This window comes from Citrobacter sp. RHB35-C21 (genome assembly GCF_013816515.1).
Lineage (GTDB): Bacteria > Pseudomonadota > Gammaproteobacteria > Enterobacterales > Enterobacteriaceae > Citrobacter > Citrobacter braakii.
The window spans coordinates 4598513-4654789 of the sequence record NZ_CP057147.1 but is presented as its reverse complement, the minus strand read 5'-3'; the positions used below and the strand labels follow the sequence as shown (position 1 = coordinate 4654789).

The window sequence follows — 56277 nt, the reverse complement described above, 5'->3', positions numbered from 1 at the left end:
AGCATCAGTATGCGGGCCGGATAAGCGTGAGCACCATCCGGCAAAATGCTTATCTGCCGGATGACGGTGTCAACGTCGCTTTATCCGGCCTGCGGGGTAAAAACAGCCACAGCCCTGCCAGCATAATCAGCGCATACAGGCTCTTCCAGCCAACCATTGCCAACAGCAGCAGACACAGTAGACCGCCAATGACCGCCAGCATGCGATAATGCCCTTTCAGTAATCGACATCCCGCCAGCATGCACAGCAAATAAATCATAATAAAGATGCCGTTAGCATAGATGATTAACGCATCGAGATTGATTTTCAGCATATAGATGCACAACGTACTGATCACGCAGCAGCCCAATACGGCGTTTAGCGCATTGCGTGGAAGGTGACGGGGAGACAGACGCGCCAGATGGCTCTCCGGCTTATATTGCGCTTGCGACCAGACCAGCCGGGCGAAGCTTTGAATATAAATGTTGAGACTGGCAAAACAGGCCAGATAACCAATGATGCAGGCGACCCACAGTGCCTGTACGCCAAATAACTGCACGACGATCTCTGGCAGTGAGGCCGCCGCCGCCATTTGCTCACCGTAGGCGCCAAAATGAAGCACGACGACGGTGCATGCCCAATAAACAGAGCCCGCAAGCAGCAGGCCGATCATCAGCGCGCGCGGGAAATCCCGCTCCGGGTTTTTGAATTCAGATGCCAGATGGGCAAACGCTTCAAGGCCAACAAAACACCAGAACATCACCGACAGCGCGGCGAACAGTCCGGGGAGCTCAATCTCGGTTATCGCAGGGAAAGGGATTTCGCCAGGTTTCACATCGCCTGCCCACCAGATGGCGACAATGAGGGCAACAATCAATCCGGCAATGACCGTTTGCAGATTAGCGCTAGAGCTGGCACCGTGGGAGCCGATATACCAAACCAATGCCAGCGTACCGAGCTCTGCCAACAGAAGCTGTTCGTCATGCCAGCCAAACATCGCCTGACCAAATCCGGCGGCAATATGTAATGCCGCAGGCAAGCCGACGGGAATCACCGACAAAAATAGCCATCCGGTGACGCGCTCCAGGCGTGAGCCAAAGGCCATACCAACAAAATGCGCCACGCCACCCGCGCTGGGAAAATGACGGCCCAGTACGGCAAAGACAATCGCCACGGGAAAGACTAAAACAATCAGCACCGGCCAGGCCCACAGGCTGTTGTTGCCAGCCACCAGCGCGGCTAGCGCAGGGACGGCGAAAACGCCTGTACCTAGCAATGATGTCGACAACAGGCCAATGCCCTGAGCCAGTCCCAGCTCTTGTTTCAGTCCGCTCATAAGTTGTTATCCGGTTATGCCCATTGACCGGGCTACAGCGCAGATTTTTGATGGTATCACAATCGTATTTGCTTATGACGACGTGACTGAAATCGTTATAAAATGTGATGCGCGTCGGCGTTTTGCCGGAATTTTCTGCTGATATAAATTTTTTTTCGCTTGCCCCCTTGAAGGTACAAAGCCCCATCCCCATTTCTCTGGTCACTAGCCGGGAAACCGTTCACGGGCCGGCGTCACCCATAACTGATAAAGACTTTCTCAAAGGAGAGCTATCAATGAGTATTCGTCCGTTACATGATCGTGTGATCGTCAAACGTAAAGAAGTTGAATCTAAATCTGCTGGCGGCATCGTACTGACCGGTTCTGCAGCAGGTAAATCAACTCGTGGCGAAATCATCGCTGTCGGTAAGGGCCGCATCCTGGACAACGGTACCGTACAGCCGCTGGACGTTAAAGTCGGCGATATCGTTATTTTCAACGATGGCTACGGTGTTAAATCTGAGAAGATCGACAATGAAGAAGTGTTGATCATGTCTGAAAGTGACATCCTGGCAATTGTTGAAGCCTAATCCGCGAACGACACTGAACATACGAATTTAAGGGAAAGAGAAAATGGCAGCTAAAGACGTAAAATTCGGTAACGACGCTCGTGTGAAAATGCTGCGCGGCGTAAACGTACTGGCAGATGCAGTGAAAGTTACCCTCGGTCCAAAAGGCCGTAACGTAGTTCTGGATAAATCTTTCGGTGCACCGACCATCACTAAAGATGGTGTTTCCGTAGCCCGTGAAATCGAACTGGAAGACAAGTTCGAAAACATGGGGGCGCAGATGGTGAAAGAAGTTGCCTCTAAAGCGAACGACGCTGCAGGCGACGGTACCACCACCGCAACCGTACTGGCGCAGTCCATCATCACTGAAGGTCTGAAAGCCGTTGCTGCGGGCATGAACCCGATGGATCTGAAACGTGGTATCGACAAAGCTGTCGCTGCTGCCGTTGAAGAACTGAAAGCACTGTCCGTACCGTGCTCTGACTCTAAAGCTATTGCTCAGGTTGGTACTATCTCCGCTAACTCCGACGAAACCGTAGGTAAACTGATCGCTGAAGCGATGGACAAAGTCGGTAAAGAAGGCGTGATCACCGTTGAAGACGGTACCGGTCTGCAGGACGAACTGGACGTGGTTGAAGGTATGCAGTTCGACCGTGGTTACCTGTCTCCTTACTTCATCAACAAGCCGGAAACTGGCGCAGTAGAACTGGAAAGCCCGTTCATCCTGCTGGCTGACAAGAAAATCTCCAACATCCGCGAAATGCTGCCGGTGCTGGAAGCAGTAGCAAAAGCCGGTAAACCACTGCTGATCATCGCTGAAGATGTTGAAGGCGAAGCGCTGGCAACTCTGGTTGTTAACACCATGCGCGGTATCGTGAAAGTCGCGGCGGTTAAAGCGCCTGGCTTCGGCGACCGTCGTAAAGCGATGCTGCAGGATATCGCTACCCTGACCGGTGGTACCGTTATCTCTGAAGAGATCGGTATGGAGCTGGAAAAAGCAACTCTGGAAGATCTGGGTCAGGCGAAACGCGTTGTTATCAACAAAGACACCACCACCATCATTGATGGCGTGGGTGACGAAGCTGCAATCCAGGGTCGCGTGACTCAGATTCGTCAGCAGATCGAAGAAGCAACTTCCGACTACGACCGTGAAAAACTGCAGGAGCGCGTAGCGAAACTGGCAGGCGGCGTTGCGGTTATCAAAGTTGGTGCTGCGACTGAAGTTGAAATGAAAGAGAAGAAAGCCCGCGTTGAAGATGCCCTGCACGCGACTCGTGCTGCGGTAGAAGAAGGCGTGGTTGCTGGTGGTGGTGTTGCGCTGATTCGCGTAGCGTCTAAAATTGCCGGTCTGAAAGGTCAGAACGAAGACCAGAACGTAGGTATCAAAGTTGCGCTGCGCGCAATGGAATCTCCGCTGCGTCAAATCGTACTGAACTGCGGCGAAGAGCCGTCTGTAGTGGCTAACACCGTGAAAGCGGGTGACGGTAACTACGGTTACAACGCTGCAACTGAAGAATACGGTAACATGATCGACATGGGTATCCTGGATCCAACCAAAGTAACGCGTTCAGCCCTGCAGTACGCGGCTTCTGTTGCGGGTCTGATGATCACCACCGAGTGCATGGTTACTGACCTGCCGAAAGGCGATGCGCCTGACTTAGGTGCTGCTGGTGGTATGGGCGGCATGGGTGGAATGGGCGGCATGATGTAATTTAATCTTCATACTTCAAGCCGCAGGTTCATTGGCTGCGTTCGTTTACCCCAGTCACTTACTCATGTAAGCACTGGGGGATTCATGAACCTGCCGCCTGCCTGCAACTTGAATTATTTGATTAAATACGTATCTCGCGAAAAATGAGAAACCCTCGGGCAGAAATGTCCGGGGGTTTTTCTTTTGGTCATCTTTTTAGTATATGATTCAGCTACGGACATAACGTCCAGCTCATTGATTATGGGGAATGACATGCACGTGAAATATTTAGCAGGGATCGTTGGTGCCGCGCTACTGATGGCGGGTTGTAGCTCCAGCAACGAACTGAGTTCAGCCGGGCAAAGCGTACGCTTCGTCGAAGAGAAGCCTGGCGCAGAGTGTCAACTGATTGGCACTGCAACCGGTACGCAAAACAACTGGCTTTCTGGCCAGCACGGCGAAGAGGGTGGCTCTATGCGTGGCGCAGCAAACGATCTGCGTAACCAGGCTGCGGCAATGGGTGGTAACGTGATTTATGGCGTCAGCAGCCCATCACAGGGAATGCTGTCCAGCTTTGTTCCTACTGCCAGTGAAATGACTGGGCAGGTTTATAAGTGCCCAAATTGATAAATGCTGTTGATGCCTGATGGCGACGCTAAAACGTCTTATCAGGCCTACGATACAAATTCGTCGGCCTGATAAGCGCAGCGACATCAGGCATTTTGAGCGTTATGCGCTGACTGAGCGCGTAAATGATGCAGCGCGCGCAGGCACTGATCCTGATTGAGCTTTTGCGCCTTATCACCCGTCAACGTTCTGACAAACACCTGGCACGATACACCAGCAAGCTTTTTCAGCCGTGGGCTAAAATCGAGAAGACGGCGAGTAATGGCTTCGGCCTCTTTGCTGCCGGAAGGGGTGCGAGTTTTTACTACCGAACCACAGAACTGGGCTTTTCCTTGATCATCCGTATAGCGGTAAATAATCGCCAGATAATGATTAAACAGGCTTTGTTTCCATTCGGGGTGCGTATAAGAGTCGTATTCCAGATTGTCGTTTTCTTGGCAATCAACATCGTACAGCGGCAGGAAATCCAGCAGCGATGTAATTCGTAGCGCTAATTCCCGCATGCCAGCATTATTTATTGCATGAATAACAGCATGGACCAGCACCCGAATCTGTAGTTCATTAATCAGTAATTCACACGTTTGTCCATCATGCAGTGTCAGAGAAAATGTTAAGTTTTCGCCTTTGTCATCCATTAACATCAGCGAATTTACGCGACGATTAATGTCGGCATTTTTTAGCTCATCTTCCTGAATCAAAGGAATATTTTCGTGCATCTTTTTGCTGACTTTATCGCATTCCTTCTCATATTGCGCATGCTCGTCTTCGCTAAGCTGATGTTTGACGGATAGCCTGCTTTCCAGGGCGATAAGCAGATCTCTTAGCCCAAGCGGAGAAAGAAAAAATAACGACGTTTTATTCCTTGGTTCTTTTATCTTTAATGCTAAAGCAATAAATTCATTCTTTTGACGAATAACACCGGTATTAATGCCCTTAATACTTATAGCCATAAAAGGTTCTCCCTAACCATATATTTATTAATATTCTGGATTTTGCTCTAATTATACAAATTATGAATTAATGACTTTATAGCGCTAATTAAAATAGCACAGATTAAAAGCGTGGCTCCACTTGTGAGGATTTAAATAATAAGTAATCGTGGTGAGTGTCCGAAATCGGACACTCAATAATGGTTATTGTTGGCGTAGTTGCAGATCCAACGGCGTTTTACTTGGCTCTCCGCCAATTTCACGCGCCAGTTTGGGGACCATATAGCCGGAAACCAACGTCAGCAGTTCACGCATAATGTGACGTGCCTCATCGTCGCTGACCATAAAGTGGGCGGCACCTTGCACTTTGTCCAGTACGTGCAGGTAATAGGGCATCACCCCCGCATCAAACAGAGTGTTGCTCAGGTTCGCCAGCGTTTGTGCGTTATCGTTCACGCCACGCAGCAAAACGCTTTGGTTGAGTAGGGTGACGCCAGCGGTACGCAGTCGGACCATCGCCTGGTGAAACGCCTCATCGACCTCATTGGCGTGGTTAATGTGGTTGACCAGCAGAATCTGCAGGGAGGAACGCGCAAAGCGCTGGGCCAGTCCTTCAGTAATGCGCGCGGGGATCACAATCGGCAAACGGCTGTGAATGCGCAGACGCTTAATGTGCGGGATGGCTTCCAGTTGCGTGAGTAACCAGTCCAGTTCATGGTCCTTGGCCATTAGCGGATCACCACCGGAGAAGATAATCTCATCCAGCTCAGGATGCGCGCTAATGTAGTCCAGGGCGACCTGCCAGTTGCGCTTATTGCCCTGGTTTTCGGCATACGGGAAGTGTCGGCGGAAGCAATAGCGACAATTTACCGCGCAACCGCCTTTAACCAACAACAGCGCCCGGTTGCGATATTTATGCAGCAAACCGGGGACCACGCTGTGCTGTTCTTCCAGCGGATCGGTCGAGTAGCCAGGTGCAGCAACAAACTCTTCCTGGGAAGTAAGTACCTGACGCAAAAGCGGATCGTCCGGATTGCCTTTTTCCATACGAGCAATAAAGGCGCGTGGTACGCGCAGGGCGAAAAGTCGTCTCGCGTCGCGTCCGGCCAACAGTTTTTCATCTGCGTCTATATTCAAAAGATGCAGAAGTTCATCAGGATCGGTCACAACATCGGCAAGTTGCGATAACCAATCTTCTCTGGATGGGGTATTTAGGGTTACAATATGCGCCATTTTGTGGCTTAGCTACCAGTTAACAATTTTCAGAGGGCCTTATGGCAACGTACTATAGCAACGATTTTCGTGCTGGTCTTAAAATCATGTTGGACGGCGAACCTTATGCGGTTGAAGCCAGCGAATTCGTTAAACCAGGTAAAGGCCAGGCATTTGCGCGCGTTAAGCTGCGTCGCCTGCTGACCGGTACTCGCGTAGAGAAAACCTTCAAGTCTACCGATTCCGCTGAAGGCGCAGACGTAGCCGACATGAACCTGACCTTCCTGTATAGCGACGGTGAGTTCTGGCACTTTATGAATAACACCACTTTCGAACAGCTGGCTGCAGACGAGAAAGCGGTAGGCGATAACGCTAAATGGCTGCTGGACCAGGCTGAATGCATCGTGACCCTGTGGAACGGTCAGCCGATCTCTGTGACTCCGCCAAACTTCGTTGAGCTGGAAGTCGTTGAAACTGACCCAGGTCTGAAAGGCGATACCGCTGGTACTGGCGGCAAACCGGCTACTCTGTCTACTGGCGCAGTCGTTAAAGTTCCGCTGTTCGTACAGATCGGTGAAGTGATCAAAGTGGATACTCGCTCCGGCGAATACGTTTCTCGCGTAAAATAAGATATCTATTTGATCTTATGGCGCAGGTTGCTGCGCCATACTTTTTCCAGGGCAGGAATGATGAAACGTCTTCTCAGTCTTGTAATGCTCATCCTTTTCACCAGCACTCTCCTGGCGGGTTGTAATACCGCGCGCGGCTTCGGTGAAGACATCAAACATCTTGGCAATTCAATCTCTCACGCCGCCAGCTAACACTCTCTCATAGTCTTAAAAACGGTTGTTTATCCATCACACTTCCGGATCTTGTCTATTATTAATGAGCTATACACAAACAATATTGGCTAGAAAAGGAAGACGTTATGGTTAAAAAGACAATTGCTGCGATCTTTTCTGTGTTGGTTCTTTCTTCAGTGTTGACTGCGTGCAATACCACGAAAGGTGTTGGGCAGGATATCTCTGAAGGCGGTAGCGCAATCTCTGGTGCAGCGACAAAAGCTCAACAATAATCATGAACGGTACGACGTCACGTCGTACCGTTAATTCCCCTTCCCGGGGAGTGAGAGAAACGGCGAGAAGCGGTTCCCCATGTGCAGTTTCATGCGGATATTCCGTTTATAGGTGTAGACCGTCTTGCCATGAATGCTGAGTGCCGCGGCTATCGCATTGTTACTCACACCATCCATCCACATCGACAATACTTTCTCCTCCTGCGGCGTAAGCAGCGGAGTCGCGTTTTCGGCTATTTCTAACGTGGGACGAAGCTGTAGCGCCTCCTGAATCGTGTGTGAGAGCGCGTTCAGCGTGGTGTGCTTGGTTAAGACCGAATAGGCGACGGATTGAGAGGAAGCAATTGAGGTGTGCTGTCTTTCAACTGATTGCAGTAAAATCAGCGGGATGACGCCGCAGCTCATGAAAAAGGGTTTAATTGGCGGACTGGTATGCGTCTCGCTAATAAAACTGTATAAATCCGCGATCACCAGATGCGGCTTCCACTGCAAAATATGCTCTTTTGCTAACAGGAGATTATTGATCCCTGACACAAGAAATGAGGAGCTGAACCTGCCAGAATGATTAAGCAAGGCCTCAATCCCTGTGCGGGTAAAGTGGCACCGGTCAATCACTAAAATTTTAAGCATAACCTTTTCGCATTCAGAAGAGAGGCAATCGACTTTCCGGATTCAGAAAGCCCTTCATCATAGAGAACTCCGATGAGTGCCAAATGCGGGAACTACGCCGCTAATTATGCTTAATTCTTGCTTTTAGCGGGCAGCGAATAAAAAGGTTGAAATTCATTTTCTCTCGGGCAAAAATGCCATTTCACACATCAGCTTTGCAGGACGACCTGCAAACGCTTCTTTCACCGGGGACGGCCCCATTGTTCTGGAGCCTGATATGTCCTGGATCGTTTTATTAATTGCAGGTCTGCTCGAAGTTGTCTGGGCGATTGGCCTGAAATATACCCACGGTTTTACGCGTTTGACGCCAAGCATTATCACTATTGTGGCAATGATCGTCAGTATCGCCATGCTCTCCTGGGCAATGCGTACGTTGCCTGTAGGAACCGCCTATGCCGTATGGACCGGTATCGGCGCAGTCGGGGCGGCCATTACAGGGATTCTGCTGCTGGGTGAATCTGCCAGCCCGGCGCGGTTACTGAGCCTCGGGCTGATTGTGGCCGGTATTATTGGCCTCAAGCTGAGCACCCACTAAGCGCCAGGCTGTTTTACCCAAATCAGCTTATTCACCTCAAACCCTTCCCGGGTCGCGATGGCCAGCATTTGCTGTTTCATTTCATCTGAAATAGTAGGGGTCCGTGAAAGGATCCACAGGTAGTCGCGATCCGGCCCGCAAACCAGCGCGTGACGATATTCCCTGTCGAGGGCAATCACGTTATACCCGCCATAGAAGGGGCCAAAAAACGAGACCTTGAGCGCAGCGCGGTTTGGGTCGCCAGTGAAGTAGGCTTTCCCCTCCGTTTTCTGCCACATTCCTCTGTCCGGGTTATAGCCCTTATTAATAACATTGATACCGCCGTCGTCGCGCAGGCTGTAGGTAGCAGTCACTTTTTCCAGTCCGCGTTCGAATCGATGGTCGAAACGCGCAATTTCATACCAGGTGCCCAGATAGCGTGTGGCATCAAAGTTATTTACTACGGTAACACCTTTCGGGGGGGTTGGGGTGCTGCAAGCGACAACCAGAAATGCAGCCGTAACTGCAGCAACGACGGGCAGAATGCGCATGGGATTTTCCTTGCTGGATTTTTGTTAAGTGTAGATGACAGCAGGAAAAAAAGAGAAAGAAAGGAAGCCCAATATCCAGGGCCTCCTTGTCCGTTACTGCAGTTTTTCAAGAATGCGCCAGGCGGCCTCGACGCGAACAGGGTTTGGGTAGCTCTTGTTTGCCAGCATCACGATGCCAAGGTTTTTTTCTGGAACGAAAGCAACGTAGCTGCCGAATCCGCCAGTGGAGCCCGTTTTATGCACCCATGAGGCTTTCACGGCAGGCGCGGGCGGGTTTACCTCAACGGCAGGAAGCGCTGCCAGTGCCACTTTGCTGTCGCTACCGCTAATTATCGAGTCGGCTTTCACCGGCCAGTTCAGCATCTCCCAGCCCAGGCCCTGGTACATATCGCCAACACGCCAGTAACGTGACTGCGCAAGCTCGATGCCCTGCTGGAGCGTTTTCTCCTGAACCTGGCTGGCGTCCATGTTGGCCTGAACCCAACGGGTCATATCGATAACGCTCGATTTCACCCCGTAGGCTTCGGCATCAAGTTGGCCAGGGGATACATGCACTGGCTTTCCTTCGCGATAACCCCAGGCATAATCTTTTTGTTCGCTCTGCGGAACCGTAATCCAGGTATGCGCCAGTTTTAAGGGGCGCAGGACGCGTTTGGTCATCGCCTCTTCGTAGCTCATGCCTGAGGGTTTGACCGCCAGGGCACCAAACAGACCAATGCTGGAGTTAGCATAAAGACGTTTAGCGCCTGGGGCCCATTGCGGCTGCCAGTTTTGATAAAAGCGTAGTAACGCGGCTTTATCCGTAATGTCGTCCGGAACCTGAAGCGGCAGGCCGCCTGCCGTGTAGGTGGCTAAGTGCAGCAGGCTGATACCCTGCCACTGCTTACCAGTCAGTTCAGGCCAGTAATGCGTGACCGGATCGCTGAGCTTAATTTCGCCGCGGGCGATAGCATCGCCGCCCAGCACGCCGTTGAACGTTTTACTGACCGATCCGAGTTCAAACAGCGTTTGTTGAGTGACTGGACGGTTATTGGCGATATCGGCTTTACCCCAGGTAAAGTAATAAGGTTTCCCCTGATAGATAATCGCAACGGCCATACCCGGAATAGCCTGCTCCTGCATCAGCGGTGTGATGGTACGGTTAACGATATCGGCAATTTGTTGTTCTGTTTTTGCGGCGGCAAACGTGGAGAAAGAAGCTGTCAGCAGCAGCGCGCAGCATATCGATTTTTTCATCATGAAATCAGTTCCGTAATTAAAAGCGAAAGGATGTCCGGGCCCGTCAGACGTAATCAGTGTGTTTGATTTGCATCGTGTTGACAAACGGTTAAATTTAGCAGCAGATATAAGTTTTTCTAACAGGCCAGATAATGACGCGTAGCTATATCCCCCTTAACTCGCTGCGGGCTTTTGAAGCAGCGGCCAGACATCTCAGCTTTACCCGCGCTGCGATTGAGCTCAACGTGACGCATTCTGCAATAAGCCAGCATGTGAAAGCGCTGGAGCAACAGCTGAATTGTCAGCTTTTTGTGCGTGGTTCTCGAGGGTTAATGTTGACGACTGAAGGGGAAAGTCTGTTACCTGTACTTAATGACTCTTTCGATCGTATGGCGGGGATGCTGGATCGTTTTGCCACTAAACAGACTCAGGAAAAACTTAAAATTGGCGTGGTGGGGACCTTTGCGGTCGGTTGTCTTTTCCCTCTGTTGAGCGACTTTAAGCGCCACTGTCCGCATATTGATTTGCATATTTCCACCCACAATAACCGTGTGGATCCCGCCGCCGAAGGGCTGGATTATACTATTCGCTACGGAGGAGGAGCCTGGCACGATACCGATTCGCAATATTTGTGTAGCGCGCTGATGTCTCCGCTGTGTTCACCGACATTGGCCTCGCAGATTAAAGCACCTGTGGACATCCTGAAATTTCCGTTATTACGATCGTATCGGCGTGATGAATGGACGCTTTGGATGCAGGCCGCCGGAGAAGCGCCTCCGTCACCGACGCACAACGTGGTGGTGTTTGACTCGTCCGTCTCAATGCTGGAAGCCGCGCAGGCGGGGATTGGTGTGGCAATTGCACCGGTAAGAATGTTCACGCATTTGCTCAGTAGTGAACGTATCGTGCAGCCTTTTCTAACGCAGATTGATCTGGGGAGTTACTGGATAACGCGTTTACAATCTCGTCCGGAGACGCCCGCGATGCGTGAGTTTTCCCGCTGGTTGACCGGGATGCTGCACTAATAAAAAGGCCCGCCATTGGCGGGCCTGATAATTAACGCATGCGATTAGATGGTCAGGATCCCAATAGCCGTTACAACGGTCAGGATAGCTGCCAGTCCGTAGAATACCCATTTGCCCGCAGGCACGTGGATTTTCAGGTCATGCATCGCGTGGTGCATACGGTGTAAACCACACCACAGCGGCAGAACGATCATCAGGAACAGAAACGCACGTCCGATGAAGCTCTGAGCGAATGCCAGTACGCGTTCATAGCTGAAAGCATCAGGAACAAAGCCCAGCGGCAGCATAATGCCGACCAGCAGGATCATCACCGGCGCAATGATTGCGCTCCACATACCGCCTGCACCAAACAGGCCCCAGAATACGGGTTCGTCAGAGCGTTTTGGATTTGGATTAATCATTCCGGACTCCTTACCAGAACAGGGCAACAAACAGTATTACTACTGTCGCAACCACAGTAACTGCCCAGAGACCTTTGATGATCGGCTCTGGCCCCATTTTTTCGTCTTTTACGATGATGTTGGCAGCTTTTGGCGCCAGCTCAAACCAGGTTTTGGTATGCAGCAGCGCTGCTGCCAGGGCGATAATATTCAGGATCACCACCACCGGGTTTTGCAAAAAGGCGACAAAGCCCATCCAGGACTCTGCACCATGCTTGAGTGCAAACAGGCCGATAATCAGTTCAATGCTGAACCAGACTGCCGGAACCGCCGTGCCTTCGCGCAGCATGTAAAAACGATAAAATGGCAGCTTTTTCCACCAGGTGGACGTCATTGGTCGCACATAGGGTTTGCGTTTAGTCGTCATCGTGCACTCCTTAGCGTGGTTTCAGGGTAGCGATAAGAAAGTCTTTTGAACTTTCAACTTTACCCTGCTGAATGGCCGCAGCCGGATCGACGTGTTTCGGGCAGACTTCGGAGCAGTAGCCCACAAAAGTACAGGACCAGACGCCGTTCGGGCTGTTCAACTGAGCCATACGCTCCTTCTTACCGTGGTCGCGGCTATCTTCGTTGTAACGATGCGCCAGCGTAATCGCAGCCGGTCCAATGAACTCTGGGTTCAGGCCGAACTGCGGGCACGCGGCGTAGCACAGACCACAGTTGATGCAACCGGAGAACTGATGATACTTCGCCATCTGCGCCGGAGTCTGGGTGTTTGGACCCTGATCCGGTGTACGCGGGTTACCGATGATGTACGGTTTGATCGCTTCCAGGCTTTCGATAAAGTGCGTCATGTCGACGACCAGATCGCGCTCAATCGGGAAGTTGCCCAGCGCTTCAACCTTCATGCCGCTGGTGTAATCACGCAGGAAGGTTTTGCACGCCAGTTTAGGTACATTGTTGACCATCATGCCGCAGGAGCCGCAGATCGCCATACGGCAGGACCAGCGGTAGCTCAGGTCCGGTGCCAGGTTATCCTTGATGTAGCCCAGCGCATCCAGCAGTGACGTGGTTTCATCATAAGGAACTTCGTAGAAAGCACTGTGCGGCGCGGTATCGGTTTCCGGGTTATAGCGCACCACCTCAACTTTCAGGTTTTTCATCTCAGCCATTCGCCTTCTCCTTCTTATCGGCTGCTTCCGCTTCGCCACCGTAAACACGTTTAGCCGGTGGCAGAGTGGTGATTTTCACGTCGCTGTATTCCAGGCGAGTCGTGCCGTCAGCATCGCGGAAGGCGAGGGTGTGTTTGAGGAAGTTCACATCGTCACGCTCGGTGCAGCCTTCATCCAGACGCTGATGCGCGCCGCGGGATTCTTTACGCGCCAGAGCAGAGTGCGCCATACATTCAGCAACGTTCAGACCGTGACCCAGTTCGATGGTGTACAGCAGGTCGGTGTTGAAGACGCTGGAGGTATCAGTGATACGGACGCGCTTGAAGCGTTCCTGCAGCTCCGCTAGTTTATCAACGGTTTTCTGCATGAGTTCCGGTGTACGGTAGATACCGCAACCTTCTTCCATGGACAGGCCCATTTCGTCACGGATCTTAGACCAGTTTTCGTTACCTTCCTGGTTAACCAGATCTTTCAGACGTTTTTCAACGCCAGCAACCTGCGCATCGAGCGCGGCACTGTTTGCAGCGCCAGCCGTTGCAGCACGTTCTGCAGCCTGTTCACCGGCCATACGACCGAAGACCACGAGTTCCGCCAGGGAGTTAGAACCCAGACGGTTAGCGCCATGCAGACCAACAGAGGAACATTCGCCCACAGCGAACAGACCTTTAATGCGGGTTTCACAGTGCTGATCGGTTTCGATACCGCCCATGGTGTAGTGCGCGGTAGGACGTACCGGGATCGGCTCTTTAACCGGATCGACACCCACGTAGGCTTTCGCCAGTTCGCAGATGAACGGTAAACGTTCGAGCAGTTTTTTCTCGCCGAGGTGACGCAGGTCGAGGTGAACCACATCGCCACGCGGGGTGGAAATGGTGTTACCTTTACGCCATTCGTGCCAGAAAGCCTGAGAAACTTTGTCGCGCGGACCGAGTTCCATGTATTTGTTTTTCGGTTCGCCCAGCGGGGTTTCCGGACCCATGCCGTAATCTTGCAGATAACGGTAGCCGTTTTTGTTGACCAGGATACCGCCTTCACCACGGCAGCCTTCGGTCATCAGGATACCAGAGCCTGGCAGACCCGTCGGGTGATACTGAACGAATTCCATATCACGCAGCGGAACGCCGTGGCTCAGCGCCATGCCCATACCGTCGCCAGTTACGATGCCGCCGTTGGTGTTGTAACGGTAAACACGACCTGCGCCGCCCGTTGCCATCACAACAGCATTAGCACGGATCTGCATCAGCGTGCCTTCCATCATGTTCATGGCAACCAGGCCGCGAGCATGGCCATCATCAACCAGGATATCCAGAACGAAGTGTTCGTCAAAGCGCTGAATCTGCGGGAACTGCAAAGATGTTTGGAACAGCGTATGCAACATGTGGAAGCCGGTTTTATCCGCGGCAAACCAGGTACGCTCGATTTTCATACCGCCGAAGCGACGTACGTTGACGCTACCGTCTTCACGGCGGCTCCATGGGCAGCCCCATTGTTCCAGTTGCGTCATTTCAGTTGGGCAGTGGTGGACAAAGTAATCCACGACATCCTGCTCACACAGCCAGTCTCCGCCTGCTACCGTATCGTGAAAATGGTAGTCAAAGCTGTCATGATCCTGCGCGACAGCAGCAGAGCCGCCTTCGGCAGCAACGGTATGGCTGCGCATTGGGTACACTTTTGAGATCAGTGCGATTTTAGCGTTGGGATTTGCTTGTGCGGCAGCAATTGCAGCACGTAATCCCGCGCCACCGGCGCCTATAATGGCAAGATCGGCTTGAAAGGTTTGCACGACATTCCTCCAGATTGTTGTTATTTCATTCCTGCCTGAAATCAGATGCTTCATCGGCTTCAAACAGGTTATGAACGCGTTTCCACTGCTCCTTTATAGGTACAATAGTATAGTCTCAGGGATGTGCGGGAAATTTGACGTGTTCGATTTTTTTAGCGTGTCAAAGGGGGGAATTATCATTGAATTTGATTAATTTAATTACTAAACCACCCCATGTCGCTTTTTTTATCCAATTGCCAGTGTGGATTATTGGCGCGCGAAATTTGTCTCGTTAACGCGATACGAGTAGACTTCGTGCCCTTGTCTTAAATCGGAGAAACAACCATGAGCGAAACGGCAACCTGGCAGCCGAGCGCGTCCATCCCCAATCTGTTAAAACGTGCGGCAATTATAGCGGAGATTCGCCGCTTTTTTGCCGATCGTGGCGTGCTTGAGGTTGAGACCCCTTGTATGAGTCAGGCAACGGTAACGGACATCCATCTGTTCCCGTTCGAAACGCGTTTCGTCGGCCCTGGACACTCCCAGGGAATGAATCTCTATTTAATGACCAGCCCGGAATACCATATGAAGCGCCTGCTGGTGGCAGGATGCGGCCCGGTGTATCAACTGTGCCGCAGCTTCCGTAATGAAGAGATGGGGCGTCATCATAACCCTGAATTCACTATGCTCGAGTGGTATCGTCCGCACTACGATATGTATCGCCTGATGAATGAAGTGGATGATTTGCTCCAGCAGGTGCTGGACTGCTCACCTGCGGAAAGTCTCTCTTACCAGCAAGCCTTCCAGCGCCATCTGGAGATAGACCCGCTGTCTGCAGATAAAACCCAACTGCGGGAAGTGGCGGCGAAATTGGATCTCAGTAATATCGCCGATACCGAAGAAGACCGGGACACCTTACTGCAGTTGCTGTTTACGATGGGCGTTGAGCCGCATATTGGCAAAGACAAACCGACGTTTGTGTATCATTTCCCGGCCAGCCAGGCATCACTGGCGCAAATCAGTACCGAAGATCACCGCGTGGCTGAACGTTTCGAGGTTTACTACAAAGGTATTGAGCTGGCGAATGGTTTCCATGAATTGACCGACGCGCGCGAACAGCAGCAGCGGTTTGAGCAGGATAACCGCAAACGTGCCGCACGTGGCTTGCCGCAGCAGCCTATCGACACCAACCTGCTTGAAGCGTTAAAAGTGGGTATGCCGGATTGTTCTGGCGTGGCGCTGGGCGTTGACCGTCTGGTGATGCTGGCGTTGGGCGCAGAGAGCCTGGCCGAGGTTATCGCATTTACCGTCGATCGCGCGTAACGCACTCTCCTTCAATACAAAGTGGCGGTGAAATAGCCACTTTGTAGCATATTTTTTCATTTACCCTCTAATAGCCACAATTTACTCCTGGATATTTGATATCGTTCAGGTATCAATTCTGTGTTGATTTTTCTATCGCTGAACTCTGAAAAGAGGGCAGTGCCAACCGGTGAGTGGCGTTTGTTAAACGCTTGCCAGAGTAAGGGATGGTTTAATGACCCAAACAATAAAAAAGATGAGCCTAATAGGTCTCATCCTCATGATATTTACGTCTGTTTTCGGTTTTGCGAATAGCCCCTCCGCATTCTATCTAATGGGGTATAGCGCGATTCCGTGGTATATATTTTCTGCATTATTATTCTTTATCCCATTTGCTTTAATGATGGCGGAAATGGGGGCTGCCTATCGGAAAGAAGAGGGAGGAATCTATTCGTGGATGAATAATAGCGTTGGGCCACGCTATGCGTTTATCGGCACGTTTATGTGGTTTTCTTCCTATGTGATATGGATGGTAAGTACCGCAGCGAAAGTCTGGGTACCTTTTTCAACCTTCTTATTTGGCGCAGACATGACGCAGCACTGGCGTTTTGCGGGGCTTGAGCCTACGCAGGTCGTCGGGTTGCTCGCCGTCGGTTGGATGATTCTGGTAACCTGCGTGGCCTCCCGGGGTATTAATAAGATTGCTCGTATTACGGCTGTAGGCGGAATTGCCGTAATGTGCCTTAATTTAGTTCTGTTGTTAGTGAGTGTCGCTATTTTGTTATTAACTGGTGGTCACTTTGCGCAGGATATTAATTTCATCTCCTCACCTAATCCGGGATATCAGTCCGGTCTGGCCATGTTGTCATTTGTTGTGTTTGCCATTTTTGCATACGGCGGAATAGAAGCCGTGGGTGGATTAGTTGATAAAACAGAAAAGCCAGAAAAGAACTTTGCGAAAGGCATTGTCTTTGCCGCGATTGTCATTTCTGTCGGTTATTCACTGGCCATATTTTTATGGGGCGTTAGCACCAACTGGCAGCAAGTATTAAGCAATAGCTCGGTCAACCTCGGCAATATAACGTATATCCTGATGAAAAGCCTCGGGATGACGTTAGGTAACGCGCTGCATGTTTCTCCTGAAACCGCGATGGTGACGGGGGTGTGGTTCGCGCGTATCACCGGGCTTTCTATGTTTCTCGCCTATACCGGCGCTTTTTTCACGCTCAGCTATTCGCCACTAAAAGCGATTATTCAGGGAACGCCGAAGGCGCTGTGGCCAGCGCCGATGACCAAACTAAATGCCGTGGGGATGCCGACGACGGCAATGTGGTTGCAGTGCCTGCTGGTGAGCCTGTTTATCCTGCTGGTTTCGTTTGGCGGCGATACGGCTTCAGCGTTCTATAACAAACTGACGCTGATGGCGAACGTCTCGATGACGCTGCCGTATCTGTTCCTCGCGCTGGCGTTTCCGTTCTTTAAAGCCCGTACGGGCCTGGAAAGACCGTTTGTTGTCTTTAAAACCCGAGCGGCGACGTTACTGGCCACATCGGTGGTTGTGCTGGTGGTGACGTTTGCCAATGTGTTCACCATCATCCAGCCGGTGATTGAAGCAGGGGACTGGAACAGCGCATTGTGGATGACCGGAGGCCCGATCTTCTTCTCGCTGTTGGCAATGGCGATTTATCAGAACTACAGCCGTCGTATGGTGAAACTCCCCCGGTGGGTGACAGACTAAGGAAAGATAAATATTGAATTTCCGCAAAGCCCGATAGGGATACCGTCCGGGCTTTGTTCGTATTAAATCATTTTTATAATTTATCAAAATGATATTCGTGTGTATATCTATGATATATTTATTATGACAATCATCTTGGGGTGATATTGTATAATTGGAAATGATTGCTGCTATGAATTTATTTTAAAAATATAACTTCTGATTTTTCCTTTTATGCTTGTGATATCTGTCTCATTACTGGTTGAGAATCATGGCTATTGTTAGGTCAATGTTTACATTGCCTTGGTGATTAAATTTTTATGATGATCAGCTCTCCGCCATTTTGTGAGATAGACGAATATGGTTTTCCTCATTGGAACGGGTTGGATTTTTTCCGTTGGTATGCCCTGCCTACCAATTGGCGTTTTATGACTGGGAAATCATATCTTTGGTATTATAAAACGGCTTGGTTAATTCACCATAGAACTATTATAAAACAATGTGCTTATGAAGCAAGAGTCCCAGAATTACTCCTTGCAGGTGTTGCTGTCGCAGAAGTTGGCGGAACTCCAGAGAGATTTAAAGGTGTTGGTGTTCTGCAATTTAGACAGGTAATTGAAGAAGTATTGGGAAAGAGCAGCAATGAATGGTCGAATGCTACATCTGTCGGTTCAGTTGCTATCCAGATAGGCGTTGCAGCAAGAACAATAGGTATTCACCCAGATAAACTGACACATTTTCAGCAATTCCGCTTGTCGCAGTGTTTGCTTGATAACCACTTTAATATTCGGGTTGTAGCATTCCATTTACGCGATCTTATTTTATATGACAATCCAGATTCTGATACTATGTACTTGACAGATGAACAAATAATATTGGCTGGTTCTAGATATAATCGTGGAACCATGAGAAATAAAAAGGATATTATCCAATCTATTAGTGAACAACCCGGTTTTCCGGATCGTGAGTATAGTGAATATGGTCGTCGAATTATAGAAAAGAAAGATGCAATACTTAAAATTATGCGAGGCGGCTAATGAGTTGGAAGTCTTTTACATTGAATTTCATCTGGGGCATAGTTAGCATTATATTGATAATTATGTTTTCAACTCAGGACAAGGAATGGTTTATTGACGGTAGGGGAATTAATAATGTCTGTGATGTCATGAATTATATTGAGGACGACGATGTTCGTTCTGTGGGCATAATCTTAACACTACCTCTGTTTATTCCTTTTATCTATGCGATCGTATGGAGAAGACAGCGCGGTATCTGGCAATATTCTATCATGGCGACTCTCCTGCTTTTTTGGTTATGGCGTTTTATCATTAGATATCAATTATGCTGGTAAATAAGACGCTGGGTAGTGTAAGCACACCTCACGTCTTATTGTGGCATGACTTACAAACTCCCCGCCGGGCGACTGCTTCTGCCCGCAGAACTTAAGGTTCTTCCCGTTTGCTTACCGCCGAGGCTCTCCAGACGCATCTGGAACGGTGGGAACGGCATATCGATACCGTGCTCGCGGAAGCCTGCCAGAATCAGCTGGTGGATTTCGTGGCGCAGCGGCATACGATGCCCCATCTCAGCGGCATAAATACGCAGTTCGAAGATTTGAATCCCTTGCTGCAGGTCAACCAGGAAGACTTCTGGCGCCGGGTTATCGATAACCAGTGAGCAGCGTTGTGCGGCAGTAAGCAGGATCTGCGTAACCTCCTCGCTGTTAGCCTCCGACGGTGCCGGGATGGTTAATACCACACGGGTGACCGAATCCGATAACGACCAGTTGATAAACTGCTCGGTGATAAAGGCTTTGTTGGGCACGATGATCTCTTTGCGGTCCCAGTCGCTGATGGTCGTGGCGCGGGTATTAATTTTCGTCACGCTACCGGTAAGATCGCGAATCGTCACCGTGTCGCCAATGCGGATTGGTTTTTCAAACAGGATAATCAGGCCGGAAATAAAGTTGGCGAAGATCTCCTGCAAACCAAAGCCCAGACCGACACCGAGAGCCGCTACCAGCCATTGCAGTTTGGACCACTCAATACCGATCATTGAGAAGCCAACCAGACCGCCAATCAGCATCAGCAGGTACTTGGTGATGGTGGTGATGGCGTAACCGGTGCCGGGGGTTAAATCGAGATGTTGCAGTAGCGCCAGCTCAAGCAGCGCGGGCAGGTTGCGCACTAACTGGGTAGTGATGATAAACACCAGGATTGCGATAAGCACTGCACCCAGAGTTATCGGCTCTAAACTTTCCACACCCTGCACCGTGGAGGTGACATCCCACAACGAGATATTTTCCAGGAAGCCGAAAGCGGAATGAATTTCTGACCACAGCACAATGACCGAGAGCAGGGCGATAAGCATCAGGATAGAGCGCACCAGGCGCAGTGATTGCGCGCTGATAGCATCCAGATCCACTTCGCTTTCATCAACATCAATCGTGCCTTCAAGGCTGGTGGAATGCGCTGGTTCTTCTTCACCCCGTGCGCGCTGCGCCAGCATTTCAGCACGTCGATGCTTGGCGCGGTCAAACGCCAGCCGGCGGCGCTGGATCAGCATCCAGCGGCGGATAACGTGATACACCACCAGTAACAAGAACCAGATAGCTACGGACGTTTCCAGACGCGCCAATAAAGCTTGCGACGTGGCGAGATAGCCCACTGCCGCAGCGAGAATGGCAATCAGCGGTGCGCCCATCAGCATATTCCACAGCATGCTGTTGACCATGTTATCGCTGTTGCCTTCTTTATCGAGGTACAGCGGTATTCCGGCGCGTTTCAGGCTCAGGGTCACGACCGCCAGCGCACCGCAAATCAGAATAAAGCACAGACGCCCCAGTGAGGCGGAGAATTCCCGGTCATTGAGATTATCAAACATAATCACCGCCATGATCAGCGGCACAATCAGCCCGATACTCATCAGGTAATAGTGCATGGCTTTCGCGACGCGGTTACGCGGCCAGCCAAAGTGGGCAATGAACAGACCGTTGGGGCGCGCAAAGGTGGCGCAAATCATTACTGCCCACAGCATGGGCACCGTGGCGGTAACGCCATCGCCGATAGCGACAGCCAATGGATAAGGCCAGGCTTCCTGCAATCCGTAACCGAGCGTTGCCCACAGCACCGGCAACGGAGAAGCGACGAGTATCGACCAGAACACCGTGCGTATCGTCAGCCAGAAGTGGTCCTGGGTGACTTTCCCGACTCGCGCAGATGAACGCTCCAGAAAACGGGTGAAGTGTTTGCGCGAAGAGAGGCTAAAGCCAACCAGCACCAATGCTGCGAAAAGCGGCAGCAGCGTTTCTTTGCTGGTCAGCATCATGATGCTGGCTTTGCCCAACTGATTAAACGTATCTAATGAGATCAGACGCCGCAGATCCTGGACGATGTCGACAGGCCAGGAGAGGGAGATGGGGCTAACGTCCGACGTCCAGAACAGATAACGGTGCGTTGCTTCGTTGACCTCTTTTAGCGCATCTTCCAGTTGGCTATTAGAGACTTTGAGCTTGGTCAGCTCAAGGATCAGCGTATCGCCGCCCTGTAACAAAGAGTTCAACAGCTCACGCTGGGTGCGTAACTGGGCGTTGAGAATGCTGCTCTGTTCAGCGGTCAGCGGTTGTCCATCGGCCTGATGAATCTGACGCAACTGCGGCTGTTTGTTGAGGAGATCCTCATAGCGCATACGGTGCACGCGAAGCTGCGCCATTTCGGTATCCAACTGCTGAGGCTTGGGCATTTCCGGTAAACGGGATACCTGCGCGCGCAGTGCTTCTCCCAGCATATTTGAGACCCCAAGCCACTGAGACTGCTCTCGCAGCGTATTCAATGCCTGGCGCACCTGTAGCGTTTGGCTGGCGGCTTGACGCTGTTGCGAGGCGACCAGGTCCATACGTTGCGCCTGCTGGTTTAATGCCTGAGACAGTTCGCGGTTAACCTTGAACTGGTCGATAATACCTTCCGGCAGTCCCGCGCTGTTTTCCGCCAACAGTTCGGTGCTTTCCAGCGCTCGCTCTGCCTCACGCTGACGTTGACTGTTGAGCTGGTTGCGCAAAGCCTGCAGGTAAGTATCGAGCTGCTGGCTCTGTTTTTCCGCCAGCTCTGAGCGCATACGCGCCAGCTCCTGGCGGTTATTAGCGGAAAGCTGCGCCAGCTCCAGTTCATCGACCAGGGCTTTGAGTTTGGCGGATTCAGCCTGCATCGCCTGATTCTGCGCGGGATTAGAGTTGGCGGTACCAATACGTCGCTCAAGCTCATTTAGCTGGCGGCGGGCATCGGTTTGCTGTTGAGGAAGCTGGCTTAACGAGTCGGCGATTTCCCGGGCGCGATCCTGCTCCTGCTGGGCCTGACGACTCTTTTCCAACAGTTGGCTGCTGACCTGGAGGATCTCCTGGTTTAACGCATCGGTGGTGAGTCCGGTTGGCACATTGCGCGGTTCGTCGCGCAGGTTGCTAAGCTGCGCGCGTAATGTTGCGGACAGCTTGGGGAAGTTATCAATAACCTGCTGATATTGCTGGGCACGTTCGAGAGAACCTTTACGCTCCTCGAGGGCATTCAGCGCGGACTGGAGCGCCTCGACGGTTTCTGGCTGAGCAGGTTTCGCCGCTTTTGCCTGCTCCAGTTCCTGGGTGAGTTGTTTGGCATCGGGGGCCGTCGCAGCGTACGCCCCCAGGCTGAGGCACCAGGCCATCAGAAAAGTGATAATCAGGCGCACAGCAGCGATTCCTATGTTTAACTTTCGTCTTTTTTGTCGTCAACCAGCGGGCTGGCGTCGTGTTCTGCTTCGATCTCTTCTTTCGCAAGCGGGGCAGGTTCTGCCTCTGGCGTCACGAATGTCTCGGTCGAGATGGCCATTGGCTGGCCGATTTTGGTCACTGAAAGGTCCTGCAACTGCTCAACCAGGTTAACTTTGCCAGGCGCGAACAGGTTGATAACGGTGGAACCGAGCTTAAAGCGGCCCATTTCCTGACCTTTCAGCAGCGCCACCGACCCTTCGCTTTCGCCTTCCGGCCAGGTCCAGCGTTTGATGACGCCTTCACGCGGTGGGGTAATGGTGCCAGCCCATGCGGTTTCAATACTGCCGACGATGGTCGCGCCGACCAGAATCTGCACCATCGGGCCAAATTCGGTATCAAACAGACAGATTACGCGTTCGTTGCGTGCAAACAGGTTTGGAACGTTTTGCGCAGTCAGGATATTTACAGAGAAGAGATCGCCTGGCACGTACATCATTTCACGCAGGATACCGTTACACGGCATATGTACACGGTGGTAATCGCGTGGAGATAAGTAAGTGGTCACAAACGTACCGTTGCGGAATTTGTCCGCCATCTGGTAGTTGCCGGCCAGCAGTGCTTCAAGGGTATAGCTGTGCCCTTTGGCCTGCAGTAGTTTGTCTTCTTCGATGTTTCCTAACTGGTTAATCACGCCGTCAGCAGGCATGACCAGTACGTTTGGATCGGTGTTAATCGGGCGAACGTCGTCGCGCAGTGGGCGAACAAAGAAGTCGTTAAAGGTGCGATAGCTGGCGGTGTCCGGCTTTTGCGCCTCTTTCATATCGACCTTGTAATATTTCACGAACAGATCGATAACCAGTTTAGTCAGCCATCCTGCTCGTTTGCTCGCACCCCAACCCGCCAGGCGAGTGAGCCATAGTTTCGGCAGAATGTATTGTAGCGAAAGCTTAAATGAGTTTAACAAGGTAGCCTCCAGGCCATAATTTGTTCCCGATCCGGCATACGGGCCGGATCCTGAAAAAAGGGGGACGATTCTAGCGATGCTTAGCTTAGTTGTCAGTTGTCTGTATCAGAAAAGTTTTTACGTGTTTTTACCTGCGCCATGCTTTCCAGGATGCGGTGATAATTTTCAAACCGAGTTTCAGCTATTGCCCCTTTTTCTACGGCCTCACGGATAGCGCAGCCTGGATCGGTATCATGCTTGCAGTCGCGGTATTTGCAGTGGCCCAGGTAGTCATGGAATTCGACAAAACCATGTGTGATTTGTTCCGGCTCCAGATGCCACAACCCGAACTCACGTACGCCAGGGGAGTCGATAACGTCGCCACCGTGCGGGAAATGATACAGGCGAGAGGCAGTGGTGGTGTGCTGTCCAAGGCCGGAGTTGTCGGAGACATCGTTGGTCAGGATCTCTTCCTGCAGGCCGAGAAGATTATTGAGCAGGCTAGATTTACCAACGCCCGACTGACCGGCAAAAATGCTGATGCGATCGGTTAATGCTTCTTCAAGCGGTTTCAGGCCGTCTTTAGTGCGGCTTGATACCATCAACACGCGATAGCCAATGTGGCGATAAATATCCATCTGTTCGTTAACAAAGGCCATGCCTTCGTCATCCAGCAGATCGATCTTATTCAAGACGATAATTGGTTCAACGTGTAGCGTTTCACAGGCTACCAGATACCGGTCGATAATATTGAGTGACAGCTCGGGTAAGATGGCTGAGACAATAACGATCTGGTTGATGTTGGCGGCAATGGGTTTCACTCCGTCGTAAAAGTCGGGACGTGTCAGTACCGAGGTACGCTCGTGTACCGCTTCAACGATGCCTTTGACATTCACGCCTTCTGCTGCTGCTTTTCCCGGGCGCCAGACAACGCGATCGCCGGTCACCAGCGAGCGAATTGTACGGCGGATGTTGCAGCGGTGAATCTCACCGTCAGCAGATTCCACGTCGGCATGCATGCCAAAACGGCTGATAACGATGCCTTCAGCGGTTTCGCCAAACAGGTTGTCGTCGTAGTCTGGCTTCTCCGTGGACGTTTTCAGACGACGCTGGTGATTGGCGTTCACACGGCGCTGTTGGCCTTTGGAGAGTTTATTCTTACTCAATCGGACTGACTCCTGGTCGCCCATAATGGGCAAAACATTTATGATACACGCAATTTTAGATGAATATAGTCACACTGAATGTGACGCTGAAGGGTGGAAAATAGCATGAGTGCCAATGAAAACAACCTGATTTGGATCGATCTGGAGATGACAGGTCTGGATCCCGAGCGCGATCGCATAATTGAGATAGCCACGCTGGTGACGGATGCCAACCTGAATATTTTGGCTGAAGGACCGACAATTGCGGTGCACCAGTCCGACGAACAGTTGGCATTAATGGATGACTGGAACGTACGTACGCATACCGGTAGTGGGCTAGTGGATCGCGTGAAGGCGAGCACCATGGGGGATCGTGAAGCTGAACTGGCTACGCTTGCTTTTTTGAAAGAGTGGGTTCCAGAAGGGAAATCACCTATCTGCGGCAACAGCATCGGTCAGGATCGTCGTTTCCTGTTTAAATACATGCCGGAGCTGGAGGCGTATTTCCATTATCGCTATCTTGACGTCAGTACTCTGAAAGAGCTGGCGCGTCGTTGGAAGCCGGAAATTCTTGCTGGCTTCACCAAGCAGGGAACGCATCAGGCGATGGACGATATTCGTGAATCTGTTGCTGAGCTTGCTTACTATCGCGAACATTTTATTAAGCTTTGATTTTGTGGATGGCCGGACGGCGCTGTGGCTTACCCGGCCTACGAATATCGTTCCTGCGCGCTTGCACTGAGGTATGATTGTCGCTAAATTAGACGACTTGCCGATAAATTCAGCATTTAAACAGAAAAACGAAAAAATCGCTTTTAGGGGGGTTGCAGCTAAACGGATTTCTCGTATAATGCGCCTCCCGTAACGACAGAGAATTACACGTTACGGCAGCAGCAAAAGCAGTACAAATTTGCGGGAATAGCTCAGTTGGTAGAGCACGACCTTGCCAAGGTCGGGGTCGCGAGTTCGAGTCTCGTTTCCCGCTCCAAAATTTGAAAGTGCTTGTAAAGCACAGACCACCAATCGCAGAATTTCGAATTGCGACAAGGCGGCAACTGAATGAGTCCTTAGAAGCTTACCGAAGTAAGTGACTTAGGCGAATGAAGGCAGCCAACGCAGTAGCGGTTCGAAAGACGAAGATTAAGCGGGAATAGCTCAGTTGGTAGAGCACGACCTTGCCAAGGTCGGGGTCGCGAGTTCGAGTCTCGTTTCCCGCTCCAAAATTTGAAAGTGCTTATGTCTACAAAGCACAGACACACCCAAGCGGGAATAGCTCAGTTGGTAGAGCACGACCTTGCCAAGGTCGGGGTCGCGAGTTCGAGTCTCGTTTCCCGCTCCAAATTCTTACCCCAATAAAAATATCCACAGCGAATAAATACGTTGGGGACGTTTTGTTTCGTCATTGACATACTCTTGTAAACAGACTTATCCACAGGTTCGGGTATTATTCCTGGAATGCAAAAAACTTAGTCGGGTGAATAGTATCATTTTAACTCTTTGAAGATATTGAATTAATTATCATTTCAAATTGTTAATGCGATCACTTGACGATTTTTTCCCTCTTGAATATCAATGTGTTTTTATTTTTATACACAAGCTGTGGATGACTTAAGCGTCACGCGGCAGACCCTTTTCAATGACCCTGACCAAACGTTGTTTCTTCGGTAACTGCACTTCAACTACGCAGGCATTTCGCTTCTCGATTTGCTGAGCAACCGCCCACTCTATGTGTTCGTCGAGAAGTGGGTGCTCACCTCTGCGACTTTCCAGCGCGTGAATAACGGCTTCATCCCATGGGGCATTACCCAGCGCAACGGCGATATTTCGCAGCCAGCGCAGGTGACCAATACGACGAATAGCAGACCCCTCCGTGACTTTTAAAAACCACGCTTCGCTCCAGCTAAACAGCTCTATTAACTCTGGAGCATGAAGTTGTTTGCGTGGGTTGAAGTCATCCTCTGTCGTCAACTGCGAGTATCGGTTCCACGGGCAAATGAGCTGGCAATCATCGCAGCCGTAAATTCGATTCCCCAACAGGGGACGAAATTCTTCCGGGATCGGGCCTTCCAGTTCGATAGTGAGATAAGAGATACAGCGGCGCGCATCTACCGTGTAGGGTTCAACGATGGCCCCGGTGGGACAGATGGTCATACAGGCGACGCATTTCCCGCATCCTTCTTCTACTGGGTTGTCGACCGGCAGGGGCAAATCGATCAGTAATTCCCCGAGGAAGAAAAATGAACCAGCTTCGCGATTGAGGATAAGTGAGTGCTTACCTGTCCAGCCAAGCCCGGCTTTTTCCGCTAATGGACGCTCAAGAATGGGCGCAGAATCGACAAAAGGTCTAAAATTCAGCGAAACGCAGTGCTGTTGAATTCTCTCCCCCAGCTTTTTTAAGCGGTTACGCAGCAGTTTATGGTAGTCGCGCCCAAGCGCGTAACGGCTGACGTAACCCAGAGAGGGGTTTTTCAACGTGCTGGCAAAGGCCGCATTGGCAGGAAGATAGTTCATACGTACGCTGATGACACGTAACGTACCGGGTAATAATTCGTGAGGTCGGGCGCGCATCATGCCGTGACGGGCCATCCAGTCCATCTCGCCGTGATAGTGTTTATCCAGCCAGGCCTGCAGTTTGGGCTCCGCTTCGCTGAGGTCGGTATCGGCAATACCGACCTGCTGAAAGCCAAGCTCCAGCCCCCACTGCTTAATATTTTGCGCTAACTGATTGAGATCGAGGGGCTCTGACATGACGGACCATACAATGAAGAAAAACCCCGCAAGTATACCACACTCCATTTGGCACGCCGATGACATCAGGCGGATGGAGCGAGAGGCGGCAGACAGTTTAGGACTGACGTTGTACGAGCTGATGCAACGGGCGGGAGAGGCGGCGTTTCAGGTCACCTGCGAGACATATCCAAACGCTCAGCACTGGCTGGTGCTATGTGGTCATGGCAACAACGGTGGTGATGGTTACGTGGTGGCAAGGCTTGCCAAAGCTCAGGGGCTTGATATTACGTTGCTGGCGCAGGAGAGTGATAAAGCGCTCCCCGAGGAAGCACAGCAGGCGCGCGACGCCTGGCTTAACGCCGGTGGCGTCATTCATGCTGCGGATATCAACTGGCCAGATCGCGTGGACGTCATTATTGATGCGCTGACAGGCACGGGCTTAAAACACGCGCCGCGTGAGCCTCTCTCAGCATTGATCGAACGTGCCAATCACCATCCTGCCCCTGTCGTGGCGATAGACATTCCATCCGGCCTGCTGGCGCAGACGGGCGCGGCGCCGGGTGCGGTTATCAATGCTGCGCACACCGTGACCTTTATTGCGTTAAAGCCTGGTCTGCTAACCGGTAAAGCGCGCGATGTCACCGGACGCCTGCATGTTAACGCACTCGGACTGGACGACTGGCTGGCGGGACAGAACGCGCCGCTGCAACGGTTTGATGCTCAACAGCTTGTACACTGGTTAACGCCGCGTCGACCCACCTCGCACAAAGGCTCCCACGGTCGGCTGGTGATCATCGGTGGTGACCACGGCACGGCTGGCGCAATACGCATGGCCGGTGAAGCGGCGCTGCGTGCAGGAGCCGGGCTGGTTAAAGTGCTGACCCGTAGTGAAAATATTGCGCCTATTCTGACTGCCAGACCGGAACTGATGGTCGATGCGCTGACGCCGCAGACTCTGGAGGAGAGCCTGGCGTGGGCGGATGTTGTGGTAATAGGACCAGGGCTTGGTCAGCAGGAATGGGGTAAAAAAGCGCTGCAGAAGGTAGAGAATTTTCGCAAACCGATGCTCTGGGATGCGGATGCGTTGAACCTGCTGGCAATCAACCCCGATAAACGTCACAATCGCGTGATCACGCCGCATCCTGGTGAAGCCGCGCGACTTCTGGGCTGTTCCATTGCAGAAATTGAAGACGATCGATTACTTTGTGCACAACGTCTGGTAAAACGGTACGGAGGCGTCGTCGTGCTGAAAGGCGCGGGTACGGTTGTTGCTGCCGAACAGGCCGAATTGGGTATTATTGATACCGGCAATGCTGGAATGGCCAGCGGCGGAATGGGTGATGTGCTTTCCGGTATTATTGGCGCATTGCTCGGACAGAAGCTTACCCCGTATGATGCGGCATGTGCGGGATGTGTCGCGCACGGTGCGGCGGCGGATGTGCTGGCGGCGCGTTTTGGTACGCGCGGCATGCTGGCGACAGATCTCTTTACCACGCTACAGCGTATTGTTAACCCTGATGTGATTGACGTTTATCATGATGAATCGAGTAATTCCACTACCTGATGAGCAGGCGACTTTAGACCTGGGACTGCGGGTAGCCAAAGCCTGTGATGGCGCGACGGTAATTTATTTGTACGGCGACTTGGGGGCGGGTAAAACCACTTTCAGCCGGGGATTCCTGCAGGCGTTAGGTCACAAAGGAAATGTAAAAAGCCCCACCTATACGCTGGTTGAACCCTATTCGCTCGATAATTTGATGGTATATCACTTCGATCTGTACCGACTTGCGGACCCAGAGGAGCTGGAGTTTATGGGGATCCGCGATTATTTTGCCAATGACGCCATCTGCCTGGTGGAATGGCCGCAACAAGGTAAAGGTGTACTGCCAGACCCGGACGTCGAAATACACATTGAATATCAGGCGCAAGGTCGAGAGGCGCGCATAAGCGCAGTCTCCTCATCGGGTGATTTATTGCTGGCGCGTTTAGCCGATTAACCTTAAGGGTGGCGGGATGATTTATCGCATCAGAAACTGGCTGATGGCAACACTGGTCCTGCTGTGCGCGCAGGCAGGGGCCGCCAGCCTCTCCGATCTTCAGGTGTCCAATGGCGATCAACAAGCGCGGATTACGCTGAGCTTTATTGGCGATCCTGAATACGCAGTTTCGCAGGACGGGAAACGAACCGTCGCGTTGGATATTAAACAAACCGGTGTGATTCAGGGGTTACCGCTGCTGTTTAGCGGCAATAATCTGGTGAAATCTATCCGTTCCGGCACGCCAAAAGATGCGCAGTCTCTGCGCCTGGTTGTGGATTTAACCGAGAACGGCAAAGCCGAAGCCGTAAAACGCCAGAACGGCGGCAATTATACCGTCGTGTTTACCATCAAAGCTGATGCGCCACCGCCGCCTCCACCACCTCCAGTGGTTGCGAAGCGTGTTGAAGCGCCGGTTATCGCCCCGCGCCCTGCCGAGCCTGCGCGTAATCCGTTTAAAGCGGAAAACGATCGCACCACGATGGTAACCAACAGTAATACCTCCACACGACCTGCGGCGCGCGCCAGTACCAGTAACGGCGAAAAAGTAGTTATCGCCATTGATGCCGGACACGGCGGGCAGGATCCTGGCGCTATTGGTCCCGGTGGCACACGTGAGAAAAACGTCACTATTGCCGTAGCGCGCAAACTGCGCAGTTTGCTCAATGATGACCCGATGTTTAAAGGCGTACTCACCCGTGATGGCGATTACTTTATCTCGGTGATGGGGCGTTCAGACGTTGCGCGTAAACAAAACGCCAACTTCCTGGTCTCTATTCATGCGGATGCTGCGCCAAACCGGGATGCCACTGGTGCTTCCGTCTGGGTACTGTCAAACCGTCGGGCAAACAGTGAGATGGCCGGCTGGCTGGAACAGCACGAAAAGCAATCGGAACTGTTGGGTGGGGCGGGCGATGTTCTGGCAAACAGCCAGTCCGATCCTTATCTCAGCCAGGCCGTGTTGGATCTGCAGTTCGGTCATTCGCAACGCGTTGGGTATGATGTAGCGACCAGCATGATCGGCCAGTTAGAACGTATTGGCTCGATGCATAAGCGTCGTCCGGAACACGCCAGCCTTGGGGTATTACGTTCGCCTGATATCCCGTCAGTGCTGGTTGAAACTGGCTTTATCAGTAACAACAGCGAAGAGCGTCTGTTGGCGAGTGATGACTACCAGCAGCAGCTGGCCGAGGCAATTTACAAAGGATTGCGTAACTATTTCCAGGCGCACCCGATGCAAACCGGGCCTCAAGGCACACCGGCGCAAACCGCGAGTGCGGTATCGCCTGGCAACACGTTAACAAATTAAGGATTAGCCATGCCGATTCAGGTTCTACCGCCACAGCTGGCGAACCAGATTGCCGCAGGCGAGGTGGTAGAACGGCCTGCGTCAGTGGTGAAGGAGCTGGTGGAAAACAGTATTGATGCTGGTGCGACGCGCATTGATATTGATATTGAGCGCGGCGGCGCGAAGCTTATCCGTATTCGTGACAACGGCTGCGGGATTAAAAAAGACGAGCTGGCGCTGGCGCTGGCGCGTCATGCCACCAGTAAAATTTCCTCGCTTGACGATCTCGAAGCCATCGTGAGCCTCGGGTTTCGCGGCGAAGCGCTGGCCAGTATCAGCTCCGTTTCTCGTTTAACCCTGACGTCGCGTACGCAAGAACAACCTGAAGCCTGGCAAGCCTATGCCGAAGGGCGCGACATGGATGTAACGGTTAAACCCGCTGCGCATCCGGTGGGAACCACGCTGGAGGTGTTAGATCTGTTCTACAACACCCCGGCGCGGCGCAAGTTTATGCGCACCGAGAAAACTGAATTTAATCATATCGACGAAATAATCCGCCGCATTGCGCTGGCACGTTTTGATGTGACGATTAATTTGTCGCACAACGGCAAAGTGATGCGTCAGTACCGGGCAGTGGCTGCGGATGGGCAGCAAGAGCGCCGACTGGGCGCGATTTGCGGCACGCCGTTTCTGGAACATGCGCTGGCGATTGAATGGCAGCATGGCGATTTAACGCTGCGCGGCTGGGTGGCCGATCCTAACCACACGACGGCGGCGCTGGCGGAAATCCAGTACTGCTATGTGAATGGCCGGATGATGCGAGACCGGTTGATCAACCATGCTATTCGTCAGGCCTGTGAAGATAAGCTGGGAGCCGATCAGCAGCCCGCTTTTGTGTTGTATCTGGAAATCGACCCGCATCAGGTGGATGTTAACGTACATCCCGCCAAACATGAGGTCCGTTTTCATCAGTCCCGCCTGGTGCATGATTTTATTTACCAGGGCGTGTTGAGCGTCCTGCAACAGCAGCTTGAAACGCCGCTGCCGTTGGCTGATGACCACGAGCCCGCGCCAAGGCACATTCCAGAAAACCGCGTCGCGGCCGGGCGTAACCATTTTGCCGAACCGGCCCCGGCGCGTGAACCTGCGACACCGCGTTACTCAGCATCTGCTGGCGCTGGCAGTAGTGGTGGCCGTCAGACGGGGGGCAGTTGGCCTCATGCCCAGCCTGGATATCAAAAGCAGCAGGGTGAGATTTATCAGCAACTGCTACAAACGCCGGTTCCGCCGCGTAAAACGCCGGTTTCTGAAACGCCATCAGCACCTCTGACCGGCAACAGTCAGGGCTTTGGGCGGGTACTAACCATTGTCGGTACGGACTGCGCATTACTCGAATGCGATGGTCATATTCGGTTGCTGGCATTGCCGGTGGCGGAACGTTGGCTACGTCAGGCGCAGTTAACGCCGGACCAGGGCGTCGTTTGCGCTCAGCCGTTACTGATCCCTTTACGTCTAAAAGTGACCGCTGATGAAAAAGCGGCGCTGCAAAAAGGGCAGAGCCAACTGGCTGAGTTGGGTATTGAATTTCAACTGGATGCACAGCATGTGACCATCCGGGCGGTGCCTTTACCCTTACGCCAACAAAATTTACAAATCTTGATTCCTGAACTGATAGGCTACCTGGCGCAGCAGTCCGAATTCGAACCGGGCAATATTGCACAGTGGATTGCACGTAATCTGATTAGCGAGCATCCGCAGTGGAGCATGGCTCAGGCGATTACGCTGTTAGCGGATGTTGAGCGGCTTTGCCCACAACTCGTGAAGGCGCCGCCGGGTGGTTTGTTACAACCTGTTGATTTACATTCGGTAATGAATGCCCTGAAACATGAGTGATACCCGTAAGGCGAGCCTGCCAAAGGCGATTTTTTTGATGGGGCCGACGGCCTCCGGTAAAACGGCACTGGCAATTGAATTGCGTAAAGTTTTGCCTGTAGAGTTGATAAGCGTTGATTCCGCCCTTATTTACAAGGGGATGGATATCGGTACAGCCAAGCCTGATGCAGATGAATTACAGGCCGCGCCGCACCGGTTGCTGGATATCCGCGATCCGTCCCAGGCGTACTCTGCTGCGGATTTTCGCCGCGATGCGTTAGCCGAGATGGCCGATATCACCGCCGCGGGGCGTATTCCGCTGCTGGTGGGCGGCACAATGTTATATTTCAAAGCCTTGCTTGAAGGGCTGTCGCCGTTACCGTCGGCGGACCCGGAAGTCAGGGCCAGAATTGAGCAGCAGGCGGCAGAGCATGGGTGGGACGCGTTACACCGACAGCTTCAGGAAATAGATCCGGTGGCTGCGGCGCGTATTCATCCAAATGATCCGCAAAGACTTTCCCGGGCACTGGAAGTTTTTTTCATTTCGGGTAAAACTTTAACGGAGCTGACGCAAACGTCAGGAGATGCTTTGCCGTATCAGGTGCATCAGTTTGCTATCGCCCCGGCGAGCCGTGAACTGCTCCATCAGCGAATTGAGCAGCGTTTTCATCAGATGTTGGCTTCAGGTTTTGAAGCAGAAGTCCGGGCGCTATTTGCCCGTGGAGATTTGCATACGGATTTGCCTTCCATTCGTTGTGTAGGGTATCGCCAGATGTGGTCATACATTGAAGGCGAAATTTCATACGATGAAATGGTTTATAGAGGTGTTTGCGCCACGAGGCAGTTGGCGAAGCGACAGGTAACCTGGTTGCGTGGTTGGGAAGGGGTGCACTGGCTTGACAGTGAAAAGCCTGACCAGGCGCGAAACGAAGTATTACAGGTTGTTGGTGCTATCGCGAACTGAATGTGTACAATTGAAACGTATCGTGCGCAATTTTTCAGAATCGAAAGGTTCAAAGTACAAATAAGCATATAAGGAAAAGAGAGAATGGCTAAGGGGCAATCTTTACAAGATCCGTTCCTGAACGCACTGCGTCGGGAACGTGTTCCAGTTTCTATTTATTTGGTGAATGGTATTAAGCTGCAAGGTCAAATCGAGTCTTTTGATCAGTTCGTGATCCTGTTGAAAAACACGGTCAGCCAGATGGTTTATAAGCACGCGATTTCTACTGTTGTCCCGTCTCGCCCGGTTTCTCATCACAGCAATAATGCCACCGGCGGCACTGGCAGCAACTACCATCACGGTAGCAACGCGCAAGGTTCATCTGCGCAACAGGACAGCGAAGAAACCGAATAAGGTTGTTAGCTGTTTTACACACGGGGAGCCAGCGATCCTGCGTTCCCCGTTGATATATATTAAGGGGTTGACGCTTGTTTGACCGTTATGATGCCGGTGAGCAGGCGGTACTGGTACACATCTATTTTTCGCAAGACAAAGATATGGAAGACCTCCAGGAGTTTGAATCTCTGGTTTCTTCCGCCGGTGTCGAAGCAATGCAGGTGATTACCGGGAGCCGTAAAGCACCGCACCCGAAGTATTTTGTTGGTGAAGGTAAGGCAATCGAAATTGCGGAAGCCGTAAAAGCGACTGGCGCTGCGGTGGTGATTTTTGATCATGCTCTAAGCCCCGCCCAGGAACGTAACCTGGAACAGTTGTGCCAGTGTCTTGTTATCGACAGGACAGGTCTTATTTTAGATATTTTTGCCCAGCGTGCGCGCACCCATGAGGGTAAGTTGCAGGTTGAGCTGGCGCAGTTGCGCCATATGGCTACTCGTCTGGTCCGTGGCTGGACCCACCTTGAAAGGCAAAAGGGCGGGATTGGTTTGCGCGGTCCGGGTGAAACCCAGCTCGAAACCGACCGTCGTTTGCTGCGTAATCGCATTTTGCAAATACAGTCGCGCCTGGAAAAAGTTGAAAAGCAACGTGAGCAGGGGCGACAGTCGCGCAAGAAAGCGGATGTCCCAACCGTATCACTGGTGGGATATACCAACGCCGGAAAATCCACCCTGTTCAACCAGATCACCGAAGCCCGGGTTTACGCAGCGGATCAGCTGTTTGCGACCCTGGACCCAACGCTGCGCCGTATAGACGTAGCGGACGTCGGTGAAACCGTGCTGGCGGATACCGTAGGGTTTATCCGTCATTTGCCGCACGACCTGGTGGCGGCGTTTAAAGCCACCCTGCAGGAAACGCGTCAGGCGACATTGCTGCTGCATGTTATTGATGCTGCAGATTTTCGTGTGCAGGAAAACATCGAGGCCGTCGACACGGTGCTCGAAGAGATCGATGCGCATGAGATCCCGACTCTGCTGGTGATGAATAAAATCGATATGCTTGATGATTTTGAACCACGTATCGACAGAGATGAAGAGAATAAACCCATTCGCGTTTGGGTTTCAGCGCAAACGGGAATAGGTATACCACAGCTTTTTCAGGCTTTGACTGAGCGACTTTCCGGTGAGGTGGCGCAGCATACGTTGCGTTTGCCGCCGCAGGAAGGGCGTCTGAGAAGCCGGTTTTACCAACTTCAGGCAATAGAAAGAGAGTGGATGGAGGAGGACGGCAGCGTGGGTCTGCAGGTTCGTATGCCGATCGTAGACTGGCGTCGCCTCTGTAAACAAGAACCGGCACTGGAAGACTATATTGTCTGACCTGACGGATATGGCCTGAAGATTTTTTCGCCTCTATACCTTGTGGGTTTTGTGCAGCATGAAGGTGGCAAGTCCTGAAATCTTCAGGAGCATAGTCAACTATGTGACTGAGATTAAGGGGCGTAGCCAACGCATCGGCAGCGCAAAATACGCAGGTATAGCATCGCATAACAAATATGGAGCACAAAAATGGCGTGGAATCAGCCCGGTAATAACGGACAAGACCGCGACCCGTGGGGAAGCAGCAAACCTGGCGGCAACCCTGAGGGAAATGGAAACAAAGGTGGTCGCGATCAGGGACCTCCCGATCTGGATGATATCTTCCGCAAACTGAGTAAAAAGCTCGGTGGTCTGGGTGGCGGTAAAGGTGCTGGTTCTGGCGGCGGTAGCTCATCGCAAGGCCCGCGCCCGCAATTGGGTGGTCGAGTCTTTACTATCGCAGCGGCAGCTATCGTCATTATCTGGGCGGCCAGCGGTTTCTACACCATTAAAGAAGCGGAACGCGGCGTGGTGACACGCTTCGGTAAATTCAGCCATTTGGTTGAACCGGGTCTGAACTGGAAACCGACCTTTGTCGACGAAGTGACCCCGGTCAACGTGGAAGCCGTGCGTGAACTTGCCGCATCCGGCGTGATGCTGACCTCTGACGAAAACGTCGTACGCGTTGAAATGAACGTGCAGTACCGCGTGACCGATCCGCAGCGTTACCTGTTTAGCGTAACCAGCGCGGATGACAGTCTGCGTCAGGCAACCGACAGCGCCCTGCGTGGGGTTATCGGTAAATACACCATGGACCGTATCCTGACCGAAGGGCGTACCGTTATTCGTAGCGATACCCAGCGTGAACTGGAAGAAACGATCCGTCCGTACAACATGGGTATCACCCTGCTGGACGTCAACTTCCAGGCAGCACGTCCGCCGGAAGAAGTAAAAGCCGCGTTTGACGATGCCATTGCAGCACGTGAAAACGAGCAGCAGTACATCCGTGAAGCAGAAGCGTACACTAACGAAGTTCAGCCACGTGCTAACGGTCAGGCGCAGCGTATTCTGGAAGAAGCGCGTGCTTACAAAACGCGAACCATCCTGGAAGCACAGGGTGAAGTGGCTCGTTTCGCAAAAATTCTGCCGGAATATAAAGCCGCACCGCAAATTACTCGCGAGCGTCTGTATATCGAAACCATGGAAAAAGTGCTTAGCAATACCCGCAAAGTCCTGGTTAACGATAAGGGCAGCAATCTGATGGTTCTGCCGCTGGATCAAATGCTGAAAGGCGGTAGTGCGCCAGCAGCAAAGAGTGACAGCAGTTCAAACCTGCTGCGTCTGCCGCCAGCAACGACGTCCGGCACTGGAGCAAGCAATACCTCGTCCACCAGTCAGGGCGATATTATGGACCAACGCCGCGCGAACGCGCAGCGTAACGACTACCAGCGTCAGGGGGAATAACGATGCGTAAGTCAGTTATTGCGATTATCATCATCGTTCTGGTAGTTCTGTTCATGTCTGTCTTTGTGGTCAAAGAAGGCGAGCGCGGGATTACTCTGCGCTTTGGTAAAGTTCTGCGTGACGATGAAAACAAGCCGCTGGTTGTTGCACCAGGCCTGCACTTCAAGATTCCGTTTATTGAATCTGTGAAGATGCTGGATGCGCGTATTCAGACCATGGACAACCAGGCCGATCGCTTTGTTACCAAAGAGAAGAAAGACCTGATCGTTGACTCCTACATTAAGTGGCGCATCAGTGACTTTAGCCGTTACTACCTGGCAACGGGCGGTGGCGATGTTTCTCAGGCAGAAGTCCTGCTGAAACGTAAGTTCTCTGACCGTCTGCGTTCTGAAATTGGTCGTCTGGACGTGAAAGACATCGTTACCGATTCCCGCGGTCGTCTGACGCTGGAAGTTCGTGATGCGCTGAACTCCGGTTCTGCTGGCACGGAAGATGAAGTCGCGACACCGGCGGCAGATAGCGCGATTGCCGAAGCGGCTGAGCGTGTTCAGGCTGAAACAAACGGTAAAGTACCGGTCATCAACCCGAATAGTATGGCGGCATTGGGCATCGAAGTGGTTGACGTGCGTATCAAGCAAATCAACCTGCCTGCTGAAGTGTCTGAGGCTATCTACAACCGTATGCGCGCTGAGCGTGAAGCGGTAGCGCGTCGCCATCGTTCACAAGGTCAGGAAGAAGCGGAAAAACTGCGTGCCACGGCGGATTATGAAGTGACTAAAACGCTGGCAGAATCTGAGCGTCAAGGCCGCATCATGCGCGGTGAAGGCGATGCAGAAGCCGCTAAACTGTTTGCCGATGCGTTCAGCCAGGATCCTGACTTCTACGCCTTCATCCGTAGCCTGCGTGCTTACGAGAAGAGCTTCGAAGGCAACCAGGACGTGATGGTCATGAGCCCGGATAGCGATTTCTTCCGCTACATGAAGACTCCGAGCACTACGACACGCTAATAAAGTTCCAGCGGTTTTAAACCAGCAAAACCACCGGCATCCCCAGGGATGCGGTGGTTTTCTTTTTATAAAAGGACGATGGATGAATTCAACAATTTTGCTGGCGCTCGCGCTGGTTTTGGTGCTGGAAGGCCTGGGCCCTATGCTTTATCCCCGTGCGTGGAAGAAAATGATTTCCGCAATGGCGCAACTTCCCGAAAATACTTTGCGTCGTTTTGGTGGAGGTCTTGTGGTTGCGGGCGTTGTGGTCTACTACATGTTGAGGAAAACGATTGGCTGATCAATAAGTAGCCTATTTTGCGGATTTTCGCATGCAAAAAGTGCTGTATATCTGAAAAAGCGGTGGTAGAATCCATTTTTAAGCAAACGGTGATTTTGAAAAATGGGTAACAACGTCGTCGTACTGGGCACCCAATGGGGTGACGAAGGTAAAGGGAAGATCGTCGATCTTCTGACTGAACGGGCTAAATATGTTGTGCGCTACCAGGGTGGTCACAACGCAGGCCATACTCTCGTAATCAACGGTGAAAAAACCGTCCTCCATCTTATTCCATCAGGTATTCTTCGCGAGAATGTCATCAGCATCATCGGTAACGGTGTTGTACTGTCTCCGTCCGCGCTGATGAAAGAAATGAAAGGACTGGAAGATCGTGGCATCCCGGTTCGCGAGCGCCTGCTGTTGTCTGAAGCTTGTCCGCTGATCCTTGATTATCACGTTGCGTTGGATAATGCTCGTGAGAAAGCGCGTGGCGAGAAAGCGATCGGTACTACCGGTCGTGGCATCGGTCCGGCTTATGAAGACAAAGTAGCTCGTCGCGGTCTGCGCGTTGGCGATCTGTTTGATAAAGCAACCTTCGCTGAAAAACTGAAAGAAGTGATGGAATATCACAACTTCCAGCTGGTGAATTTCTATAAAGTTGAAGCAGTTGACTACCAGAAAGTGCTGGATGATGTGATGGCGATTGCCGACATCCTGACCTCTATGATTGTTGATGTTTCCGATCTGCTGGACCAGGCGCGTAAGCGTGGCGATTTCGTCATGTTCGAAGGCGCACAGGGTACCCTGCTGGATATCGACCACGGTACCTATCCGTACGTAACGTCTTCCAACACCACCGCAGGTGGCGTGGCGACCGGCTCCGGCCTGGGTCCACGTTATGTGGATTACGTTCTGGGTATCATCAAAGCTTACTCTACACGTGTAGGCGCGGGTCCGTTCCCGACTGAGCTGTTTGATGACGTTGGCGAGTTCCTGTGCAAACAAGGTAACGAGTATGGCGCGACCACCGGTCGTCGTCGTCGCACCGGTTGGCTGGACTCCGTTGCGGTACGCCGTGCAGTACAGATTAACTCCCTGTCTGGCTTCTGCCTGACCAAACTGGACGTACTGGACGGTTTGAAAGAGGTGAAAATCTGTGTCGCTTATCGTATGCCGGATGGCCGTGAAGTAACGACTACCCCGCTGGCTGCAGACGACTGGAAAGGTATCGAGCCGATCTACGAAACCATGCCGGGCTGGTCTGAATCCACCTTCGGTGTGAAGGAACGTAGCGGTCTGCCGCAGGCAGCACTGAACTACATCAAGCGTATTGAAGAACTGACCGGTGTGCCGATTGATATTATCTCAACTGGCCCAGACCGTACTGAAACCATGATCCTGCGCGACCCGTTCGACGCATAATTCTGGTTATAGCGTGGCGTCGAATGGCGCTGCGCTTGCACTATCTTAGGCCGGATGAGGCGCTTTGCATCATAATCCGGCTTAAAATCACGTAAGTTCCTCGCTTTTTTCCTTCCTGAACTGAAATAAATTAGCGACCTGGCTGGTGGCTGGTTTATCATCAATGTAATTAATACCACCAGGTTTATCCGTTTTATCCCTTTTCCTGAGGTTGATGTGCAGTTAACAAGTTTCACCGATTACGGATTACGGGCGCTAATCTACATGGCGTCACTTCCCGAAGGACGTATGACCAGTATTTCTGAGGTGACAGAAGTCTACGGCGTGTCCCGTAATCATATGGTCAAAATAATCAATCAACTTAGCCGTGCGGGCTTCGTTACTGCTATTCGAGGAAAAAATGGCGGTATCCGCCTGGGTAAACCAGCTAAGGATATTGGTATTGGTGATGTGGTTCGCGAGCTGGAACCACTATCGTTGGTCAATTGTAGCAGCGAGTTTTGCCACATTACCCCAGCCTGTCGACTTAAACAGGCGCTTTCTAAGGCAGTGCAAAGTTTTCTCACGGAACTGGACAACTACACACTTGCTGATTTGGTTGAAGAGAATCAACCGCTTTATAAATTATTGCTGGTGGAGTGACGAAAATCTTCATCAGAGCTGACAATGGAGGAACCTCGATGTCACAAGATCCTTTCCAGGAACGCGAAGCAGAAAAATACGCGAATCCTATCCCGAGCCGGGAATTTATCCTCGAACATTTAACTAAACGTGAAAAACCGGCCAACCGCGATGAGCTGGCCGTTGAACTCAACATTGAAGGTGAAGAGCAGCAAGAAGCGCTGCGTCGCCGCCTGCGCGCCATGGAGCGTGACGGGCAACTGGTCTTCACTCGTCGTCAGTGCTATGCGCTGCCGGAGCGTCTTGACCTGCTGAAAGGTACCGTTATTGGCCACCGTGATGGCTACGGCTTTCTGCGCGTTGAAGGCCGCAAAGATGACCTGTACCTGTCCAGCGAGCAGATGAAAACCTGTATTCATGGCGATCAGGTGTTGGCACAGCCGCTGGGAGCGGACCGTAAAGGTCGTCGCGAAGCGCGTATTGTGCGCGTACTGGTGCCGAAAACCAGCCAGATTGTCGGTCGCTACTTCACCGACGCTGGCGTTGGGTTTGTCGTCCCTGACGACAGCCGCCTGAGCTTTGATATCCTGATCCCGCCGGAAGAGGTGATGGGTGCTCGTATGGGCTTTGTGGTCGTGGTTGAGCTGACCCAGCGTCCGACGCGTCGCACTAAAGCGGTGGGTAAAATTGTTGAAGTCCTGGGCGACAACATGGGAACCAGCATGGCCGTTGATATGGCGCTGCGTACTCATGAAATCCCGTATATCTGGCCTCAGGCGGTCGAAAAACAGGTCGCTGGCCTGAAAGAAGAAGTGCCGGAGGAAGCGAAAGCCGGACGTGTCGATCTGCGCTCCCTGCCGCTGGTCACTATCGATGGCGAAGATGCGCGTGACTTCGACGATGCGGTTTACTGCGAGAAGAAACGCGGCGGCGGCTGGCGTTTATGGGTGGCGATTGCTGACGTAAGCTATTACGTTCGCCCGCCGACTCCGCTGGACCAGGAAGCGCGCAGCCGTGGCACATCCGTCTACTTCCCATCGCAGGTTGTTCCGATGCTACCGGAAGTGCTGTCTAACGGATTGTGTTCGCTCAACCCGCAGGTGGACAGGCTGTGTATGGTCTGTGAAATGACCATTTCGTCGAAAGGCCGCTTAACAGGCTTTAAATTCTACGAAGCGGTTATGAGCTCCCATGCGCGTCTGACCTACACCAAGGTCTGGCACATGCTGCAGGGCGATCAGGAACTGCGTGAGCAGTACGCGCCGTTGGTTAAACACATTGAAGAGCTGCATAACCTCTACAAAGTGCTGGATAAAGCGCGTGAAGAGCGTGGCGGTATCTCGTTTGAAAGTGAAGAAGCGAAGTTTATCTTCAATGCTGAACGCCGTATTGAGCGTATTGAGCAGACGCAGCGTAATGACGCGCACAAACTGATTGAAGAGTGCATGATCATGGCGAACATCTCAGCGGCGCGATTCGTTGAGAAAGCCAAAGAGCCGGCACTGTTCCGTATTCACGATAAGCCGACGACCGAAGCGATTAATTCGTTCCGTTCGGTGTTGGCGGAGCTGGGGCTGGAGCTGCCCGGCGGTAATAAACCCGAGCCGCGTGATTACGCTGAACTGCTGGAGTCGATTGCTGACCGTCCTGACGCAGAAATGCTGCAAACTATGCTGCTGCGTTCAATGAAGCAGGCGATTTACGATCCGGAAAACCGCGGTCACTTTGGCCTTGCGTTGCAATCTTATGCACACTTCACCTCGCCGATCCGTCGTTACCCGGATCTCTCCTTGCACCGGGCGATTAAGTATCTGCTGGCGCAGGAGCAGGGCCATAAAGGCAACACCACGGAAACGGGTGGCTACCATTATTCGATGGAAGAGATGCTGCAGCTGGGTCAACACTGTTCGATGGCCGAGCGCCGTGCTGACGAAGCCACACGCGACGTCTCTGACTGGCTGAAGTGCGACTTCATGCTGGATCAGGTAGGTAATGTCTTCAAAGGCGTGATCGCCAGCGTTACCGGGTTTGGTTTCTTCGTCCGTCTTGATGAGCTGTTTATCGACGGTCTGGTGCATGTCTCCTCCCTGGATAACGACTACTATCGTTTTGACCAGGTTGGGCAGCGTCTGACGGGGGAATCCAGCGGTCAAATGTATCGCCTGGGCGATCGCGTGGAAGTTCGCGTGGAAGCGGTCAACATGGACGAGCGTAAAATCGACTTCAGTTTGATCTCCAGCGAACGTGCACCGCGCAATGAAGGTAAAACCGCGCGTGAAAAAGCGAAAAAAGGCGATGCGGGTAAAAATACCGGTAAGCGTCGTCAGATGGGCAAAAAAGTAAATTTCGAGCCGGATAGCGCTTTCCGCGGCGAGAAGAAAGGCAGAGCCAAACCTCAGGCGGATAAAAAAACGGCTGAGAAGAAAGGCGATAAAAAAGCGAAAAAGCCATCGGCAAAAACGCTTAAAATCGCTGCCGCCACCAAAGCTAAACGCGCGACGAAAAAGAAAGTCGCGCAATAACAGCCATAAACAGTAAGTCGGGCAACCTCGCGTTGCCCGCGTTACGCATAAACTATTAACGAGTACATTCATGAGTGAAATGATTTACGGCATCCATGCGGTGCAGGCTCTGCTGGAACGTGCGCCTGAGCGCTTCCAGGACGTCTTTATTCTCAAAGGTCGTGAAGATAAACGCCTGCTGCCGCTGATCCACGCACTGGAAGCACAGGGTGTTGTCATTCAGCTGGCTAACCGCCAGTTCCTGGATGAGAAAAGCGAGGGTGCGGTACATCAGGGAATTATTGCTCGCGTGAAGCCGGGTCGTCAGTATCAGGAAAACGATCTGCCGGATCTGATTGCTACGCTCGATCAGCCGTTCTTTTTGATCCTCGATGGTGTTACCGATCCGCATAACCTGGGGGCATGCCTGCGTAGCGCCGATGCTGCTGGCGTCCATGCTGTTATCGTACCGAAGGATCGTTCTGCGCAGTTGAATGCAACGGCGAAAAAAGTGGCCTGCGGTGCGGCAGAAAGCGTACCGCTGATCCGTGTGACCAACCTGGCGCGCACTATGCGTATGCTGCAGGAAGAGAATATCTGGATCGTCGGAACCGCAGGTGAAGCTGACCATACTCTCTACCAGAGCAAAATGACCGGACGTCTGGCGCTGGTGATGGGCGCAGAGGGTGAAGGTATGCGTCGTTTGACCCGCGAACACTGTGACGAACTGATCAGCATCCCGATGGCTGGGAGCGTTTCGTCGCTGAACGTTTCAGTTGCGACGGGCATCTGCCTGTTTGAGGCTGTACGCCAGCGCGGCTAAACTATCTCCCTCATTTCTCTCTTATCTCAAGCCATCCTTCGGGATGGCTTTTTTGTGACCGTTGTCCCATGCGTGCTCCCCTCTGCCTGACCATACTTAAGGTGACGGCCATTGACGGAGGGAGACACAATGCACTGGCAAACGCATACCGTTTTTAACCAACCTGTACCGCTCAATAACAGCAACTTATATCTGTCCGATGGCGCGCTGTGTGAAGCGGTTATCCGTGAAGGCGCTGGCTGGGACAGCGATCTTCTCGCCAGTATTGGTCAGCAGCTAGGGACTGCCGAGTCGCTCGAGCTTGGCCGTCTGGCCAATGCTTTTCCACCCGAGTTGTTGCGCTACGACTCGCAGGGTCAGCGGCTGGATGATGTGCGTTTTCATCCTGCCTGGCATTTACTGATGCAGGGATTGTGCGCCAATCGCGTACATAATCTGGCCTGGGAAGAAGACGCGAGGCAGGGAACATTTGTTGCCCGGGCGGCCCGTTTCATGCTGCATGCGCAGGTGGAAGCGGGCACGTTGTGTCCGGTTACCATGACTTTTGCCGCCACGCCGTTGTTACTTCAGATGTTACCTGCCCCCTTTCACGACTGGTTTACGCCGCTGCTAAGCGACCGTTATGACTCGCATTTACTGCCCGGAGGGCAAAAGCGTGGGTTATTGATCGGCATGGGAATGACCGAGAAGCAGGGGGGGTCAGATGTGCTGAGCAATACCACTCAGGCAGAACGTCTTACAGACGGCTCGTATCGACTGGTGGGACATAAGTGGTTTTTCTCCGTGCCACAAAGCGATGCCCATTTGGTACTGGCCCAGGTAAAGGGTGGCTTATCCTGCTTTTTTGTACCGCGATTTTTACCCGACGGGCAGCGTAATGCTATCCGTCTGGAGCGGCTGAAAGATAAGTTAGGCAATCGCTCCAACGCCAGCTGCGAGGTTGAATTCCACGATGCGATTGGCTGGCTATTGGGTGAAGAAGGGGAAGGTATACGTCATATCCTGAAAATGGGTGGGATGACGCGTTTTGACTGTGCGCTCGGCAGTCATGGCATGATGCGACGTGCTTTTTCTGTCGCGATTTACCATGCGCACCAGCGACAGGTTTTTGGCAAACCATTGATCGAACAACCGATGATGCGCCAGGTATTAGGTCGGATGGCGCTCCAACTGGAAGGTCAGACGGCGTTACTGTTCCGACTGGCGCGGGCCTGGGACCGTCGCGCTGATGCCAAAGAATCTCTGTGGGCCAGGTTGTTCACACCAGCAGCGAAATTCTCTGTTTGCAAGGCCGGTATGCCGTTTGTTGCAGAGGCGATGGAAGTGCTCGGCGGGATTGGCTACTGCGAGGAGAGTGAATTGCCGCGCCTGTATCGTGAGATGCCGGTAAACAGTATCTGGGAGGGCTCTGGCAACATTATGTGCCTCGATGTATTGCGGGTGCTGACAAAACAACCCGGCATATACGATATGCTCAGCGAAGCCTTTGCTGAGGTAAAAGGGCAAGACCGACATTACGATCGAAGGGTACGTCAACTACAGCAGCGTTTACGTAAACCCAGCGAGGAGTTGGGACGGGAGATTACACAGCAGCTTTTCCTGCTCGGCTGCGGGGCGCAGATGTTGCGCTATGCCTCTCCGCCAGTGGCGCAGGCCTGGTGTCAAATGATGCTCGATACGCTTGGTGGACTACGATTGTCCGAACAGGTGCTGAACGACTTGCTTCTGCGGGCAACGGGGGGATTACGGTAATAATATGCCTGATGGCGACGCTGGCGCGCCTTATCATGCCTACATTCAATGTAGGCCGGATAAGTTTACGCCATCCGGCAATCTGTTAAGCATAGAGTATGGCCTGTACGCGCCAGTTGTCGGGCTGCTGGTCTTCGTACATCTGAATGATCCGATACCATGAGGCACCCTGTTCATCCGCTTTTAACGCAACTACTCGTTCTACATCCTGCGGATTCCCTGCAATGTTACTGACAGATATCAGGCCAATTTCGTTCAGGCCTGTAACGCAGTCAGCACTGGCGAACTCGGCAGACTGCGCCGTAGTACCTACCAGTCCGGCAGAAAGCAGCAGTGAGGATAAGGCAAGTGATTGTTTCATCGTCAGCTCCATTATTCGTACCCCTACACACGGCAGGGCATTCCATCGCGATAATAAACCTCAAGCTTCCTGCTGTTGGTTTATTGTGCACAGGTAAACGCATAGCGGCGCAAAGCAATGTAAAGCTGACTAAATTCCAACCCAATGTTATTTACGATACAAAATAGCCTGTGAATACCATTGGCCTGTCACGATGGTTTCATCCACTAATAAAACCACGTAGTAATCAGCTCTAGCCGCGACGGCTTTGTCACGGATCTCTGCCAGCGCATCATCCGGAGAGCCTCTTACCAGCGCGCTGACCGTTCCTATTCGCTGTAACCCATTACTCTGGTCACGGCGGATCTCCTGCGGGTGGTCGGCAACGGGCGGTGCGGGTTGCGGCGTTCCCTGTAGCACGCTACAGGCGCTTAAAAGCATCACCAGCAATAAAGAGGCAAACCGACGCATAACTCTATCTCGTTTCCTGATAGCCATAGTGTAGTGCCTTATCAATTTCCCTTTAGGGGAATGTTCCCGAAGTGTTATCTCTCACGCGATTTTCGAATGAAAATGTTGCGAAAGCGTAACCCAGTTCTCAACATTATGAATCATTGCCGAACACATTCGCTTGCGTTAAGTATTGCTGCATGGCATACCAGAAAAAAAGAGGCGACAAATGATCGAAATTGAAACACGACAGTTGGCTGGTATCCCTGTCCTGCACGCCGTTCCGGCTGGTAAACGCGAGTGTTCACTCCCTTGCATTATTTTCTATCACGGGTTTACATCTTCAAGTCTGGTCTATAGCTATTTTGCCGTTGCTCTGGCTCAGGCCGGATTCCGGGTTGTCATGCCAGATGCGCCCGACCATGGTGCCCGCTTCAACGGTGATGCTCAGGAGCGAATGTTCCGCTTCTGGCATATATTGCAGCAAAACATGCAGGAGTATACGACGTTACGTGCGGCGCTGGTGGCGGAAAATTGGCTATCAGATGAAAGACTTGCTGTTGCGGGGGCGTCGATGGGAGGCATGACGGCGTTGGGCATTATGGCCCGCCATCCCGAGGTTAAATGTGTAGCCAGCCTGATGGGTTCGGGCTATTTTACCCGTCTTGCACAGACGCTTTTTCCCCCTTTACGAGTCCAGACGCCAGAGCAGCAGGCAGAGTTCGATGCCGTTATCGCACCGCTCGCCGAATGGGATGTTACGCATCAACTACAACGCCTGGCCGACAGACCGTTGCTGTTGTGGCATGGACAGGAGGACGATGTGGTGCCCGCGGTTGAAACCTTCCGCTTACAGCAGGCCCTGATTCAGGCAGGGCTGGATAACAATTTAACCTGCCTGTGGGAAGCGGGCGTGCGCCACCGCATCACGCCAGAGGCGCTGGCAGCGACGGTAACGTTTTTTCGCCAGCACCTTTAAACGCGCACAATGCTTACGCCCTGAGCTTCAAGTTGTTGCAGAATCTCAGGGTTAGCATTTTTGCCGGTAATGAGCATATCGATTTGATCGGCGCGACTGAACAGCATCCCCGCGCGTTCACCGACCTTACTGCTATCGACCAGCACCACCAGTTTACCCACTACGTTAAGCATCTTCTGCTCAGCCATCGCGGTTAGCATATCGGTTTTATACAGTCCGTCCGCGGTCAACCCTTTACCGCTGGTAAACATCCAGTGTCCGGCATACAGGCTATTTTCGCTGCCTTGCGGACTAAGCGTGATGGACTGGCTTTTGTTGTATTGCCCTCCCATGATGATCACGCTGTCATGCTCCTGGTCGATCAGATAGTTCGCCAGCGGCAGATAATTGGTGATGATCTGCACTGGCTTGCCGCACATTTCACGACCAAGCAGGAAGGCGGTTGATCCGCAGTTGATCACCACGCTTTCACCCGCATTTACAAGCTGGGATGCGGCCTTGGCAATGCGAACTTTTTCATCGTGGTTCTGCGCCTGATGCAGATTCATAGGTGTCCAGCGCGGACGTTGCTGGGTGATGGCTTCTGCGCCATTGCGGACTTTCTTGAGTTTGCCGCTTTCGTCGAGTTTATTGATGTCCCGGCGTGCTGTGGCTGGTGAAATCCCCAGACGCTCAATCACGTTCTCAACGGTAACAAAGCCCAACTGCGCCAGCATATCCAGCAATATTTGATGTCTTTGTGCTTCAGTCATGAGCTATTCCGATACAAATTGATTTGAAAAGATGATATTTGAAATAGCCTGGAAATACTAAAGTAAATGGGAAAAAATGCCGGAATAGCCCGGCATTTTGTAGGGGTCACAAGAAGGATTTAAACGGCAGATCCGGTTCAATCGTGAAGCAGTCATCAAAGCCGCGCGGATAGTGATATTCAAAGTTGTCTTTGTCCAGCGGCCAGGTGAACTTACCGCCCACCTGCCAGATAAACGGCTTAAAGCCATACTTCAGTCGATCTTTTTTAATCTCCCACAGTACGCGGATCTCCTGAGGGTCGGCCTGGAAGTTTGACCAGATGTCATGATGGAAAGGGATCACCACTTTCGTATTCAACGCTTCCGCCATGCGCAGCATGTCGGAGCTGGTCATTTTGTCCGTAATCCCGCGCGGATTCTCACCGTAGGAGCCGAGCGCAACGTCGATCTGGTGCTCGTTGCCATGCTTTGCGTAGTAGTTAGAGTAGTGCGAGTCTCCGCTGTGGTACAGCGTACCGCCCGGTGTTTTGAACAGGTAGTTTACCGCACGTGCATCCATACCATCCGGCAGCACACCTGCCGCTTTTTGATCGGCAGGTAGCGTGATTAATGCCGTACGATCAAACGCGTCAAGCGCATGAATTTCAATATCTTTCACTTTCACCACATCGCCTGGTTTTACCACGATGCAGCGCTCTTTTGGCACACCCCAACCGATCCACAGATCCACACAGGTTTGCGGCCCGATAAATGGCACGTCATCGGCGCAGTTTTGCATGACGGCGGCCGCGACATTCACGTCAATGTGATCGTTATGATCGTGTGTCGCCAGCACCGCATCGATCTGTCGAATTGCAAACGGATCAAGAACAAACGGCGTGGTGCGCAGGTTTGGCTGCAGTTTCTTCACCCCAGCCATGCGTTGCATCTGGTGGCCGGTTTTCATTAGCGGGTTACCGTGACTCTGTTTACCCGTCCCGCACCAGAAATCGACGCAGATGTTCGTCCCGCCTTCCGACTTCAGCCAGATGCCGGTACAGCCAAGCCACCACATAGCGAATGTGCCCGGGGCGACCTGCTCCTGTTCGATCTCTTCATTCAGCCAACTTCCCCACTCCGGGAATGTGCTCAGGATCCATGATTCACGCGTGATGCTTTTTACTTTACTCATCGCATTTACCTTCATATTTATTCAGATTAAGTCAATTTATGATTCGTTTTGATTGATATTGACATCATTTTTTCAAGAAGGCAATGCGTTGATTTTTGGTGTTCAGCGGGGAAATGTGAGCAAATCACAGCGTGACAGGATGGTTTACTTGAGTGTTTGTTTTGTATTTTATTGTTTTAATAGAGTTTATTTTGGAAATGATGAATTAGAAGTAAAGCCACTCTACAAGTGTGTGAATTATTTGCGTACTGCATCACATTTAATCAAATTCAATCTTGTTGTGATTACTTTTGAAAACTAGAGTGAGGGCACAACATCCTGGGCATCTGTAATGAATGTTCAGCAACTTCGTCTACTGGAGATCGTTATGGAGATCCTCTACAACATCTTTACCGTCTTTTTTAATCAGGTTATGACCAACGCGCCCTTGCTGTTGGGTATTGTGACCTGTCTTGGTTACATCCTGCTGCGTAAAAGCGTCAGCGTTATTATCAAAGGCACGATCAAAACGATTATCGGTTTTATGTTGCTGCAAGCGGGATCGGGCATTCTGACCAGCACGTTTAAACCGGTGGTGGCGAAGATGTCCGAAGTTTACGGTATCAATGGTGCGATTTCCGATACCTATGCCTCCATGATGGCAACCATCGAACGTATGGGCGATGCCTATAGTTGGGTGGGTTATGCTGTGCTGTTGGCGCTGGCGCTGAATATTTGTTACGTACTGCTACGGCGTATTACCGGCATTCGCACCATCATGCTGACCGGCCACATTATGTTCCAGCAGGCGGGCCTGATTGCCGTCTCTCTCTTCATCTTCGGTTACCCGATGTGGACCACCATCATCTGCACCGCTGTGCTGGTGTCCCTCTACTGGGGCATTACCTCCAATATGATGTACAAGCCGACGCAGGAAGTGACCGACGGCTGCGGTTTCTCCATCGGTCACCAGCAGCAGTTCGCTTCATGGATTGCCTACAAAGTCGCGCCTTATCTGGGTAAGAAAGAGGAGAGTGTTGAAGATCTGAAGCTGCCGGGCTGGCTGAATATCTTCCATGACAACATCGTTTCTACCGCGATTGTTATGACCCTCTTCTTCGGCGCGATCCTGCTCTCTTTTGGTATTGATGTGGTTCAGGCGATGGCGGGTAAAACCCACTGGACGGTCTATATCCTGCAGACCGGTTTTTCGTTTGCCGTCGCTATTTTCATCATCACTCAGGGTGTACGTATGTTCGTTGCTGAGCTTTCAGAAGCGTTCAACGGTATCTCTCAACGTCTGATCCCGGGTGCAGTGCTGGCTATCGACTGCGCGGCGATTTATAGCTTTGCGCCCAACGCGGTGGTCTGGGGCTTTATGTGGGGCACCATCGGCCAACTGATTGCGGTGGGCATCCTGGTGGGTTGCGGCTCTTCTATTCTGATTATCCCTGGCTTTATTCCGATGTTCTTCTCGAACGCGACTATCGGCGTGTTTGCTAACCACTTTGGCGGCTGGCGCGCGGCGCTCAAGATTTGCCTGGTGATGGGGATGATCGAAATCTTCGGCTGCGTCTGGGCGGTGAAGCTCACCGGGATGAGCGCCTGGATGGGCATGGCGGACTGGTCAATTCTGGCGCCGCCGATGATGCAGGGCTTTGCCTCCATCGGCATCGTGTTTATGGCCGTCATTATTCTGATTGCACTGGCTTATATGTTTTTCGCAGGACGCACCTTGCGCGCTGAGGAAGACGCAGAAAAACAACTGGCAGAACACTCTGCTTAATAAGGAGTTCCGATTATGACCGTACGTATTTTGGCTGTATGTGGCAATGGGCAGGGGAGTTCCATGATCATGAAGATGAAGGTGGATCAGTTTTTAACCCAGTCAAATATTGACCATACGGTAAACAGTTGCGCAGTAGGCGAATACAAAAGTGAACTGAGCGGCGCGGATATCATCATCGCTTCTACCCATATCGCCGGTGAGATTACCGTATCAGGCAATAAATATGTTGTTGGCGTACGCAACATGCTGTCTCCCGCCGATTTTGGACCAAAACTGCTGGAAGTGATCAACGCGCATTTCCCTCAGGACGTGAAGTAAGGAGGCGGCCTATGAAATTACGTGATTCGCTGGCAGACAATAACGCCATCCTTTTACAGGCCGAGGCCAGCTCCTGGCAGGAAGCGGTAAAGCTGAGCGTGGATCTGCTGGTTAAGGCTGATGTGGTTGAACCACGCTACTACCAGGCCATCCTCGACGGAGTCGAACAGTTCGGCCCGTATTTCGTGATTGCGCCCGGCCTGGCGATGCCGCACGGCCGTCCGGAGGAAGGGGTCAAGAAAACCGGTTTTGCGCTGGTGACGCTGAAAACACCGCTGGTGTTTAACCACGAAGATAACGACCCGGTCGACATCCTGATCACCATGGCGGCAGTAGACGCCAACACACATCAGGAAGTCGGCATCATGCAGATCGTGAATCTCTTTGACGACGAAGCCAATTTCGACCGTTTACGTGCCTGCCGTACCGCGCAGGAAGTGCTGAATTTAATTGATAACGCCACTGCGGCGGCTGTTTAAAAGGATACCAAAATGTCATTACCTATGTTGCAGGTTGCGCTGGATAACCAATCAATGTCTTCCGCCTATGAAACGACGCGTCTGATTGCCGAAGAGGTCGATATCATTGAAGTGGGCACGATTCTTTGCATGGCAGAGGGGGTGCGCGCCGTACGCGATCTGAAGGCGCTTTATCCGCATAAAATTGTGCTGGCGGATGCCAAAATCGCCGACGCGGGTAAAATCCTCTCGCGCATGTGTTTCGAAGCCAATGCTGACTGGGTTACCGTCATCTGCTGTGCGGATATCAACACCACCAGGGGGGCGCTGGAGGTGGCGAAAGAATTTAACGGCGACGTGCAGATTGAACTGACTGGTTACTGGACCTGGGAGCAGGCGCAGGAGTGGCGTGACGCGGGCATTGGGCAAGTGGTATATCACCGCAGCCGTGACGCGCAGGCGGCGGGTGTGGCGTGGGGAGAGGCAGATATCAGCGCCATCAAACGCTTGTCTGATATGGGCTTTAAGGTCACCGTCACCGGCGGCCTGGCGCTGGAGGATCTGCCGCTGTTCCAGGGGATCCCTATCCACGTCTTTATTGCCGGACGCAGCATTCGCGATGCCGCCTCTCCGGTAGACGCTGCGCGTCAGTTCAAACGTTCCATCGCCCAACTGTGGGGATAAGGAGCGACTATGCTGTCGAAACAGGTCCCGCTCGGTATCTATGAAAAAGCGCTCCCCGGCGGGGAGTGCTGGCTGGAACGCTTGCGGCTGGCGAAGGAACTGGGCTTTGATTTTGTTGAAATATCGGTTGATGAAACCGACGATCGCCTGGCGCGTCTTGACTGGCGCCGCGAGCAGCGACTGGCGCTGGTGGCCGCTATCGCTGAGACAGGGATACGCGTACCGTCCATGTGCCTGAGCGCTCATCGTCGTTTCCCGCTTGGCAGTGAAGATGATGCGGTGCGCGAACAGGGGCTGGAGATCATGCGCAAAGCCATTCAGTTTGCGCAGGATATCGGTATTCGCGTTATTCAACTGGCGGGTTACGACGTCTATTACCAGCAGGCCAATAACGAAACGCGTCGTCGGTTTCGCGATGGGCTGAAAGAGAGCGTGGAGATGGCGAGCCGCGCGCAGGTGACGCTGGCGATGGAAATCATGGATTATCCGCTGATGAATTCGATCAGCAAGGCACTGGGTTATGCCCACTATCTCAACAATCCGTGGTTCCAGCTGTATCCCGATATTGGCAATTTGTCGGCGTGGGATAACGACGTGCAGATGGAGCTGCAGGCTGGGATGGGTCATATCGTTGCCGTACACGTGAAGGATACCAAACCCGGTGTATTCAAAAATGTGCCGTTTGGTGAAGGGGTTGTTGAGTTCGAACGTTGTTTTGCGACGCTCAAACAGAGTGGGTACTGCGGACCATACCTGATTGAGATGTGGAGTGAAACGTCGGACGACCCGGTACGTGAAGTCGCGAAGGCGCGCGACTGGGTGAGGGCGCGAATGGCCAGCGCAGGTCTGGTGGAGGCGGTGTAATGCAAAAACTTAAACAGCAGGTTTTTGAGGCCAATATGGATTTGCCGCGCTACGGGCTGGTGACGTTCACCTGGGGGAACGTCAGCGCCATTGACCGCGAGCGCGGGCTGGTGGTGATTAAACCTAGCGGCGTCGACTACCAAACGATGCAGGTAGATGACATGGTGGTTGTGGATCTGGCCGGCAACGTAGTGGAAGGGCGCTATCGTCCTTCTTCTGATACCGTCACCCATCTGGTGCTGTATCGCCGCTATTCTTCTCTCGGCGGCGTGGTGCACACCCACTCAACGCACGCGACGGCATGGGCGCAGGCGGGTCTGGCAATTCCCTCGTTCGGCACGACGCATGCGGATTACTTCTTTGGCGATATTCCCTGCACCAGGGCGTTAACTGAAGCTGAAGTTCAGGGCGAGTATGAGCTAAATACCGGTAAGGTGATTGTCGAAACGCTGGGGGAGGTGGAACCTTTGCATACGCCTGGCGTAGTGGTGTACCAGCATGGCCCGTTTGCCTGGGGCAAGGATGCTCACGATGCGGTACATAACGCCGTGGTGATGGAGGAAGTGGCAAAAATGGCATGGATTGCGCGTGGCATTAATCCGGCGCTTAGCCCCATCGACAGTTATCTGATGAATAAGCATTTCATGCGTAAGCACGGTCCAAACGCCTATTACGGACAGAAGTAACGACTAAGTCCTGGAGCCCAATCATTCAGGGGATGTTATCGATCTGGCTTCGGGACTTTTTTGCAAAAAAAGCCCCCTGTGAAGGGGGCAAATTAAACTGCAGCAATGTTCTCGTTGGTTATTTCTGGTGCTAGCGGTAAATATCTGCACTGGCGTGCATATTTCCGTTACTACCGGGTTCCCTGGTGAGGATCACGTGGTAGTAGGTTGCGCCTTGCGCATCGGTCTCTTCATTCAGGGCCTGAGTGGCTTCACTTTCAGTGGCGAAGTTATGATTTATGTAAATGACGCCTAAGCTCTGCACATCATCCATATTCCTGGCCTGATGATTGTCAATTTTGATGGCTGCCGTTGCATTTGCACTAAGCAAAAGCATAGCCAGAAGGGTCAAAACACGGGCTCGCATATGTACCTCCTCGACTGCGGTCTCTGGTTGCCTCTCTCCTGTGAGTGATTAGCTTCTGATGTAATTTTAACCGTTACCGGCGCAGTCGATAGCGACCATTTCTGATGCAGTTGTTCAAAAAATTACCGCATGACCATCTTTTCTTTTATTAACAGGCCGCTGGTGTGTACCGCGCGGTGAAAAATACCTGTCTTTCGCGCATAAGCACTTACCAAATAGTCAATTTAATCGGGTGAGTACGCCGTTTATAGTGAGCCGGATAATTAATATAACTTTATGATAATAAGGCAAAAACTTATGGATACTTCATTCATGGATTTCAGCTACTTTGTGATTATGTTTATGGTCGCGCTGGTGGCAGGCTTTATTAATGTGGTGTCGGGCGGCGGTGGTTTTCTCTCGATTGGCGCACTGTTAATTTCTGGTTTACCCCCGGCGAATGCGCTGGCAACCAATAAAATTCAGGCGCTGGGCAGCTCGCTGACCTCCGGGATTTATTTTTTACGCCGGGGGCATATCAACGTGCAGGAGCACAAGTATGTGTTTTTATCTGCCTTTATCGGTTCTGCGATGGGAACGACGCTTATCCAGTTCATTGAACCGGAACTGCTGAAGAAACTGCTCCCGATCCTGATTATCGCGGTCGCTATCTACTTTATTTTTGCGCCAAATCTCAGCGAACCGAAAAGAAAGCAGCAGGTATCCCTGTTTCTCTTCTCGTTGATCGGCGGGGGATGCATTGGTTTTTATGACGGCTTTCTCGGTGCCGGGGCTGGCTCCTTTTATACCCTCAGCTATATCCTGCTGTGGGGATACAGCATCGATAAGGCGCAAATTCACTCGAATTTTATTAACCTGGCGTCCAACATCGCCTCGATATTGTTCTTCATTTTTGGCGGTAAAATGATCTGGTCGCTGGGGCTGGTGATGTTTGCCGGGCAGTCCCTCGGCGCACGTCTTGGCGCGACGGTCGTACTAACGCGCGGCAAGAAAGTTATCCGACCCATGATTGTCATTGTCTCCATTTGCATCAGCGTCAAAATGCTGCTGGATATGTATTAATGGCGACATGATAAATAATCGTACAATTACCTTGAGTTTAGTGGCAGGCGCCAGTATTATGACGCGTCAATTTTTCAGCCGACCTTTAACACGTTCCTTGCCTCCCCGGGCCTCGGCTGACCCAGACAGGAGGCTGAATAATCCGTAAGGAGCAATTCGATGCGTCATTACGAAATCGTTTTTATGGTCCATCCTGACCAGAGCGAACAGGTTCCGGGTATGATCGAACGCTACACTGCTGCCATCACTGGTGCAGAAGGCACGATCCACCGTCTGGAAGACTGGGGCCGCCGTCAGCTGGCTTACCCGATCAACAAACTGCACAAAGCTCACTACGTTCTGCTGAACGTTGAAGCGCCGCAGGAAGTGATCGATGAGCTGGAAACTACCTTCCGCTTCAACGATGCCGTTATCCGCAGCATGGTTATGCGTACTAAACACGCTGTTACCGAAGCATCTCCGATGGTTAAAGCGAAAGACGAGCGTCGTGAACGTCGCGATGATTTCGCTAACGAAACCGCAGATGATGCTGAAGCTGGGGATTCTGAAGAGTAATTTCTGATGACCAACCGTCTGGCGTTGTCCGGCACCGTGTGCAGGGCTCCCCTTCGAAAGGTCAGTCCATCAGGAATTCCTCATTGCCAGTTCGTGCTTGAGCATCGTTCTGTGCAGGAGGAAGCCGGGTTTCACCGGCAGGCGTGGTGCCAAATGCCCGTTATTATTAGCGGACACGAAAACCAGGCCATTACTCACAGTATAACGGTCGGTAGCGCAGTGACCGTTCAGGGGTTCATCTCTTGCCACAAGGCAAAGAACGGCCTGAGCAAAATGGTTCTGCATGCCGAGCAGATTGAATTGATAGATTCTGGAGACTAGCCATATGGCACGTTATTTCCGTCGTCGCAAGTTCTGCCGTTTCACCGCGGAAGGCGTTCAAGAGATCGACTATAAAGATATCGCTACGCTGAAAAACTACATCACCGAAAGCGGTAAGATTGTCCCAAGCCGTATCACCGGTACCCGTGCAAAATACCAGCGTCAGCTGGCTCGCGCTATCAAACGCGCTCGCTACCTGTCCCTGCTGCCGTACACTGATCGTCATCAGTAATCGGTCACGGTCCATTAATACGACTTTGAGAGGATAAGGTAATGCAAGTTATTCTGCTTGATAAAGTAGCAAACCTGGGTAGCCTGGGTGATCAGGTTAACGTTAAAGCGGGCTATGCTCGTAACTTCCTGGTACCACAGGGTAAAGCTGTTCCTGCTACCAAGAAAAACGTTGAATTTTTCGAAGCGCGTCGCGCTGAGCTGGAAGCTAAACTGGCTGACGTTCTGTCTGCT

General features: G+C 52.1%; 60 protein-coding genes and 3 tRNA genes (2 of these 63 only partly in view). 44 read left to right on the top strand and 19 right to left on the bottom strand.

Annotation, left to right across the window (positions count from 1 at the left end; translation table 11 throughout):
- Position 1 carries a 1-nt sliver of an FxsA family protein gene (locus HVZ39_RS22565; RefSeq protein WP_016151389.1) on the top strand. The gene continues 476 nt to the left of window position 1, outside the view, so a 1-nt sliver of its 477-nt coding sequence is all that appears in the window; its start codon lies off the left edge, out of view; the stop codon is cut by the window's left edge — 1 of its three bases falls inside, at position 1.
- Between the two features lie 48 nt (positions 2–49).
- Here HVZ39_RS22565 and yjeH read toward each other — a convergent pair whose 3' ends face one another.
- Positions 50–1315 (bottom strand): L-methionine/branched-chain amino acid transporter, encoded by a 1266-nt coding sequence (gene yjeH, locus HVZ39_RS22560; protein WP_019078188.1) that lies wholly within the window; start codon positions 1313–1315, stop codon positions 50–52.
- A gap of 275 nt (positions 1316–1590) precedes the next feature.
- Here yjeH and HVZ39_RS22555 point away from each other — a divergent pair, with 275 nt between their 5' ends.
- The 3 genes from HVZ39_RS22555 to HVZ39_RS22545 all read left to right on the top strand — a co-directional run bounded on the left by HVZ39_RS22555 (position 1591) and on the right by HVZ39_RS22545 (position 4180).
- Complete coding sequence (locus HVZ39_RS22555; protein ID WP_000027827.1) at positions 1591–1884, top strand: co-chaperone GroES; 294 nt, start codon at positions 1591–1593, stop codon at positions 1882–1884.
- A 43-nt stretch (positions 1885–1927) separates the two neighbouring features.
- Entirely contained in the window at positions 1928–3574 is a 1647-nt protein-coding gene (gene groL, locus HVZ39_RS22550) for a chaperonin GroEL (RefSeq protein WP_003025464.1), read from the top strand.
- 252 nt (positions 3575–3826) lie between these two features.
- A complete protein-coding gene (locus HVZ39_RS22545) occupies positions 3827–4180 on the top strand; it encodes a DUF4156 domain-containing protein (protein ID WP_181633003.1) in 354 nt (117 codons plus the stop codon).
- A gap of 86 nt (positions 4181–4266) precedes the next feature.
- Here HVZ39_RS22545 and yjeJ read toward each other — a convergent pair whose 3' ends face one another.
- Both yjeJ and epmB read right to left on the bottom strand, forming a co-directional pair.
- Positions 4267–5130: a YjeJ family protein gene (yjeJ, locus tag HVZ39_RS22540; protein ID WP_181633002.1), complete on the bottom strand. Its 864-nt coding sequence runs from the start codon at positions 5128–5130 to the stop codon at positions 4267–4269.
- A 183-nt stretch (positions 5131–5313) separates the two neighbouring features.
- Complete coding sequence (gene epmB / locus HVZ39_RS22535) at positions 5314–6342, bottom strand: EF-P beta-lysylation protein EpmB (protein WP_103766923.1); 1029 nt, start codon at positions 6340–6342, stop codon at positions 5314–5316.
- A 41-nt stretch (positions 6343–6383) separates the two neighbouring features.
- Here epmB and efp point away from each other — a divergent pair, with 41 nt between their 5' ends.
- The 3 genes from efp (at position 6384) to ecnB (ending at position 7396) form a co-directional block, all read left to right on the top strand.
- The gene (efp, locus tag HVZ39_RS22530) at positions 6384–6950 is read left to right on the top strand and encodes an elongation factor P (RefSeq protein ID WP_003025478.1); all 567 of its coding nucleotides are present in this window, start codon (positions 6384–6386) and stop codon (positions 6948–6950) included.
- 57 nt (positions 6951–7007) lie between these two features.
- The gene (gene ecnA, locus HVZ39_RS22525) at positions 7008–7142 is read left to right on the top strand and encodes a lipoprotein antitoxin entericidin A (protein WP_016151394.1); all 135 of its coding nucleotides are present in this window, start codon (positions 7008–7010) and stop codon (positions 7140–7142) included.
- Positions 7143–7249: 107 nt separating this feature from the next.
- Positions 7250–7396: a lipoprotein toxin entericidin B gene (ecnB, locus tag HVZ39_RS22520; RefSeq protein WP_016151395.1), complete on the top strand. Its 147-nt coding sequence runs from the start codon at positions 7250–7252 to the stop codon at positions 7394–7396.
- Between the two features lie 30 nt (positions 7397–7426).
- Here ecnB and HVZ39_RS22515 read toward each other — a convergent pair whose 3' ends face one another.
- Complete coding sequence (locus HVZ39_RS22515) at positions 7427–8026, bottom strand: LuxR C-terminal-related transcriptional regulator (protein ID WP_016151396.1); 600 nt, start codon at positions 8024–8026, stop codon at positions 7427–7429.
- 256 nt (positions 8027–8282) lie between these two features.
- Here HVZ39_RS22515 and sugE point away from each other — a divergent pair, with 256 nt between their 5' ends.
- Complete coding sequence (gene sugE, locus HVZ39_RS22510) at positions 8283–8600, top strand: quaternary ammonium compound efflux SMR transporter SugE (protein WP_016151397.1); 318 nt, start codon at positions 8283–8285, stop codon at positions 8598–8600.
- Here sugE and HVZ39_RS22505 read toward each other — a convergent pair.
- Together HVZ39_RS22505 and blaCMY are read right to left on the bottom strand one after the other, a co-directional pair.
- Complete coding sequence (locus HVZ39_RS22505) at positions 8597–9130, bottom strand: lipocalin family protein (protein ID WP_016151398.1); 534 nt, start codon at positions 9128–9130, stop codon at positions 8597–8599. The genes sugE and HVZ39_RS22505 overlap by 4 nt on opposite strands.
- A 93-nt stretch (positions 9131–9223) precedes the next feature.
- Positions 9224–10369, bottom strand: a complete 1146-nt coding sequence (blaCMY, locus tag HVZ39_RS22500; RefSeq protein ID WP_181633001.1) for a CMY-2 family class C beta-lactamase — start codon at positions 10367–10369, stop codon at positions 9224–9226.
- Positions 10370–10500: 131 nt separating this feature from the next.
- Between blaCMY and ampR the strand changes: the two genes are divergently transcribed.
- A complete protein-coding gene (gene ampR / locus HVZ39_RS22495) occupies positions 10501–11373 on the top strand; it encodes a LysR family transcriptional regulator AmpR (protein WP_181633000.1) in 873 nt (290 codons plus the stop codon).
- A gap of 44 nt (positions 11374–11417) precedes the next feature.
- On the opposite strand, the gene frdD is transcribed toward ampR, so the two are convergent.
- From frdD to frdA, 4 genes are read right to left on the bottom strand one after another with little or no spacing between them, the layout of a single operon-like run.
- Positions 11418–11774, bottom strand: coding sequence for a fumarate reductase subunit FrdD (frdD, locus tag HVZ39_RS22490; protein ID WP_003025535.1), 357 nt, complete (start codon positions 11772–11774; stop codon positions 11418–11420).
- 10 nt (positions 11775–11784) lie between these two features.
- Positions 11785–12180, bottom strand: a complete 396-nt coding sequence (gene frdC / locus HVZ39_RS22485) for a fumarate reductase subunit FrdC (RefSeq protein WP_016151401.1) — start codon at positions 12178–12180, stop codon at positions 11785–11787.
- Positions 12181–12190: 10 nt separating this feature from the next.
- A complete protein-coding gene (frdB, locus tag HVZ39_RS22480; protein ID WP_016155500.1) occupies positions 12191–12925 on the bottom strand; it encodes a fumarate reductase iron-sulfur protein in 735 nt (244 codons plus the stop codon).
- Positions 12918–14708: a fumarate reductase (quinol) flavoprotein subunit gene (gene frdA / locus HVZ39_RS22475; protein ID WP_016151402.1), complete on the bottom strand. Its 1791-nt coding sequence runs from the start codon at positions 14706–14708 to the stop codon at positions 12918–12920. The genes frdB and frdA overlap by 8 nt, the downstream gene beginning before the upstream one ends.
- Positions 14709–15032: 324 nt before the next feature.
- Here frdA and epmA point away from each other — a divergent pair, with 324 nt between their 5' ends.
- The 4 genes from epmA (at position 15033) to HVZ39_RS22455 (ending at position 19057) form a co-directional block, all read left to right on the top strand.
- The gene (epmA, locus tag HVZ39_RS22470; RefSeq protein ID WP_003830517.1) at positions 15033–16010 is read left to right on the top strand and encodes an elongation factor P--(R)-beta-lysine ligase; all 978 of its coding nucleotides are present in this window, start codon (positions 15033–15035) and stop codon (positions 16008–16010) included.
- Between the two features lie 214 nt (positions 16011–16224).
- A complete protein-coding gene (gene yjeM, locus HVZ39_RS22465) occupies positions 16225–17727 on the top strand; it encodes a glutamate/gamma-aminobutyrate family transporter YjeM (protein ID WP_181632999.1) in 1503 nt (500 codons plus the stop codon).
- A gap of 299 nt (positions 17728–18026) precedes the next feature.
- Positions 18027–18743 (top strand): hypothetical protein, encoded by a 717-nt coding sequence (locus HVZ39_RS22460; protein WP_077249808.1) that lies wholly within the window; start codon positions 18027–18029, stop codon positions 18741–18743.
- Positions 18743–19057 carry a YjeO family protein gene (locus tag HVZ39_RS22455; protein WP_019078195.1) on the top strand — a complete coding sequence of 105 codons (315 nt, stop codon included), beginning with the start codon at positions 18743–18745 and terminating at the stop codon, positions 19055–19057. Before HVZ39_RS22460 ends, HVZ39_RS22455 begins: the two co-directional genes overlap by 1 nt.
- A 50-nt stretch (positions 19058–19107) precedes the next feature.
- On the opposite strand, the gene mscM is transcribed toward HVZ39_RS22455, so the two are convergent.
- The 3 genes from mscM to rsgA form a co-directional block, all read right to left on the bottom strand.
- Positions 19108–22422: a miniconductance mechanosensitive channel MscM gene (gene mscM, locus HVZ39_RS22450; protein ID WP_141876167.1), complete on the bottom strand. Its 3315-nt coding sequence runs from the start codon at positions 22420–22422 to the stop codon at positions 19108–19110.
- A 17-nt stretch (positions 22423–22439) separates the two neighbouring features.
- Positions 22440–23408, bottom strand: coding sequence for an archaetidylserine decarboxylase (gene asd, locus HVZ39_RS22445; RefSeq protein WP_016155504.1), 969 nt, complete (start codon positions 23406–23408; stop codon positions 22440–22442).
- A gap of 92 nt (positions 23409–23500) precedes the next feature.
- A complete protein-coding gene (rsgA, locus tag HVZ39_RS22440) occupies positions 23501–24553 on the bottom strand; it encodes a small ribosomal subunit biogenesis GTPase RsgA (protein ID WP_019078196.1) in 1053 nt (350 codons plus the stop codon).
- Between the two features lie 105 nt (positions 24554–24658).
- Between rsgA and orn the strand changes: the two genes are divergently transcribed.
- The 4 genes from orn to HVZ39_RS22420 all read left to right on the top strand — a co-directional run bounded on the left by orn (position 24659) and on the right by HVZ39_RS22420 (position 25871).
- The gene (gene orn, locus HVZ39_RS22435; RefSeq protein ID WP_016151407.1) at positions 24659–25204 is read left to right on the top strand and encodes an oligoribonuclease; all 546 of its coding nucleotides are present in this window, start codon (positions 24659–24661) and stop codon (positions 25202–25204) included.
- 240 nt (positions 25205–25444) lie between these two features.
- A tRNA-Gly gene (locus tag HVZ39_RS22430) sits at positions 25445–25520 on the top strand.
- A gap of 156 nt (positions 25521–25676) precedes the next feature.
- Positions 25677–25752, top strand: a tRNA-Gly gene (locus HVZ39_RS22425).
- A gap of 43 nt (positions 25753–25795) precedes the next feature.
- A tRNA-Gly gene (locus HVZ39_RS22420) sits at positions 25796–25871 on the top strand.
- A gap of 269 nt (positions 25872–26140) precedes the next feature.
- On the opposite strand, the gene queG is transcribed toward HVZ39_RS22420, so the two are convergent.
- A complete protein-coding gene (gene queG, locus HVZ39_RS22415) occupies positions 26141–27280 on the bottom strand; it encodes a tRNA epoxyqueuosine(34) reductase QueG (RefSeq protein ID WP_181629326.1) in 1140 nt (379 codons plus the stop codon).
- Between queG and nnr the strand changes: the two genes are divergently transcribed.
- The 15 genes from nnr to HVZ39_RS22340 all read left to right on the top strand — a co-directional run bounded on the left by nnr (position 27279) and on the right by HVZ39_RS22340 (position 44998).
- Entirely contained in the window at positions 27279–28826 is a 1548-nt protein-coding gene (gene nnr / locus HVZ39_RS22410) for a bifunctional ADP-dependent NAD(P)H-hydrate dehydratase/NAD(P)H-hydrate epimerase (protein WP_181632998.1), read from the top strand. The two genes, queG and nnr, sit on opposite strands and share 2 nt — an antisense overlap.
- Positions 28798–29259, top strand: coding sequence for a tRNA (adenosine(37)-N6)-threonylcarbamoyltransferase complex ATPase subunit type 1 TsaE (gene tsaE, locus HVZ39_RS22405; RefSeq protein WP_016151410.1), 462 nt, complete (start codon positions 28798–28800; stop codon positions 29257–29259). The genes nnr and tsaE overlap by 29 nt, the downstream gene beginning before the upstream one ends.
- Before the next feature lie 16 nt (positions 29260–29275).
- Positions 29276–30607 carry an N-acetylmuramoyl-L-alanine amidase AmiB gene (gene amiB / locus HVZ39_RS22400; RefSeq protein WP_019078199.1) on the top strand — a complete coding sequence of 444 codons (1332 nt, stop codon included), beginning with the start codon at positions 29276–29278 and terminating at the stop codon, positions 30605–30607.
- Between the two features lie 9 nt (positions 30608–30616).
- On the top strand, positions 30617–32479 hold the full coding sequence (mutL, locus tag HVZ39_RS22395; RefSeq protein WP_181632997.1) for a DNA mismatch repair endonuclease MutL: 1863 nt from the start codon (positions 30617–30619) through the stop codon (positions 32477–32479).
- Positions 32472–33422 (top strand): tRNA (adenosine(37)-N6)-dimethylallyltransferase MiaA, encoded by a 951-nt coding sequence (gene miaA, locus HVZ39_RS22390; RefSeq protein ID WP_016151413.1) that lies wholly within the window; start codon positions 32472–32474, stop codon positions 33420–33422. Before mutL ends, miaA begins: the two co-directional genes overlap by 8 nt.
- Positions 33423–33506: 84 nt before the next feature.
- Positions 33507–33815, top strand: coding sequence for an RNA chaperone Hfq (gene hfq, locus HVZ39_RS22385; protein ID WP_003025584.1), 309 nt, complete (start codon positions 33507–33509; stop codon positions 33813–33815).
- 74 nt (positions 33816–33889) lie between these two features.
- Positions 33890–35170, top strand: coding sequence for a ribosome rescue GTPase HflX (gene hflX, locus HVZ39_RS22380; protein ID WP_016151415.1), 1281 nt, complete (start codon positions 33890–33892; stop codon positions 35168–35170).
- Positions 35171–35359: 189 nt separating this feature from the next.
- Positions 35360–36613: an FtsH protease activity modulator HflK gene (hflK, locus tag HVZ39_RS22375; RefSeq protein ID WP_016151416.1), complete on the top strand. Its 1254-nt coding sequence runs from the start codon at positions 35360–35362 to the stop codon at positions 36611–36613.
- Between the two features lie 2 nt (positions 36614–36615).
- Positions 36616–37620, top strand: coding sequence for a protease modulator HflC (gene hflC / locus HVZ39_RS22370; protein ID WP_016155510.1), 1005 nt, complete (start codon positions 36616–36618; stop codon positions 37618–37620).
- A gap of 82 nt (positions 37621–37702) precedes the next feature.
- Complete coding sequence (locus HVZ39_RS22365; protein WP_019078201.1) at positions 37703–37900, top strand: DUF2065 family protein; 198 nt, start codon at positions 37703–37705, stop codon at positions 37898–37900.
- A gap of 102 nt (positions 37901–38002) precedes the next feature.
- The gene (purA, locus tag HVZ39_RS22360; protein WP_181632996.1) at positions 38003–39301 is read left to right on the top strand and encodes an adenylosuccinate synthase; all 1299 of its coding nucleotides are present in this window, start codon (positions 38003–38005) and stop codon (positions 39299–39301) included.
- A gap of 216 nt (positions 39302–39517) precedes the next feature.
- Positions 39518–39943: a nitric oxide-sensing transcriptional repressor NsrR gene (gene nsrR / locus HVZ39_RS22355; RefSeq protein WP_003025609.1), complete on the top strand. Its 426-nt coding sequence runs from the start codon at positions 39518–39520 to the stop codon at positions 39941–39943.
- Between the two features lie 38 nt (positions 39944–39981).
- Entirely contained in the window at positions 39982–42444 is a 2463-nt protein-coding gene (gene rnr, locus HVZ39_RS22350) for a ribonuclease R (protein WP_181632995.1), read from the top strand.
- 70 nt (positions 42445–42514) lie between these two features.
- Complete coding sequence (gene rlmB, locus HVZ39_RS22345; RefSeq protein ID WP_003830482.1) at positions 42515–43246, top strand: 23S rRNA (guanosine(2251)-2'-O)-methyltransferase RlmB; 732 nt, start codon at positions 42515–42517, stop codon at positions 43244–43246.
- 129 nt (positions 43247–43375) lie between these two features.
- Positions 43376–44998 carry an isovaleryl-CoA dehydrogenase gene (locus HVZ39_RS22340; protein WP_181632994.1) on the top strand — a complete coding sequence of 541 codons (1623 nt, stop codon included), beginning with the start codon at positions 43376–43378 and terminating at the stop codon, positions 44996–44998.
- Between the two features lie 85 nt (positions 44999–45083).
- Here the strand turns inward: HVZ39_RS22340 and yjfN are convergent, their stop codons facing one another.
- Both yjfN and bsmA read right to left on the bottom strand, forming a co-directional pair.
- Positions 45084–45359, bottom strand: a complete 276-nt coding sequence (gene yjfN, locus HVZ39_RS22335; protein ID WP_016151420.1) for a DUF1471 family protease activator YjfN — start codon at positions 45357–45359, stop codon at positions 45084–45086.
- Between the two features lie 147 nt (positions 45360–45506).
- On the bottom strand, positions 45507–45836 hold the full coding sequence (gene bsmA / locus HVZ39_RS22330) for a biofilm peroxide resistance protein BsmA (RefSeq protein WP_181546760.1): 330 nt from the start codon (positions 45834–45836) through the stop codon (positions 45507–45509).
- A 181-nt stretch (positions 45837–46017) separates the two neighbouring features.
- On the opposite strand from bsmA, the gene yjfP reads away from it, so the two are divergent.
- A complete protein-coding gene (gene yjfP, locus HVZ39_RS22325; protein ID WP_181632993.1) occupies positions 46018–46767 on the top strand; it encodes an esterase in 750 nt (249 codons plus the stop codon).
- Here yjfP and ulaR read toward each other — a convergent pair.
- A complete protein-coding gene (ulaR, locus tag HVZ39_RS22320) occupies positions 46764–47519 on the bottom strand; it encodes an HTH-type transcriptional regulator UlaR (protein ID WP_016151423.1) in 756 nt (251 codons plus the stop codon). The two genes, yjfP and ulaR, sit on opposite strands and share 4 nt — an antisense overlap.
- Before the next feature lie 106 nt (positions 47520–47625).
- A complete protein-coding gene (ulaG, locus tag HVZ39_RS22315) occupies positions 47626–48690 on the bottom strand; it encodes an L-ascorbate 6-phosphate lactonase (protein WP_181632992.1) in 1065 nt (354 codons plus the stop codon).
- Positions 48691–49057: 367 nt separating this feature from the next.
- On the opposite strand from ulaG, the gene ulaA reads away from it, so the two are divergent.
- Genes ulaA through HVZ39_RS22285 form a run of 6 tightly spaced genes read left to right on the top strand, consistent with a single transcriptional unit; the run spans position 49058 to position 53468 of the window.
- Entirely contained in the window at positions 49058–50455 is a 1398-nt protein-coding gene (gene ulaA, locus HVZ39_RS22310) for a PTS ascorbate transporter subunit IIC (protein ID WP_047358895.1), read from the top strand.
- 15 nt (positions 50456–50470) lie between these two features.
- A complete protein-coding gene (gene ulaB / locus HVZ39_RS22305) occupies positions 50471–50776 on the top strand; it encodes a PTS ascorbate transporter subunit IIB (protein ID WP_016151426.1) in 306 nt (101 codons plus the stop codon).
- Positions 50777–50787: 11 nt separating this feature from the next.
- Entirely contained in the window at positions 50788–51255 is a 468-nt protein-coding gene (gene ulaC / locus HVZ39_RS22300; protein ID WP_181632991.1) for a PTS ascorbate transporter subunit IIA, read from the top strand.
- 12 nt (positions 51256–51267) lie between these two features.
- Positions 51268–51918 carry a 3-keto-L-gulonate-6-phosphate decarboxylase UlaD gene (locus HVZ39_RS22295; RefSeq protein ID WP_181626572.1) on the top strand — a complete coding sequence of 217 codons (651 nt, stop codon included), beginning with the start codon at positions 51268–51270 and terminating at the stop codon, positions 51916–51918.
- Positions 51919–51927: 9 nt separating this feature from the next.
- Positions 51928–52782, top strand: coding sequence for an L-ribulose-5-phosphate 3-epimerase (locus tag HVZ39_RS22290; protein ID WP_181632990.1), 855 nt, complete (start codon positions 51928–51930; stop codon positions 52780–52782).
- Positions 52782–53468, top strand: a complete 687-nt coding sequence (locus tag HVZ39_RS22285; protein ID WP_181632989.1) for an L-ribulose-5-phosphate 4-epimerase — start codon at positions 52782–52784, stop codon at positions 53466–53468. The genes HVZ39_RS22290 and HVZ39_RS22285 overlap by 1 nt, the downstream gene beginning before the upstream one ends.
- A gap of 130 nt (positions 53469–53598) precedes the next feature.
- On the opposite strand, the gene yjfY is transcribed toward HVZ39_RS22285, so the two are convergent.
- On the bottom strand, positions 53599–53874 hold the full coding sequence (yjfY, locus tag HVZ39_RS22280; RefSeq protein WP_016155520.1) for a DUF1471 family protein YjfY: 276 nt from the start codon (positions 53872–53874) through the stop codon (positions 53599–53601).
- A 297-nt stretch (positions 53875–54171) separates the two neighbouring features.
- Between yjfY and HVZ39_RS22275 the strand changes: the two genes are divergently transcribed.
- The 5 genes from HVZ39_RS22275 to rplI form a co-directional block, all read left to right on the top strand.
- Positions 54172–54936, top strand: coding sequence for a TSUP family transporter (locus tag HVZ39_RS22275; RefSeq protein WP_016151432.1), 765 nt, complete (start codon positions 54172–54174; stop codon positions 54934–54936).
- 159 nt (positions 54937–55095) lie between these two features.
- Positions 55096–55491, top strand: a complete 396-nt coding sequence (gene rpsF, locus HVZ39_RS22270; RefSeq protein WP_016151433.1) for a 30S ribosomal protein S6 — start codon at positions 55096–55098, stop codon at positions 55489–55491.
- 6 nt (positions 55492–55497) lie between these two features.
- Positions 55498–55812, top strand: a complete 315-nt coding sequence (gene priB, locus HVZ39_RS22265; RefSeq protein WP_003025674.1) for a primosomal replication protein N — start codon at positions 55498–55500, stop codon at positions 55810–55812.
- Between the two features lie 4 nt (positions 55813–55816).
- A complete protein-coding gene (gene rpsR / locus HVZ39_RS22260) occupies positions 55817–56044 on the top strand; it encodes a 30S ribosomal protein S18 (RefSeq protein WP_000135199.1) in 228 nt (75 codons plus the stop codon).
- Positions 56045–56085: 41 nt separating this feature from the next.
- A protein-coding gene (gene rplI / locus HVZ39_RS22255; RefSeq protein WP_003025676.1) for a 50S ribosomal protein L9 crosses the window boundary here: on the top strand, positions 56086–56277 show its 5' end (the start). 258 nt of this gene lie beyond the right edge of the window; the window shows 192 of its 450 coding nt (coding positions 1–192); its start codon is at positions 56086–56088; its stop codon lies off the right edge, out of view.

Excerpts from the sequence above, each read along its gene's own strand:
- HVZ39_RS22290 (WP_181632990.1), top strand. The coding sequence starts at position 51,928 with ATGCTGTCGAAACAGGTCCCGCTCGGTATCTATGAAAAAGCGCTCCCC.
- HVZ39_RS22555 (WP_000027827.1), top strand. The coding sequence starts at position 1,591 with ATGAGTATTCGTCCGTTACATGATCGTGTGATCGTCAAACGTAAAGAA.
- tsaE (WP_016151410.1), top strand. The coding sequence starts at position 28,798 with ATGATGAATCGAGTAATTCCACTACCTGATGAGCAGGCGACTTTAGAC.
- ulaG (WP_181632992.1), bottom strand. The coding sequence starts at position 48,690 with ATGAGTAAAGTAAAAAGCATCACGCGTGAATCATGGATCCTGAGCACA.
- amiB (WP_019078199.1), top strand. The coding sequence starts at position 29,276 with ATGATTTATCGCATCAGAAACTGGCTGATGGCAACACTGGTCCTGCTG.
- frdB (WP_016155500.1), bottom strand. The coding sequence starts at position 12,925 with ATGGCTGAGATGAAAAACCTGAAAGTTGAGGTGGTGCGCTATAACCCG.
- HVZ39_RS22285 (WP_181632989.1), top strand. The coding sequence starts at position 52,782 with ATGCAAAAACTTAAACAGCAGGTTTTTGAGGCCAATATGGATTTGCCG.
- HVZ39_RS22505 (WP_016151398.1), bottom strand. The coding sequence starts at position 9,130 with ATGCGCATTCTGCCCGTCGTTGCTGCAGTTACGGCTGCATTTCTGGTT.
- blaCMY (WP_181633001.1), bottom strand. The coding sequence starts at position 10,369 with ATGATGAAAAAATCGATATGCTGCGCGCTGCTGCTGACAGCTTCTTTC.
- frdD (WP_003025535.1), bottom strand. The coding sequence starts at position 11,774 with ATGATTAATCCAAATCCAAAACGCTCTGACGAACCCGTATTCTGGGGC.
- groL (WP_003025464.1), top strand. The coding sequence starts at position 1,928 with ATGGCAGCTAAAGACGTAAAATTCGGTAACGACGCTCGTGTGAAAATG.
- frdC (WP_016151401.1), bottom strand. The coding sequence starts at position 12,180 with ATGACGACTAAACGCAAACCCTATGTGCGACCAATGACGTCCACCTGG.
- HVZ39_RS22545 (WP_181633003.1), top strand. The coding sequence starts at position 3,827 with ATGCACGTGAAATATTTAGCAGGGATCGTTGGTGCCGCGCTACTGATG.
- ulaR (WP_016151423.1), bottom strand. The coding sequence starts at position 47,519 with ATGACTGAAGCACAAAGACATCAAATATTGCTGGATATGCTGGCGCAG.
- HVZ39_RS22275 (WP_016151432.1), top strand. The coding sequence starts at position 54,172 with ATGGATACTTCATTCATGGATTTCAGCTACTTTGTGATTATGTTTATG.
- epmA (WP_003830517.1), top strand. The coding sequence starts at position 15,033 with ATGAGCGAAACGGCAACCTGGCAGCCGAGCGCGTCCATCCCCAATCTG.
- HVZ39_RS22365 (WP_019078201.1), top strand. The coding sequence starts at position 37,703 with ATGAATTCAACAATTTTGCTGGCGCTCGCGCTGGTTTTGGTGCTGGAA.
- ecnB (WP_016151395.1), top strand. The coding sequence starts at position 7,250 with ATGGTTAAAAAGACAATTGCTGCGATCTTTTCTGTGTTGGTTCTTTCT.
- ampR (WP_181633000.1), top strand. The coding sequence starts at position 10,501 with ATGACGCGTAGCTATATCCCCCTTAACTCGCTGCGGGCTTTTGAAGCA.
- miaA (WP_016151413.1), top strand. The coding sequence starts at position 32,472 with ATGAGTGATACCCGTAAGGCGAGCCTGCCAAAGGCGATTTTTTTGATG.
- yjfP (WP_181632993.1), top strand. The coding sequence starts at position 46,018 with ATGATCGAAATTGAAACACGACAGTTGGCTGGTATCCCTGTCCTGCAC.
- HVZ39_RS22455 (WP_019078195.1), top strand. The coding sequence starts at position 18,743 with ATGAGTTGGAAGTCTTTTACATTGAATTTCATCTGGGGCATAGTTAGC.
- rpsF (WP_016151433.1), top strand. The coding sequence starts at position 55,096 with ATGCGTCATTACGAAATCGTTTTTATGGTCCATCCTGACCAGAGCGAA.
- HVZ39_RS22340 (WP_181632994.1), top strand. The coding sequence starts at position 43,376 with ATGCACTGGCAAACGCATACCGTTTTTAACCAACCTGTACCGCTCAAT.
- purA (WP_181632996.1), top strand. The coding sequence starts at position 38,003 with ATGGGTAACAACGTCGTCGTACTGGGCACCCAATGGGGTGACGAAGGT.
- nnr (WP_181632998.1), top strand. The coding sequence starts at position 27,279 with ATGACGGACCATACAATGAAGAAAAACCCCGCAAGTATACCACACTCC.
- yjeH (WP_019078188.1), bottom strand. The coding sequence starts at position 1,315 with ATGAGCGGACTGAAACAAGAGCTGGGACTGGCTCAGGGCATTGGCCTG.
- orn (WP_016151407.1), top strand. The coding sequence starts at position 24,659 with ATGAGTGCCAATGAAAACAACCTGATTTGGATCGATCTGGAGATGACA.
- yjeM (WP_181632999.1), top strand. The coding sequence starts at position 16,225 with ATGACCCAAACAATAAAAAAGATGAGCCTAATAGGTCTCATCCTCATG.
- hflK (WP_016151416.1), top strand. The coding sequence starts at position 35,360 with ATGGCGTGGAATCAGCCCGGTAATAACGGACAAGACCGCGACCCGTGG.
- rpsR (WP_000135199.1), top strand. The coding sequence starts at position 55,817 with ATGGCACGTTATTTCCGTCGTCGCAAGTTCTGCCGTTTCACCGCGGAA.
- mutL (WP_181632997.1), top strand. The coding sequence starts at position 30,617 with ATGCCGATTCAGGTTCTACCGCCACAGCTGGCGAACCAGATTGCCGCA.
- bsmA (WP_181546760.1), bottom strand. The coding sequence starts at position 45,836 with ATGGCTATCAGGAAACGAGATAGAGTTATGCGTCGGTTTGCCTCTTTA.
- sugE (WP_016151397.1), top strand. The coding sequence starts at position 8,283 with ATGTCCTGGATCGTTTTATTAATTGCAGGTCTGCTCGAAGTTGTCTGG.
- efp (WP_003025478.1), top strand. The coding sequence starts at position 6,384 with ATGGCAACGTACTATAGCAACGATTTTCGTGCTGGTCTTAAAATCATG.
- HVZ39_RS22295 (WP_181626572.1), top strand. The coding sequence starts at position 51,268 with ATGTCATTACCTATGTTGCAGGTTGCGCTGGATAACCAATCAATGTCT.
- queG (WP_181629326.1), bottom strand. The coding sequence starts at position 27,280 with ATGTCAGAGCCCCTCGATCTCAATCAGTTAGCGCAAAATATTAAGCAG.
- hfq (WP_003025584.1), top strand. The coding sequence starts at position 33,507 with ATGGCTAAGGGGCAATCTTTACAAGATCCGTTCCTGAACGCACTGCGT.
- ulaB (WP_016151426.1), top strand. The coding sequence starts at position 50,471 with ATGACCGTACGTATTTTGGCTGTATGTGGCAATGGGCAGGGGAGTTCC.
- yjeJ (WP_181633002.1), bottom strand. The coding sequence starts at position 5,130 with ATGGCTATAAGTATTAAGGGCATTAATACCGGTGTTATTCGTCAAAAG.
- epmB (WP_103766923.1), bottom strand. The coding sequence starts at position 6,342 with ATGGCGCATATTGTAACCCTAAATACCCCATCCAGAGAAGATTGGTTA.
- yjfY (WP_016155520.1), bottom strand. The coding sequence starts at position 53,874 with ATGCGAGCCCGTGTTTTGACCCTTCTGGCTATGCTTTTGCTTAGTGCA.
- ulaC (WP_181632991.1), top strand. The coding sequence starts at position 50,788 with ATGAAATTACGTGATTCGCTGGCAGACAATAACGCCATCCTTTTACAG.
- hflC (WP_016155510.1), top strand. The coding sequence starts at position 36,616 with ATGCGTAAGTCAGTTATTGCGATTATCATCATCGTTCTGGTAGTTCTG.
- priB (WP_003025674.1), top strand. The coding sequence starts at position 55,498 with ATGACCAACCGTCTGGCGTTGTCCGGCACCGTGTGCAGGGCTCCCCTT.
- rnr (WP_181632995.1), top strand. The coding sequence starts at position 39,982 with ATGTCACAAGATCCTTTCCAGGAACGCGAAGCAGAAAAATACGCGAAT.
- ecnA (WP_016151394.1), top strand. The coding sequence starts at position 7,008 with ATGATGAAACGTCTTCTCAGTCTTGTAATGCTCATCCTTTTCACCAGC.
- yjfN (WP_016151420.1), bottom strand. The coding sequence starts at position 45,359 with ATGAAACAATCACTTGCCTTATCCTCACTGCTGCTTTCTGCCGGACTG.
- HVZ39_RS22515 (WP_016151396.1), bottom strand. The coding sequence starts at position 8,026 with ATGCTTAAAATTTTAGTGATTGACCGGTGCCACTTTACCCGCACAGGG.
- ulaA (WP_047358895.1), top strand. The coding sequence starts at position 49,058 with ATGGAGATCCTCTACAACATCTTTACCGTCTTTTTTAATCAGGTTATG.
- HVZ39_RS22460 (WP_077249808.1), top strand. The coding sequence starts at position 18,027 with ATGATGATCAGCTCTCCGCCATTTTGTGAGATAGACGAATATGGTTTT.
- rlmB (WP_003830482.1), top strand. The coding sequence starts at position 42,515 with ATGAGTGAAATGATTTACGGCATCCATGCGGTGCAGGCTCTGCTGGAA.